This window comes from Patulibacter americanus DSM 16676 (assembly GCF_000420025.1).
GTDB classification, from domain to species: domain Bacteria; phylum Actinomycetota; class Thermoleophilia; order Solirubrobacterales; family Solirubrobacteraceae; genus Patulibacter; species Patulibacter americanus.
Genome location: NZ_ATUD01000011.1, coordinates 1 through 56,412 on the forward strand (window position 1 = coordinate 1; position 56,412 = coordinate 56,412).

Annotated in this window: 51 protein-coding genes and 1 pseudogene (1 of these 52 only partly in view); 12 read left to right on the top strand and 40 right to left on the bottom strand. The window is 74.8% G+C overall.

The genetic code is table 11. The features are described 5' to 3' along the window. Positions 1 to 222 (top strand): annotated as a pseudogene (locus F593_RS30410) (hypothetical protein); the annotation flags it as partial. A gap of 13 nt (positions 223 to 235) precedes the next feature. Here the strand turns inward: F593_RS30410 and F593_RS28640 are convergent. After that, positions 236 to 709, bottom strand: a complete 474-nt coding sequence (locus F593_RS28640; protein ID WP_022929788.1) for a MarR family winged helix-turn-helix transcriptional regulator — start codon at positions 707 to 709, stop codon at positions 236 to 238. Between the two features lie 47 nt (positions 710 to 756). Further along, positions 757 to 1,308, bottom strand: coding sequence for a cupin domain-containing protein (locus F593_RS28645; RefSeq protein ID WP_022929789.1), 552 nt, complete (start codon positions 1,306 to 1,308; stop codon positions 757 to 759). 52 nt (positions 1,309 to 1,360) lie between these two features. Here F593_RS28645 and F593_RS30620 point away from each other — a divergent pair, with 52 nt between their 5' ends. After that, positions 1,361 to 1,987: a TetR/AcrR family transcriptional regulator gene (locus F593_RS30620; protein ID WP_022929790.1), complete on the top strand. Its 627-nt coding sequence runs from the start codon at positions 1,361 to 1,363 to the stop codon at positions 1,985 to 1,987. Between the two features lie 5 nt (positions 1,988 to 1,992). Here the strand turns inward: F593_RS30620 and F593_RS30625 are convergent, their stop codons facing one another. The 12 genes from F593_RS30625 to F593_RS30630 all read right to left on the bottom strand — a co-directional run bounded on the left by F593_RS30625 (position 1,993) and on the right by F593_RS30630 (position 21,513). Beyond that, positions 1,993 to 3,903 carry a hypothetical protein gene (locus F593_RS30625; protein ID WP_022929791.1) on the bottom strand — a complete coding sequence of 637 codons (1,911 nt, stop codon included), beginning with the start codon at positions 3,901 to 3,903 and terminating at the stop codon, positions 1,993 to 1,995. A 40-nt stretch (positions 3,904 to 3,943) separates the two neighbouring features. Then, positions 3,944 to 5,266 carry an HtaA domain-containing protein gene (locus tag F593_RS0116170; RefSeq protein ID WP_022929792.1) on the bottom strand — a complete coding sequence of 441 codons (1,323 nt, stop codon included), beginning with the start codon at positions 5,264 to 5,266 and terminating at the stop codon, positions 3,944 to 3,946. A 182-nt stretch (positions 5,267 to 5,448) separates the two neighbouring features. Continuing rightward, positions 5,449 to 7,074, bottom strand: coding sequence for a chaperonin GroEL (gene groL / locus F593_RS0116175; RefSeq protein WP_022929793.1), 1,626 nt, complete (start codon positions 7,072 to 7,074; stop codon positions 5,449 to 5,451). Positions 7,075 to 7,113: 39 nt separating this feature from the next. Then, on the bottom strand, positions 7,114 to 7,413 hold the full coding sequence (gene groES / locus F593_RS0116180; RefSeq protein WP_022929794.1) for a co-chaperone GroES: 300 nt from the start codon (positions 7,411 to 7,413) through the stop codon (positions 7,114 to 7,116). A gap of 246 nt (positions 7,414 to 7,659) precedes the next feature. Further along, a complete protein-coding gene (locus tag F593_RS0116185; protein WP_211216182.1) occupies positions 7,660 to 9,972 on the bottom strand; it encodes a beta propeller repeat protein in 2,313 nt (770 codons plus the stop codon). Positions 9,973 to 9,997: 25 nt separating this feature from the next. Continuing rightward, entirely contained in the window at positions 9,998 to 12,280 is a 2,283-nt protein-coding gene (locus tag F593_RS0116190) for a sialidase family protein (protein WP_157251884.1), read from the bottom strand. A 141-nt stretch (positions 12,281 to 12,421) separates the two neighbouring features. Then, positions 12,422 to 14,698 carry a beta propeller repeat protein gene (locus F593_RS28655; RefSeq protein ID WP_157251886.1) on the bottom strand — a complete coding sequence of 759 codons (2,277 nt, stop codon included), beginning with the start codon at positions 14,696 to 14,698 and terminating at the stop codon, positions 12,422 to 12,424. A 166-nt stretch (positions 14,699 to 14,864) separates the two neighbouring features. Beyond that, entirely contained in the window at positions 14,865 to 16,520 is a 1,656-nt protein-coding gene (locus F593_RS25985) for an MDR family MFS transporter (RefSeq protein ID WP_022929798.1), read from the bottom strand. Next, positions 16,517 to 17,113, bottom strand: a complete 597-nt coding sequence (locus F593_RS28660) for a MarR family winged helix-turn-helix transcriptional regulator (RefSeq protein ID WP_022929799.1) — start codon at positions 17,111 to 17,113, stop codon at positions 16,517 to 16,519. Before F593_RS28660 ends, F593_RS25985 begins: the two co-directional genes overlap by 4 nt. Positions 17,114 to 17,317: 204 nt before the next feature. Next, positions 17,318 to 18,295, bottom strand: a complete 978-nt coding sequence (locus F593_RS25995) for a 2-hydroxyacid dehydrogenase (protein WP_022929800.1) — start codon at positions 18,293 to 18,295, stop codon at positions 17,318 to 17,320. 30 nt (positions 18,296 to 18,325) lie between these two features. After that, entirely contained in the window at positions 18,326 to 19,366 is a 1,041-nt protein-coding gene (locus F593_RS26000; RefSeq protein ID WP_022929801.1) for a threonine aldolase family protein, read from the bottom strand. Further along, a complete protein-coding gene (locus tag F593_RS30630) occupies positions 19,363 to 21,513 on the bottom strand; it encodes a DUF6421 family protein (RefSeq protein ID WP_022929802.1) in 2,151 nt (716 codons plus the stop codon). Before F593_RS30630 ends, F593_RS26000 begins: the two co-directional genes overlap by 4 nt. Before the next feature lie 79 nt (positions 21,514 to 21,592). Here F593_RS30630 and F593_RS0116225 point away from each other — a divergent pair, with 79 nt between their 5' ends. Next, positions 21,593 to 22,045 (top strand): Lrp/AsnC family transcriptional regulator, encoded by a 453-nt coding sequence (locus F593_RS0116225; RefSeq protein WP_022929803.1) that lies wholly within the window; start codon positions 21,593 to 21,595, stop codon positions 22,043 to 22,045. Positions 22,046 to 22,075: 30 nt separating this feature from the next. Here the strand turns inward: F593_RS0116225 and F593_RS0116230 are convergent, their stop codons facing one another. The 9 genes from F593_RS0116230 to F593_RS0116270 all read right to left on the bottom strand — a co-directional run bounded on the left by F593_RS0116230 (position 22,076) and on the right by F593_RS0116270 (position 29,258). Continuing rightward, the gene (locus tag F593_RS0116230; protein ID WP_022929804.1) at positions 22,076 to 22,474 is read right to left on the bottom strand and encodes an ASCH domain-containing protein; all 399 of its coding nucleotides are present in this window, start codon (positions 22,472 to 22,474) and stop codon (positions 22,076 to 22,078) included. A gap of 12 nt (positions 22,475 to 22,486) precedes the next feature. Further along, positions 22,487 to 23,086 carry an NUDIX hydrolase gene (locus F593_RS0116235; RefSeq protein WP_022929805.1) on the bottom strand — a complete coding sequence of 200 codons (600 nt, stop codon included), beginning with the start codon at positions 23,084 to 23,086 and terminating at the stop codon, positions 22,487 to 22,489. Next, entirely contained in the window at positions 23,086 to 23,799 is a 714-nt protein-coding gene (locus F593_RS0116240) for a Crp/Fnr family transcriptional regulator (RefSeq protein WP_022929806.1), read from the bottom strand. The genes F593_RS0116235 and F593_RS0116240 overlap by 1 nt, the downstream gene beginning before the upstream one ends. Positions 23,800 to 24,221: 422 nt before the next feature. Then, entirely contained in the window at positions 24,222 to 25,559 is a 1,338-nt protein-coding gene (locus tag F593_RS0116245) for a DUF4349 domain-containing protein (protein ID WP_022929807.1), read from the bottom strand. After that, a complete protein-coding gene (locus F593_RS0116250) occupies positions 25,546 to 26,097 on the bottom strand; it encodes an RNA polymerase sigma factor (protein WP_245540818.1) in 552 nt (183 codons plus the stop codon). Before F593_RS0116250 ends, F593_RS0116245 begins: the two co-directional genes overlap by 14 nt. An 85-nt stretch (positions 26,098 to 26,182) precedes the next feature. Continuing rightward, positions 26,183 to 27,034: a glycerophosphodiester phosphodiesterase gene (locus F593_RS0116255; protein WP_022929809.1), complete on the bottom strand. Its 852-nt coding sequence runs from the start codon at positions 27,032 to 27,034 to the stop codon at positions 26,183 to 26,185. After that, entirely contained in the window at positions 27,031 to 27,810 is a 780-nt protein-coding gene (locus tag F593_RS0116260) for a DNA-formamidopyrimidine glycosylase family protein (RefSeq protein ID WP_022929810.1), read from the bottom strand. Before F593_RS0116260 ends, F593_RS0116255 begins: the two co-directional genes overlap by 4 nt. A 36-nt stretch (positions 27,811 to 27,846) precedes the next feature. Next, positions 27,847 to 28,233: a hypothetical protein gene (locus tag F593_RS0116265; RefSeq protein ID WP_022929811.1), complete on the bottom strand. Its 387-nt coding sequence runs from the start codon at positions 28,231 to 28,233 to the stop codon at positions 27,847 to 27,849. A gap of 11 nt (positions 28,234 to 28,244) precedes the next feature. Beyond that, entirely contained in the window at positions 28,245 to 29,258 is a 1,014-nt protein-coding gene (locus tag F593_RS0116270) for an NADP-dependent oxidoreductase (protein ID WP_022929812.1), read from the bottom strand. 93 nt (positions 29,259 to 29,351) lie between these two features. On the opposite strand from F593_RS0116270, the gene F593_RS0116275 reads away from it, so the two are divergent. Further along, positions 29,352 to 29,897, top strand: coding sequence for a TetR/AcrR family transcriptional regulator (locus tag F593_RS0116275; protein WP_022929813.1), 546 nt, complete (start codon positions 29,352 to 29,354; stop codon positions 29,895 to 29,897). A gap of 123 nt (positions 29,898 to 30,020) precedes the next feature. Here the strand turns inward: F593_RS0116275 and F593_RS0116280 are convergent, their stop codons facing one another. From F593_RS0116280 to F593_RS0116295, 4 genes are read right to left on the bottom strand one after another with little or no spacing between them, the layout of a single operon-like run. Further along, positions 30,021 to 30,797, bottom strand: a complete 777-nt coding sequence (locus F593_RS0116280) for a cobalt-precorrin-6A reductase (RefSeq protein ID WP_028721747.1) — start codon at positions 30,795 to 30,797, stop codon at positions 30,021 to 30,023. After that, on the bottom strand, positions 30,794 to 31,597 hold the full coding sequence (locus F593_RS26005) for a 3-keto-5-aminohexanoate cleavage protein (protein ID WP_022929815.1): 804 nt from the start codon (positions 31,595 to 31,597) through the stop codon (positions 30,794 to 30,796). The genes F593_RS0116280 and F593_RS26005 overlap by 4 nt, the downstream gene beginning before the upstream one ends. 23 nt (positions 31,598 to 31,620) lie before the next feature. After that, positions 31,621 to 37,347, bottom strand: coding sequence for a DEAD/DEAH box helicase (locus tag F593_RS26010; RefSeq protein ID WP_022929816.1), 5,727 nt, complete (start codon positions 37,345 to 37,347; stop codon positions 31,621 to 31,623). Between the two features lie 52 nt (positions 37,348 to 37,399). Continuing rightward, positions 37,400 to 38,008 carry a hypothetical protein gene (locus F593_RS0116295; RefSeq protein WP_022929817.1) on the bottom strand — a complete coding sequence of 203 codons (609 nt, stop codon included), beginning with the start codon at positions 38,006 to 38,008 and terminating at the stop codon, positions 37,400 to 37,402. 104 nt (positions 38,009 to 38,112) lie between these two features. On the opposite strand from F593_RS0116295, the gene F593_RS0116300 reads away from it, so the two are divergent. Then, positions 38,113 to 39,075, top strand: a complete 963-nt coding sequence (locus F593_RS0116300) for a hypothetical protein (RefSeq protein ID WP_022929818.1) — start codon at positions 38,113 to 38,115, stop codon at positions 39,073 to 39,075. Next, positions 39,072 to 40,073, top strand: a complete 1,002-nt coding sequence (locus F593_RS0116305; RefSeq protein WP_022929819.1) for a hypothetical protein — start codon at positions 39,072 to 39,074, stop codon at positions 40,071 to 40,073. The genes F593_RS0116300 and F593_RS0116305 overlap by 4 nt, the downstream gene beginning before the upstream one ends. Before the next feature lie 107 nt (positions 40,074 to 40,180). Here F593_RS0116305 and F593_RS0116310 read toward each other — a convergent pair whose 3' ends face one another. Further along, a complete protein-coding gene (locus tag F593_RS0116310; protein ID WP_022929820.1) occupies positions 40,181 to 40,744 on the bottom strand; it encodes an NAD(P)H-dependent oxidoreductase in 564 nt (187 codons plus the stop codon). Positions 40,745 to 40,869: 125 nt separating this feature from the next. Between F593_RS0116310 and F593_RS0116315 the strand changes: the two genes are divergently transcribed. Next, entirely contained in the window at positions 40,870 to 41,505 is a 636-nt protein-coding gene (locus tag F593_RS0116315) for a TetR/AcrR family transcriptional regulator (protein ID WP_022929821.1), read from the top strand. A 5-nt stretch (positions 41,506 to 41,510) separates the two neighbouring features. Here F593_RS0116315 and F593_RS0116320 read toward each other — a convergent pair whose 3' ends face one another. Further along, a complete protein-coding gene (locus F593_RS0116320; RefSeq protein WP_022929822.1) occupies positions 41,511 to 42,194 on the bottom strand; it encodes a uracil-DNA glycosylase in 684 nt (227 codons plus the stop codon). A 25-nt stretch (positions 42,195 to 42,219) separates the two neighbouring features. Between F593_RS0116320 and F593_RS0116325 the strand changes: the two genes are divergently transcribed. Then, on the top strand, positions 42,220 to 42,681 hold the full coding sequence (locus tag F593_RS0116325) for a hypothetical protein (protein ID WP_022929823.1): 462 nt from the start codon (positions 42,220 to 42,222) through the stop codon (positions 42,679 to 42,681). Between the two features lie 29 nt (positions 42,682 to 42,710). Then, complete coding sequence (locus F593_RS0116330; RefSeq protein WP_022929824.1) at positions 42,711 to 43,469, top strand: class I SAM-dependent methyltransferase; 759 nt, start codon at positions 42,711 to 42,713, stop codon at positions 43,467 to 43,469. A 73-nt stretch (positions 43,470 to 43,542) separates the two neighbouring features. On the opposite strand, the gene purU is transcribed toward F593_RS0116330, so the two are convergent. Continuing rightward, positions 43,543 to 44,421 (bottom strand): formyltetrahydrofolate deformylase, encoded by an 879-nt coding sequence (gene purU, locus F593_RS0116335; RefSeq protein WP_022929825.1) that lies wholly within the window; start codon positions 44,419 to 44,421, stop codon positions 43,543 to 43,545. Between the two features lie 127 nt (positions 44,422 to 44,548). Next, the gene (gene rfbB / locus F593_RS0116340; protein ID WP_022929826.1) at positions 44,549 to 45,553 is read right to left on the bottom strand and encodes a dTDP-glucose 4,6-dehydratase; all 1,005 of its coding nucleotides are present in this window, start codon (positions 45,551 to 45,553) and stop codon (positions 44,549 to 44,551) included. 122 nt (positions 45,554 to 45,675) lie between these two features. On the opposite strand from rfbB, the gene F593_RS30635 reads away from it, so the two are divergent. Continuing rightward, positions 45,676 to 46,158: a hypothetical protein gene (locus tag F593_RS30635; RefSeq protein WP_022929827.1), complete on the top strand. Its 483-nt coding sequence runs from the start codon at positions 45,676 to 45,678 to the stop codon at positions 46,156 to 46,158. Positions 46,159 to 46,198: 40 nt separating this feature from the next. On the opposite strand, the gene rfbD is transcribed toward F593_RS30635, so the two are convergent. The 6 genes from rfbD to F593_RS0116375 form a co-directional block, all read right to left on the bottom strand. Further along, positions 46,199 to 47,161, bottom strand: coding sequence for a dTDP-4-dehydrorhamnose reductase (gene rfbD, locus F593_RS29440; protein ID WP_022929828.1), 963 nt, complete (start codon positions 47,159 to 47,161; stop codon positions 46,199 to 46,201). A gap of 1 nt (position 47,162) precedes the next feature. After that, entirely contained in the window at positions 47,163 to 47,654 is a 492-nt protein-coding gene (locus F593_RS0116355) for a type II toxin-antitoxin system VapC family toxin (protein WP_342672899.1), read from the bottom strand. Further along, complete coding sequence (locus tag F593_RS0116360) at positions 47,543 to 47,812, bottom strand: type II toxin-antitoxin system Phd/YefM family antitoxin (protein WP_022929830.1); 270 nt, start codon at positions 47,810 to 47,812, stop codon at positions 47,543 to 47,545. Before F593_RS0116360 ends, F593_RS0116355 begins: the two co-directional genes overlap by 112 nt. 82 nt (positions 47,813 to 47,894) lie before the next feature. Next, the gene (locus F593_RS0116365) at positions 47,895 to 48,734 is read right to left on the bottom strand and encodes a M28 family metallopeptidase (RefSeq protein ID WP_022929831.1); all 840 of its coding nucleotides are present in this window, start codon (positions 48,732 to 48,734) and stop codon (positions 47,895 to 47,897) included. Positions 48,735 to 48,926: 192 nt separating this feature from the next. Continuing rightward, positions 48,927 to 50,003, bottom strand: a complete 1,077-nt coding sequence (locus F593_RS0116370) for a glucose-1-phosphate thymidylyltransferase (protein ID WP_022929832.1) — start codon at positions 50,001 to 50,003, stop codon at positions 48,927 to 48,929. Positions 50,004 to 50,140: 137 nt separating this feature from the next. Then, entirely contained in the window at positions 50,141 to 50,620 is a 480-nt protein-coding gene (locus F593_RS0116375; RefSeq protein ID WP_022929833.1) for a pyridoxamine 5'-phosphate oxidase family protein, read from the bottom strand. 135 nt (positions 50,621 to 50,755) lie between these two features. Between F593_RS0116375 and F593_RS0116380 the strand changes: the two genes are divergently transcribed. Then, entirely contained in the window at positions 50,756 to 50,935 is a 180-nt protein-coding gene (locus F593_RS0116380; protein WP_022929834.1) for a hypothetical protein, read from the top strand. Positions 50,936 to 50,982: 47 nt separating this feature from the next. On the opposite strand, the gene F593_RS0116385 is transcribed toward F593_RS0116380, so the two are convergent. Beyond that, positions 50,983 to 52,803 carry a methyl-accepting chemotaxis protein gene (locus F593_RS0116385; protein ID WP_169449210.1) on the bottom strand — a complete coding sequence of 607 codons (1,821 nt, stop codon included), beginning with the start codon at positions 52,801 to 52,803 and terminating at the stop codon, positions 50,983 to 50,985. 297 nt (positions 52,804 to 53,100) lie between these two features. Between F593_RS0116385 and F593_RS0116390 the strand changes: the two genes are divergently transcribed. Further along, positions 53,101 to 54,783, top strand: coding sequence for a catalase (locus F593_RS0116390; RefSeq protein WP_022929836.1), 1,683 nt, complete (start codon positions 53,101 to 53,103; stop codon positions 54,781 to 54,783). A gap of 137 nt (positions 54,784 to 54,920) precedes the next feature. Here the strand turns inward: F593_RS0116390 and F593_RS0116395 are convergent, their stop codons facing one another. After that, positions 54,921 to 55,922, bottom strand: a complete 1,002-nt coding sequence (locus F593_RS0116395) for a hypothetical protein (RefSeq protein ID WP_157251891.1) — start codon at positions 55,920 to 55,922, stop codon at positions 54,921 to 54,923. A gap of 165 nt (positions 55,923 to 56,087) precedes the next feature. After that, positions 56,088 to 56,412: the 3' portion of an endo alpha-1,4 polygalactosaminidase gene (locus tag F593_RS0116400; RefSeq protein WP_022929838.1), read on the bottom strand. Its footprint extends 596 nt past the window's final position; 325 of the gene's 921 nt are visible here — the last part of the coding sequence; its start codon lies off the right edge, out of view — the gene reads right to left on this strand; its stop codon occupies positions 56,088 to 56,090.

Sequence of the window (56,412 nt, forward strand, 5' to 3'; positions counted from 1 at the left end):
GAGTTCTTCGCGATGATCGCCGTGATCGTCGGCATCCTGGTGAGCGCCGCGCTCATCAAGGGCGGCGACACCGAGGGCACGGACGAGTTCGTCGCCCGCCAGGCCTGGCTCTACGTGTCCATCGTCGCCAGCGCGTACTTCATCAGCCGCGGCCTGGCCAAGTCCGGCAGCCGCGAGCCGTACTTCGACGGCGGCACCAACAGCGACCGCGGCGACCGCTGAGGGTCGCGGGGCGCTACTCCGCCCCGCAGGCGTCGCCGGGCTCGCGCGCGTCGCGCAGCTCGGCGACGACGGCGTCCAGCACGGCCGCGATGCGCTCGAGGTCGTCCCCGCCCGCCGCGACGAACGCGGCCGGCGGGGTCTGCAGCCGCTCCTCGATCTCGGCCTGCATCCGCACGCCCTCGTCCGTCAGCGCCAGCACCTTGATCCGCCGGTCGTGGTCGACGGGACGGCGCTCGACGAGGCCGCGCCGCTCCAGGCGGTCGACGATCCCGGTCACGTTGCCCTTGTCGCACTCCAGCGCGCCGGCCAGGCGACCCATGGGCAGCGGCCGCTCCGGCTTGAGCGCGCGCAGGGCGAGCAGCTGGGCCGCGGACAGGTCGAGCTCGCGCGCGACCGTCGCGGTGCGACACCGCTCCAGGTCGACGAGCTCGCCGACCCGCCGCCAGGCGTCGACGGCACCACGGGATGGACTCTGGACCGGCGGCATCGCGGGCAGGATAGCCCGGCGGGCCGTCGGCACCCCCGACGCCACGCTCAGGAGGGGTCGAGGCGCATCCCCAGCACCCGCCCGATCCCGGCCATGACGCGGAAGACGAGCCGCTGCGCGGCCGACGTACGGATCTCGTCCGGGTAGCGGCGGAACAGCATCGACCCGTAGATCGCGGCTCGCGGGCCCTTCGGCGGGAAGCTCTCGAGCTTGCCCTGACGGATGAGCGACTCGAGGTCGCGGAACAGGCCCTCGAAGCGCTGCGCCGGGCGGTGCCGGTTGATCAGGCGGACGTCCGCGTCGGTCGCGTTGCGCAGCGTGTGGAGGACGCCGGGTGCGGCGGCGACCCGCTCCCCGGGCCCGTAGGTGCGCCAGACCCCGTCGAGCTGGACGTCGAGCCGACCCTCCACGACCTCGAAGCTGTCCTCGGCGGTCGCGTGGGCGTGCGGCGCGGGGCCGTCCGTGCGGGGCGCCAGCCGGGTCATCACCTCGAACAGCGCCCCGTCCGTCTCCTCGGCCGTGCGCGTGATCTCCCACTGCATGTCGATGACGGGGAGGAAGTCGAGGCGACGTCGCGTCGTCGTCGTAGAAGCGTCCATAGATTCAATATAGCGCTCGTCTATTCAATGGCTGGATGGTACGTTCGGCGCCGTGCCGCCCGCCTCGTACTCCTCGCCCCGTCGCGAGGCGGCCGCCGCCGAGACCCGCACGGCGATCCTCGACGCCGCTCGGCGCCTGTTCGCCGCGCGCGGCTACGCGGCGGTCACCGTCGCCCAGATCGCCAAGGAGGCGGGTGTGGCCGTGCCGACCGTCTACGCCAGCGCGGGCCCGAAGACCGCGATCCTGGGCGAGCTCACCCGGCGGGCGGAGAGTCCGGAGCTCGTCGCCGAGATGGCGGGGCGGATGGCGGCGGAAGAGGAGCCCACGGTGGTGCTGCGCCTCGCCGTCGGCGCGTCGCGAACGCTGCACGAGGAGCACCTCGACGTCCTGCGCATCCTCGAGGGCGCCGCACCGTGGTCCGTCGAGGCCGGCGAGGCCTGGGCAGCCGGGCTCGCGGCGCACCGGGCCGCGTGCGGGGCGACGGTGGAACGGCTCGTCGCCCTGGGGGCGCTGGACGCGGACGCCGCCACCCCGGCGACCGACGCGCTCGTGGTGCTCCTCCACCCCCGCACGTGGATCACGATGCGCGAGGACGTGGGCCTGGACTGGGACGGGGCCGAGGAGCGCGCCCGCCGGGCCGCCGCCCGGCTGCTGCTGGACGGGCCCGGCGGGGCGTAGCCGCCTCAGCGCAGGCGGACGGAGGCCTTGGCGCTGCGGCCGTCGACCGTGAACGTCACGCGCAGGACGACGGGGCCGGCGGAGCGCAGGAGGGACCGGCGCGCGGCGGGCGAGAGCCGGACCCGGGCGACGAGACGCCCCGTCGCGCTGACCCGCGCGGCGCGGATCCGGCCGACGACGCGGGTGCCGCGGCGGACCACGACGCTCGCGCGGGCGCCGGGTGTGCCGCGGAAGCTCACCCGCACGCCGTTGGCAGCGGCGTAGCGGCGGCTCTGGGCGGCGATCCACCCGGCGGCGGGCCGGGGAGCGACGGCGGCCGGGGTCACTGCGGGGGCGGGGGCCACAGCGGGGGCGCCCGGGGCCGACGGGGCCGCGGCCGGGGCGCCGGTGTCGGGCTGCGCCGCGGGCGCCGGCAGCGGCTCGGCGACCCGCAGCGCCGACGTCTGCACGCCGATCTCGCCCGTCGCGTCCGTCTGGTGCCACGCGAGCGTCACGTTGCCCAGGGCGTCGGCGACCACGGCGGGCTGCCAGCTGACCGCCGTGCTGCTGCCGACCCGGGCGACGGAGAGCTGCCGCTCGGGCGACCACGTGCCGTCGAGCGTCTCGCGGTGCACCACGCGGACGTTGCGCGGGCCGGAGGCGCCGTTGACGCCCGTCGTGTAGCCGGAGACGGCGACGGTCGCCTGGCCGTCGCGGGCGACGGCCAGTGAGGTCTGGCGGAGCGTCGGGTTGCGCAGCCCGGACCACACGTCGGCGACCGGGCCCCAGGTCGCCTCGCCGGCGCGGCGGGTGCGGACCTGCGCGACGTCGGGCCGGAGGTCCGCGTTGGCACCCTCGGAGCGCAGCCACGCCACGGTGGTGTTGCCCGCCTGGTCCGTGGCGATCGTCGGGTTCTTCGACGTGCCGCGACCGTGTGCCTCGCCGCCGGGCTGCGACAGGATCTCGACGGCGCTCCACGCGCCGGTCGCGCCGGCGCGGCGCGCGGTCTGCACCTCGTAGTGGGCGAACTGCGACGTCTCGTCGACGCGGGCCGCCCAGACGACGTCGGCGCTGCCGTCGGCGGCGAGGTCGAGCTCGGGGTAGAGCGCGTAGTCGGCCGGATCGGAGAGCGTCTCGACCGCGGACCACCGGAGGCTGCCCGGTGCGCGGCGCACGGCGAGAACGACGGGGTTGTCCGCCACGGCGTCCTGCCACACGAGCGTGGCGGCCCCGCGGTCGTCGACGGCGAGGTCCGTGTAGCCGGCGAAGATCGTGGCGCTAGTGGGCGCGACGGCGGCCGGGCGCTCCCAGGTGCCCTCGGCGGCCATGTCCGCGACGCGCAGCACGCCGACCCCGGACGAGCGCAGCGATTCGGTCCAGCCCAGCGTCACCGCGCCGTCGTGGGCGACGGCCACGGTGGGGTGGCCGGCGGTGGAACCGGCCGTGGAACGGCGCTCGGCGGCCCGCCACGTGCCGTCCGCGGTGCGGGTGGCGACCCACGCCTCGTGCGACGCGGCACGGGTGCTGTCGGGCGTCGTCTGCAGCCAGCCCACGGCGACCACGCCGTCGTGCACGGCGACGGTCGGGGCCTCGGTGACGAGCGAGCCCGCCTCGGCGCCCACGGCGCGGGAGACGACGACGGGTGCGCCCCACGTGCCCTCGGGCGACTTGCGCGCGACCTGGATCAGGCTGGGGCCGCCCGAGGTCGACGCCCGCACCCAGGCGGCGTAGACGGCGCCGTCGTCGTCCGTGGCGAGCGCCGGCTGCGTCGCCGCGCCGTCCGTCGGCGCGGCCAGGTCGGTCGTCGGCTGCCAGCCGAGCTCGGCCCGCGCGGCCACCGGGGCGGCGGCCATCAGGGCGATGAGGAGGGCGACGACGGCGACGGCGCGGAGGAGCGCGCGGCGCGCGTCCGCAGCCGGGAGGGTGCTCAGGGGCATGGTGCTCGTGGGTTCGTGGGTGACTGCGGGGCGGCGGGGCTCAGGAGCCCAGGGGCGCGCGGAGGGTCATCGCGCCGAGCGCGTCGCCCTCGTGGTAGGCGATGAAGGGGGCGGCCCCCTCGGCGGACAGCAGGATCGGAGCGCGCCGGATCACGTACTGCCCGGCCTCGCGGGTGACGACCGACTCGGCGAGGTCGAGGGTGCCGAAGGGGATCCGGGTCACGGCGCCGCCGCCGGGCCCGACGTTCCCCGGCGCACCCTCGACCTCGGTGTTGCGGTTCGTGTAGGTCGCCATGACGACGGGCCGCTGCGTCCCGTCGAGCCGCACCTCGAACGCCCCGAACTCCATGTCGATGCCGTGGCTCGGATGCCGGAAGCGCACGGACCCGGAGAGCGCGATCGCTCCGACGCCGGCAGCGTCGACCGTGCCGCCCGCCGCGGGCAGCAGGTACGAGCCGGTTGCGGTGCGCGTGGCTCCGCCGTCGGCGCCCACGGTGCCGTTGCCGGCGGCGAGGTAGCCGAGCCAGGAGGACCGGATCGTCCAGTCCAACGACGGCGTCGTGGTCTCGGGGACGGCGGGCGCCGGCGCGCCGGCCGTGGGCGGGGCGGCCGGCACGGGTGCGGGCGCGGCGGGGGCAGGCGCCGGATCCACGGGGATGGGCGTCGTCGCCGCGATCAGCGTGACCCGCACGGTGGCGAGGGTCCCGGCCCGCAGGCGCGGCGTGCGCAGGCCCGCCTTGATGCGGCGGACGCCGGCAGCCGTCAGGCGCGCCTTCGCGGTGAAGGTGCGCGTGGCCTCCGCCGAGCCCTGCATCCGCACGGAGCGCAGCTCGATCGCGGAGACCCGCGCGCCCCCGATCCGGGCGCTGATCCCGGCCTTGCCCGACAGCGTCACGCGCAGGTCGCGCAACAAGACCGACCGGCCGCCCACGCGCAGGCGCACGCCGTCGCGCGGGGCGTGCCGGACCGTCGGCCGGGCGCCCGCGCCGACGTGCTGGGTGGCCAGCCCGACGATGCGCGCGGAGCCCGACGCCTCGCCGGCCGGGGCGAGCTGCAGGCCCGGAGCGCGCAGCGACCGTGCGGCCGACGACGAGAGCGTGAAGACGGTCGAGCCCACCCACCGGTTCGCCGCGCGGGAGACGGCGGGGGCGGGCGCGGGCGACGCGGCGGGTGACGCGGCGGGCACGAGCGACGCCGCGGCCGACACGGGCGCGGGCGCGGCGGCGGTGGCCGCCGCGGGGGCGGTCGAGACGACGCCGACTGCGACCGCCAGCGCGGCGATCGAGGCGAAGCGCGGGAGAGATCGGGTGCCCTGCGCGCGTGGTGCGGCAGAGCCGGTCGGACGGGCGGGGGAGCGGCGCATCGAGCGCCGAGCGTAGCGCGTTCACCGGGCGAACTGAGGGCACCCTAATACGCGTACGGCGACCGCGGCCCCCCAGAACGACGACGGCCGCCCCGAAGGGCGGCCGTCACGCGAGCCGACGCCCGACCGCAGACCGGTCGGGCGTCGAGTTCGATCGGTCCCGGAGCCGGGACCGAGGGCTGCTACATCATGCCGCCCATGCCACCCATGTCGGGCATGCCGCCACCGGCGCCACCCTCCTCGGGCAGATCGGCCACGACGGCCTCGGTGGTCAGGATGTTCTTGGCGATCGACGCCGCGTTCTGCAGCGCGGAGCGCGTGACCTTGGCGGGGTCGACGACGCCGGCCTTGACCAGGTCCTCGAGCTCGCCGGTGGAGGCGTTGAGGCCGACACCCGGCTTCGCGTTGCGCACGTCGTTGATCACGACGGAGCCCTCGAGACCGGCGTTGAACGCGATCTGGCGGAGGGGCTCCTCGAGCGAGCGCAGGACGATCTTGAAGCCCGTCTGCTCGTCGTCCTCGAGGGAGGAGGAGTCGACCTTCAGGCCGGCCTGCAGCAGCGCGACGCCACCACCGGGGACGATGCCCTCTTCCAGCGCGGCGCGCGTGGCCTGCAGCGCGTCCTCGACGCGGTGCTTCTTCTCCTTGAGCTCCGTCTCGGTCGCGGCGCCGACCTTGACGACGGCGACGCCGCCGGAGAGCTTGGCGAGGCGCTCCTGGAGCTTCTCGCGATCGAAGTCGGAGTCGGTGTTCTCGACCTCGGCCTTGATCTGGGAGATGCGGCCCTTGATGGCCTCGGCGTCGCCGTTGCCGTCGACGATCGTCGTGTTGTCCTTCGCGACGACGACGCGGCGGGCGCGACCCAGCTGGTTGATCTGGGTGTTCTCGATCTTCAGGCCGAGGTCCTCCGTGATGACCTCGCCGCCCGTGAGGATCGCGATGTCCTCGAGGATGCGCTTGCGGCGGTCGCCGAAGCCCGGGGCCTTGACGGCCACACCGGTGAAGGTGCCGCGGAGCTTGTTGACGACCAGGGTCGCGAGGGCCTCGCCCTCGACGTCCTCGGCGATGATGAGGATCGGCTTGCCGGCCTGGATGACCTGCTCCAGGACGGGCAGCACGTCGCGGACGGCGCCGATCTTGGAGTTCGCGATGAGGATGTAGGGATCCTCGAGCACGGCCTCCATGCGGTCCTGGTCCGTGACCATGTAAGGCGAGACGTAGCCCTTGTCGAACTGCATGCCCTCGGTGAACTCGAGGTCGATGCCGAACGTCTGGCCCTCCTCGACGTTCACGACGCCGTCCTTGCCGACCTTGTCGATCGCGTCGGCGATGACGTCGCCGATCTCGGCGTCGCGGGAGGAGATGGTCGCCACGCGGGCGATCTCGTCCTTGCCGGAGATCTCCGTGGACTGGTCGGCGATGGCGGCGACGATCTGGTCGACGGCCTTCTCGATGCCGCGCTTCAGGGCGAGCGGGTTCGCGCCGGCCGTGACGTTCTTCAGACCCTGCTTGACGATCGCCTGGGCGAGCACCGTGGCGGTCGTCGTGCCGTCGCCGGCGACGTCGTTGGTCGCCGTGGCGACCTCGCGGACGAGCTGCGCGCCCTGGTTCTCGAAGACGTCCTCGACCTCGATCTCACGAGCGATCGTGACACCGTCGTTCGTGATCGTGGGGGCGCCGAACTTCTTGTCCAGGACGACGTAGCGGCCCTTCGGCCCCAGGGTCACCTTGACGGCGTTGGCGACGGCGTCGACGCCGGCCTCGAGGGCCTGACGAGCTTCCGTACCGAACTTGAGCTGCTTAGCCATGTGTGTTCTCTCTTCTCAGTCTCGTAGGGCGAGCGGAGCTCAGCCCGTGACCTTGGCCAGGACGTCGCTCTCGCGGAGGACGAGGAGCTCCTCGCCGTCCACCTTGATCTCGGTCCCGCCGTACTTGCTGTAGAGGACCTGGTCCCCGACCTTGACGTCGAGCGGGATGCGCTTCTCGCCCTCGTCGTCCCAGCGACCCTCACCCGCGGCGAGGACCTCGCCCTTCTGGGGCTTCTCCTTCGCGGTGTCGGGGAGCACCAGGCCACTGGCCGTGGTCTGCTCCTCGTCGATGGCACGAACGATCAAACGATCGCCGAGCGGCTGCAGCGAGATGGACATATGAGGTCCCTCCGGGGCGGTGTGTTGCGGTCAAGACAGTCGTCGGCACTCTCACCTCGAGAGTGCCAACCCGCAGGGAGTGTAGCGCGATCGCGATTCCGGTCAAGGCTCGTTGGCACTCTGGTAACACGAGTGCCAAGAAGCGCGGTTGCGTGCAGGGAGAACGGCCTGCACGCGGGCTTGCGCCCAGAGCCGGTCCGCCGGGCCGCGCGTCACGGCGTCGCGGGCGATCCGGACGCAGCGGCCCTACGGCACCCGCACGAGCGGGCTGCCGGCGCCCGGGATCGTCGCCTCCCGTTCCGCGGAGCCGAGGTACCAGGCGCGGAGGCCGCGGGCGCCCGACGGCAGCCGCACCGTCGCCACGAACCGCCCGCGCACCGCCGCCACGCCGCGCAACGGCGTCGTGGTGCCGTCGGCGCGCACCGCCGTCAGCACGACGTGGCCGCGTGGCGGGATGCTGCGCACCACGCCCGCCACCCGCACCGTCCGCGCACGCTCTGGCCCGAGACGGCGCACGAGCCGGAGGGCGATCGAGGGGGTCCGCTGCCACGAGCGCAGCGACGTTCGCCAGAGGCCCGCTGCGGAGGGCGTCTCGAGCAGCAGCCGGTCGCCCCGGAGCACCGCCGCCCCCGCGGATAGGCCGAGCGGCGCGGGCACGGGCATCCATCGCCGTCCGCCGTCGACGGTGCGCAGCAGACCGGAGGTCGTCTGAGCCAGCCACGTGCGGCGGTCGGAGAAGGTCACGTCGAGCGTGCCGACCTCGGCCGACTCGTCGCTCGTGCCGTCGTCCTTCGTCGTGTCGAGGACCGGGACCACGCTGGCGCGGCGAAAGCTGCGGCCGGCGTCCGTGGTCCGCACCACCACGTCGCCCCGAAGCGCGTAGCCGACGCGCTCGTCGACGAACGTGATCGACCCGGACTCCGACAGCCGTTCCGCGACGGGGCCGGGAACGCGGGTCCAACGACGCCCGCCGTCCGTCGTGCGGAAGAGCACGAACCCGCCGGACCCCTTCCCGTGGTCTCGGAGCCCACCGACCAGCAGCGTGCGGCCCCGGTCGACGGCCCAGGGAGGGCGATCCAGCCGGCCGGGCGCCGGATGCCGAACCGTCTCGATCGCGCCCGCTGCCGACAGTCGGCGGATGCCGCGCGTGCCGACGACGAACGCGCCTCCGTCGCCGGCGTCGACCAGCGTCGCAGGACCGATGCCGCTCACCCGGTTGCGCAGCGTCCACGCGCCGTCGACCACCCGCCAGAGGGCGCCGGTCGCCGTCAGCGCGAGTGCCCGGCCAGGCCGCCCGCGGAGGCGCACGCGGCGCACCACGCCGGGCGGGGCCGTCCCGAACCGCTCCCCGCCGTCGCCCGAGACCCGGTCACCGCCCGGACCGAAGCCCGTCACGAAGCCGGCACCGTCCATGCCGACGGCTCCGCCGTACCACTCCCCGGCCGACCGGTAGGGCGTCGCGCCGAGATCGTCGCTGCGGACGAGGCGGTAGGTGACCGGCCCGCTCTTGTAGTCGTCGCCGCCGGCGTACGTCAGCCCGACGACGACCCCGGGGGCGGGCGAGACCGCCGCCCGCTCGGGCGGGCCGTCGACCGTGGGGCCGAACGCCTCGCCGTCGAACACCCGCCCCCGCCCGGCCCCGCCGCCCAGCCCGAGCTCACCCGTCCCCACCACGCACGAGCCGGCGGGATCGCAGAGGACCCGCTCGATGGGCTCCTCGGGGCCGGCGATCGCGGGTGGCGCGGGCGTGTCGTTCGGGGGCAGGTCGCGGGCCGCGAAGGTCGTGCCCGCGTCCACCGACGTCAGCAGCGTCCGGCCGTAGCCGACGACGAGCGCGCCGCCCGGGCGGACGGCGAGCGCCGCGGTGGCGCGCCCGTCCTCCGCGGGACGGCGCACGCCCCCGGGCCACAGGACATCGGGGAGCGCGAGTCGATCCCACGTGCGGCCCGCGTCCGTCGTGCGCAGGACGACGGACCGCTCGTCCTTGTAGACCGGGCCGCCCGTGACGACGACGCGGAACCACACGTCGGCCGTCAGGGCCACGGCGGGAGCATCCCCGCGCGCGGGGGTCACCGCCCAGGTCTCGCCGGCGTCACTCGTGCGCCAGGTGCGGTCGCGGTAGCTCGCCAGCGCGGTGCGGTCGTCGACCACGACGAGCGAGGGCCCTGGCCCGTACGTCGCGTCCCCGTGGTCGCATCCCGGCAGGACACCCCGAGCCCACGTCGCCCCGTCGTCGTCCGTGCGCTGCACGGCGCAGCCCGCCCCGGCGAGCAGCCGCCGCGGCCCCAGGTACGCGATCCCGCCCGGGAACCGCGACCGCGGCCGCCGCACGGCGCGGCCGCCCCCGGGGTCTCCGATCCGCAACGGGCCGTCCGTGCCGATCACGGCGACGGTCGAACCCGTGGCCGCGAGCTCCGCGGGGCGGCCGGGGAGCAGCGCACCGAGCGACTCCCAGCCCGCGAGCGATCCCGCCCGCCAGGTCGGATCCGCGGCACCGGCGGGCGCCGCGCCCGCGGCGACCCCGCCCGCCGCCAACACGGCCGCCAGCATCACCCGCACGCGCATCGTTCCGCCTCCCGCGTCGCTACCTGACCCGGAGCACCTTCGAGGTGCTCGACAGGTCCGTCCGCTCGGGCCGGACGGCGCCGCGGTACCAGGCCTGCACGCCGCGGTCGCGCTTGCTCAGCCGCATCGTCGTGCGGAACGACCCGTCGGCGTTGGGGACGAGGACGCGCTTGACCGCGCCGTGCGCTCCCCCCTTGCGGACACCCAGCAGGGCGACGGGCTCGTCAGGGACCGCGCCGCGCAGCACGCCGACGATCGTGACCGTGCGGCTCCCGCTCTTCGCGTGCCGAACCTTGCCGGCGGTCCGCAGCGTGAGGGACGGGGCCTTGCCCTTGAGCAGGGTCGGGTTGCGGAAGACGGCGCCGAGCGTGTCGTCCTGCATCACCACGCCGTCACCGAAGACCGCGGCGACCGGGGGCGTGCGCCCTCCGGGCGTCGGCAGCACGCTGAGCGTCTTGCCGCCGTCGCGCGTGACGAACGCCCCGACGGCGGTGATCACCACTCCGGAGGTGGCGGACGAGAACTCGAGGAGCTCGCCGGCGTCTCCCGACGGCGCGGCGTCGCCGAGGTCGGGCACGACGATGCGCTCGGTGAACCGTCGGCCGCCGTCGGTCGAGCGGTAGAGGTCACGACCGTCCATGGCGTAGGCGACCTTGGCCGAGGCGAGCTGCACGTCGCCGATGCCCGAGGGCAGGCTGGACCGCTTCCACGTCTTACCGGCGTCCGTCGATCGCACGACGAGCGGGCGCCCGGTGGTCCCTCCGATCGCTAGGACGATTCCGCCGCGCGCCACCACCTGGCGGAAGCCGCGGCCCTGCAGGACCGGAGCCGACACGGGCTTCGGTGCCGCCGGATCGGTCAGCCGCACGATTCCGCGGACCCCGACGATCACCGGCACGTCGCCGGCCGCCGCGAGGTCACGCGGCTGGATCGCGGTGAGGTCTGCGAGCCGGTTCCAAGCCGCACCCTCGAAGCGGCGCACGGTGCCGTCGTCGGCGAGCGCGACGAGCTTGCCGCCGGCCAAGGCGACGCGTCGCAGCTCTGGCGTCGCGGGCAGCGGGACGTCGCTCCAGGTCCGTCCGTGGTCGGAGGAGACGTGCAACCGACCCGCGTTGGCGATGGCCAGGAGCCCGTGGACCCCGATGGACCCCTTGCGGTCGGCTCCGGAGGCGACGACGCGGTACGGGGTCGCACCAGCGTCGTCCGTGCGCCGGACCTCGGTCGCCGCACCGACCGGGAAGAGCCCGACGATGGCATCCGGCGCGGGCGCCGAGATCTCGAGGCCGGGGAGCGCGGCGACGCGACCGCCGAACACCTCTCCCTCGTACCGGAGGGCGCTCAGGCGCTTCGGGTCGCTCTGCGCGGCGACGCCGACGACGCAGCCGCCGGCCGGCCCGCAGGCGATCGAGCGGATCACGACGCCGCCCGAGCCGGGTAGGTCGTCGGGGACGGGGACGGCGCGACGCACGAACGTCTGGCCGCCGTCGGTCGAGGCGAGCAGCGTGTCGCCGGCGCCGAGGAGGACGGTGCCGTCGGCGCGCCGGGCCAGGCCACTCAGGCCGGGGAGGCTGTCGACGACCGCCGGCTCGGTGGACGGGACGGGCTCGGCGGGGGTGGTCGGCGGGTCGGTCGGCGCCGGCGGCGGCGGGGTCGCCCCCGCGGGAGCGGGCAGCTTGACGCCCTGCCAGGAGGCGCCGCCGTCGACGGTGCGCTGCAGGGCCGACGCGTCCGGGCCGGCACTGACGATGCGCAGGCCCAGGAGCGCGTCGATCGGCAGGTCTGGCCCCCGCTCGGAACCGTTGATCACGGGCCACGTGGCGCCACCGTCCGTCGTGCGCCACGTGCGGTCCGCGGTGGACGCGAACGCGACCTCGGGGCTCACCGGCCGCACCGTCGGCGTGGCGCCGGAGCACCCCGCGAGCGGCTCTGCCGCCTTCCAGCTCAGACCCCGGTCCTCGGAGCGCCGGATCGTGCAGCCGCTCGCCAGCAGGAGTCGATCGGGACCAGCGGCCGCGATCTGCAGCTCCCGGACGTCCGTGTCGCCAACGTGCACGCGGCCGACACGCGAGCCGCCGGCCGACGTGACCGCCAGTGCCACCGTGTCGTCCGAGACGGTGGTGCCGAGGATCGCCGTCGTCCCCCCGCTCGCGGTCACGTGGGACGGGAAGCCGACGCCGAGCGGGCCGGGTGCGTCCCAGCCCGCCCACGTCGTCGCGGCCGGCGCGGCCGCGACGGCCGCGGCCGGGACCGCCGCGATACCGCCGGTGACCACGATGGCCACCACTGCCTTGCGCATGCGCATGTGCTGCTCCTGGTTCGGGACCCGACCGCCCACACGACGGTCGTGCCAACGGAAACCCAACACGTGGGGAAACGATGCGGTCGGCTTCAAACGCAGTACGCGCCCGGCCCTCCGCCCCGGGCGCCGCCGCGCGGCGTGGGCCTACCGGATACGGAGGATCCTGCTGACGCTCGCCAGGTCCGTCCGCTCGGGCCGCACCGCTCCGCGGGACCACGCCTGAACGCCGCGCTCGCTCTTCCCCAGGCGCACCCGAAGCCGGAACGACCCGTCCACGTTCGGGGTGAGCACGCGCTTCACGGTGTTGTCGGACCCGGCCCGGCGGATCCCGAGGAGCGCCACGGGCCCGTCGTCCGTCGCGCCCCGGAGCATGCCCACGACCGTGACCGTCCGCCGGCCACCACTCGTGCGCCGCACCCTGCCGGCCGTCCGCAGCGTGAGCGACGGCTCCTCCCCCTTGAGCAGCGTCGGATGGCGGAGGACGGTGCCCCGGGCCGCGTCGTGGACCACGACGCCGGAGCCGAAGATCGCGGCCGCGGCCGGGGTGCGCGCCCCCGGGGTGGGCAGCGGCGCGAGCGTGGCGCCGCCGTCGCGCGTGACGAACGCGCCCGACGTCGTGATGATCACCCCGCTCCTGGCCGAGGAGAATTCGACGGACGGCCACCCCTCACCCCTCGAGCCGGCGGAGCCGAGCTTTGGCGCCATCGCCCGCCACCGGAAGGTCCGCCCGCCGTCGGTGGACCGGTACAGGGTGCGCTTCGTCAGCGCGTAGGCGACCGTCGCCGAGACGATCTGGATGTCCTTCGTCTCCGCGGGCAGCGGCGGCGACTGCCTCCAGCTCCTGCCGCCGTCGGTCGAGCGGACCGTCAGTCGTCCCCCGCCGGCGGTCCTTGTGGCGATCACGACGTTCCCCCGCGCCTCGACGGCCGCGAAGCCGCGTCCCTGCAGCGCCCGCGACGTGACCGGCTCCGGCGAGCCCGCGCCCGTGAGCCGCACGACGCCGCGTTCGCCGACGACGATCGGCACATCCCCCGCGACGGCCAGGTCCGTCGGCTCGATCGCGCGCAGGTCGGCCAGCGTGGTCCACGTCCCGCCGTCGAGACGCCGGACCGTGCCGTCGTTCGCGAGCGCGACGAGCTTTCCGGCGGCCCGGGTCACGCCGACCAACCCCAGCGGGGTGAGCATCGGCACGTCGTCCCACGTGGCGCCGTGGTCCGCGGACACGTGCAGGCGGTCGAGGCTGCTGATCGCGAGCAACCCGTGGCGGCCGAGGGATGGGGTGCGGCCGGGACCGGGCGTGACCTCGCGGTAGGGCGTCGCGCCGGCGTCGTCCGTGCGCACCACCTGGTTTCGCCCCTCCTGGCTCGTCAGCCCGAGCACGACGTCCGGGTCGGGCGCCGAGACGTGACTCGCCGGCAGGGCCGCGACGCGACCGCCGAAGGCGTCGCCCGCGTAGCGCAGCGCGATGCGCCGCTTCGGGTCGTTCTGCGTCTCGACCCCGACGACGCAGCCGCCGGCCGGCCCGCAGGCGGCGGACTCCACGACGACCCCGCCCGACCCGGGAAGGTCGGGGACGGGGCGGCGCGCGAACGTCTGGCCCCCGTCCGTCGAGACCAGCAGCGCGTCGCCGGCGCCGAGCAGGATGGTGCCGTCGCCACGCCGGGCAAGGCCCGCGAGCCGCGGCAGGCTGCCGACGACCGCCGGCGCGGGGGTGGGAGCCGGCGTGGCGGGCGCGTCGGTCGGCGGCGTCGGCCCGACCGGCGGCGCCTGCTCGGGGGGCGCAGGCAGCATCACGCTCTGCCAGGACGCGCCGCCGTCGACGGTGCGCTGGAGGGCGGAGGCCTTCGGGCCCTCGCCCACGATGCGCAGCCCCAGCAGCGCGTCGATGGGCAGGTCCGGTGCGCGCTCCGACGCGTTCATCACGGGCCAGGTCGCGCCGCCGTCCGTCGTCCGCCAGGTCCGGTTCGCGATCGAGGCGAACGCGACATCGGACGACACGGCCCGCACCACCGGGGCGTGGCCCGAGCAGAGGGCGAGCGGCTCGGCGGCCCGCCACGTCAGGCCGCGGTCCTCAGAGCGCCGGATCGTGCAGTTCTGCGCGAGCAGCAGCCGGTCCGAGCCGGCGGCCGCGATGCTCAGACCGTCGACGCCCGCGTACTCCCCGACCGGCAGGTCCCCGACGCGCGAGCCGGCGGCCGACATCACGGCCAGCGGCACCACGTCGTTCGTCGTGTCCGACCCGAGGATCGCCGTCGTGGCCCCGCTCGCGGTCACGTGCGACGGGATTCCCACGCCGAGCGGCCCGGGGGCGTCCCAGCCCGCCCACGTGGTCCCGGCCGGGACCGCGGCGACGGCCGCCGATGGGACCGCCGCGATACCTCCGGCGACCGCGAGGGCCACCACCGCTCTGCGCACGCGCATGTCCTGCTCCTGGGTCGTCGACCGCCCACACAGCGGTCGTGCCAGGAGAAACCCGAGGCCCGCGGGAACGATGCGGCGGACGGCCACGCCCGACGGCGCCCCCGGAACGCAGAACACCCCCGGCCGCTGGGCGACCGGGGGCGCGGAACTGCGGCGTTTCTCGTCCCTAGCGGGAGGACACCGTCGGGCGGGTGCCCGGGGTGACGCGGGGCGTGGGGCCGCCGGCCGGGGCGGTGTCCGCGCCGGCGTCCGCCTCGGCCGCGGCCTCCTCGCGGGCCAGCTCGATGCCGCTCTTCGTGCCGAGCGCCTTCTCGCGGAGGAACCAGACGGCGATGAAGGCGATGATGCCCATCGGGGCGCCGAGCAGGAAGACCTCGGCGATGCCGGTGCCGTAGGCGTGCTCGACGATCTCGCGCACCGGGGCCGGCAGGGTGGCCAGGTCCGGGATGGAGCCGCCGCCCAGGCCCGAGGCCGGGATGCCCTGCTCGCGCAGGCCCGCCTCGATCGAGCTCGTGACCTTCGTGCCGAGGATCGCGCCCATGACGGAGACGCCGATCGCGCCACCGAGGGAGCGGAAGAAGGCGATCAGGGCCGAGCCGGCGCCGATGGAGCGCGCCGGGATGACGTTCTGGACGGCCAGGATGAGGTTCTGCATCAGCATGCCGACGCCCATGCCGACGACGAGCATGAACAGGCCGACCTCGACCAGGCTGGTGCCCTCGTCGATCATGCCCATGAGGCCCAGGCCGACCGTCAGGAGGACGGCGCCCGCCAGCATGAAGTTCTTGTAGTGGCCGGTCTGCGAGATCCGGCGCCCCGAGAGCGTCGAGGAGCCGAACAGGCCGATCACCATCGGGATCGTCAGCAGGCCGGACTCCGTCGGGCTGTAGCCCCGGGCGAGCTGCATGTACTGGGTGAGGAAGACCGTCGTGCCGAACATCGCGATGCCGACCGCGACGGAGGCGATGACGGCCATGACGACGGTGCGGTTCTCGAACAGCTCGAGCGGGATCAGCGGCTCCTTCGCGCGCCGCTCGACCATGACCGCGCCGAACAGCAGGACGATGCCGCCGACCACCATGAGGGCCGTCTGCCAGCTCATCCAGTCGAAGTTCTTGCCCGCCAGCGAGACCCAGATCAGGATGGACGAGACGCCGGCGGCCATGAGGAAGCCACCGGGGATGTCGATGTGGACGTCCTCGCGGCGCTTCGTCGGCAGGTGCAGCGTGCGCTGCAGCAGGACGAGGGCGATGAGCGCGAACGGGATGCCGACGAAGAAGCACCAGCGCCAGCCGAGGTTGTCCGTCAGCAGACCGCCGACGACCGGGCCCGCGACGGTGCCGACGCCGAAGACCGCGCCGAGGTAGCCCATGTAGCGGCCGCGCTCACGCGGGGACACGAGGTCGGAGAGGATGACCTGCACCAGCGCGGTCAGCGCGCCGACGCCGACGCCCTGCACGGCGCGGGCGCCGATGAGCCACATCGACGACTGCGCGAAGCCGGCGAGGATCGAGCCGCCGAGGTAGATGACCAGGCCGAGCTGGATCAGCTGCTTGCGGTTGAAGAGGTCCGACATCTTCCCCCAGATGGGGGTCGAGATCGTCATCGTCAGGAGCGTGGCCGTGACGACCCACGTGTAGGCGGACTGGCCGCCGCCGACGTCGGCGATGATCTTCGGCAGCGCGGCCGAGACGACCGTGCTCGAGAGGATCGCCACGAACATGGCGAGCAGGAGCCCAGACAGGGCCTCCAGGATCTGGCGGTGGGACATCTGCCCCCCGGATTCGGCCGCGGGTTGCGCGGCGGCGGTGGTGGTGCTCATCGGTTCTCCTCGGTGCCGGTCCCGGCGACGGGAACGGCCTGTGCTGTGGGGTCGGCCGCGACGGCGGCCGGAAGGTGGGTGGAGGAAGCAGGCCGGTCGGCCTCGCGCGCGCCGCCCGGGGGGCCCGACTCCAGGCGGTCCCCGGCGCGGGCTGCGTCGTCGTCGGGGCGGGCGAGCGAGGCGCGGAGGCGGACGATGCCGTCGGCCAGGTCGGTGACCTGCGCCGGCTGCCACGCGTCGACCGCCCGGGCCAGCGCCTCGGACAGCCGCTCGTGGGCCCGCGCGAGCTTCGCGTGGCCCGCGGGCGAGAGCGCCACGAGGCTCGAGCGCCCGTCGTGCGGGTCGCTCACGCGGTCGACGTAGCCGTCGGCGCCGAGCGCCTGGATCTGCCGGCTGGCGACGGAGAGGTCGACCTGCAGGTCGGCGGCGATGTCGCTGATCCGCGCGGGACCCAGGCGACGCACCGAGCCCAGCGCCATCAGGGCCCCGACCGCGTGGTCGATGCCCGCGCAGCGCTGGAGGTCGCGCCGGATCGCCGACAGCCCGTAGAGGGCGAGGGCGAGCTGGTCGATGTCGTGGGGGTCGTGCGTCATCAGTTACCTGCTTCCTGCAAGCAACTGTAGCACCGGAAGGTTGCTTATGACAAGCACCCGTCCTGTGCGACCGAGCACGGCGGAGCGGCGGCCCGCCGGCGGCGCCCGACGACGACCGACACCGACGGCGGCCCGCCGTCGCTCCCGACGAGAGGCGACCGGCACCGGCCCGAGCGGAGACACCCGGGCCGGCCGGGCGCACCGTCAGCGGAGGGGCGGCACGACGTTCGGGGCGTCCTCCCCCGCGGCCACGGCCAGGACGTTGCGCAGCGCCATCCGCGTCATCGCCGTGCGGGTCTCGACGGTCGCCGAGCCGATGTGGGGGAACACGACGAGGCGCGGCTCGTGGAGCAGCGGATCGGCCGGGTCGCGGACCGGCTCGGTGGCGAAGACGTCCAACCCCGCGGAGTGCAGGCGGCCCTCGCGCAGGGCGGCGAGCAGGGCGTTCTCGTCGACCACGCCGCCGCGGGCCGTGGACACGAGGGTGCCGCGCGGCCCGATGAGGTCGAGCTCGCGCGCGCCGATCAGGCCGGCGGTCTCGGGCGTGCGGGGCACGTTGAGCGAGACGACGTCGGAGCGCTCGAGCAGCTCGTCGAGGTCGACCGCCGTGGCGATGCCGTCCTCGGGCTTCGGACTGCGGCTGTGCTGGAGCACCGTCATCCCGAACCCCGCCGCGCGGCGGCCGACGGCCTGCCCGATGGAGCCGTAGCCGACGACGCCGAGCGTGGTCCCCCCGACGTCGAGGCCGAGGAACGCCTGCGGGTCGAACGGTCCCCAGCCGCCGGCGCGCATCGTGTCGGTGGCGTCGACGAGCCGCCGGCGCGCCATGAGGATCAGCGCGAAGGTGAGGTCGGCGGTGGCGTCGGAGAGGACGCCGGGGGTGTGGGTGACGACCACCCCGGCCTCGCGCGCCGCGTCGAGATCCACGTTGTCGAAGCCCACCGCCACGAGCGCCACGACGCGCAGCTCCGGCGCGGCGGCGAACAGCTCGGCGTCGACCCGGTCGGGCGTCCCGACCACGAGGGCCTGGCACCCGGCGGCCAGGTGGCGGAGGGCGGCGTCATCGGGCGCCTCGCCCTCCGGCGGCGCGACGAGCTCCACGCCGTCCGGCAGCGCGATCTCGTCGATCCCGGGGAAGCCGCGGCGGGAGAGGGCGATGCGGAACGGGCTCTGCGCGCTCATGCCCCGACGCTAGCGCGCCGGGGCGGTCCTTCAGCGCGCGGCGGGCACCCGCGCGCAGGCAGCCTCGACGGCGGCGGCGAAGGCGTCGACCTCGTCCTCGGTCGTGTCGAAGGCGCACATCCAGCGGACCTCGCCCGTCGCCTCGTTCCACGTGTAGAAGCGGAACTCCTCGCGGACGGCGTCGGCGACGCCCGCGGGCAGGAGGGCGAAGACCGCGTTGGCCTGGATCTCCTGCGTCAGCGTCACGCCGTCGATGGCTGCCACGCGCTCGCCCAGGCGGGTGGCCATCGCGTTGGCGTGCGCGGCGCTGCGGCGCCAGAGGTCGCCCTCCAGGAGCGCGACGAACTGCGCTGCGATGAACCGGCCCTTCGACGCGAGCTGCATGTGCTGCTTGCGCAGGAACGCGGTGCCCTCGCCGATGCCGTCCGTGAGCAGGACGAGTGCCTCGCCGCCGAGCAGCCCGTTCTTCGTGCCGCCGAACGAGACCGCGTCGACGCCGACGTCCGTGGTGGTGGCGGCGAGCGACACGCCCAGCCCGGCGGCCGCGTTGGCCAGCCGGGAGCCGTCGACGTGCAGGAGCAGCCCGTGCGCGTGGGCGTGGTCGGCCAGCGCCCGTAGCTCGTCCGGCGTGTAGCGGGTGCCGAGCTCGGTGCTCTGGGTGACGGACACGACGCGCGGCTGCACGGCGTGCTCGTCGCCCACGCGGTCCAGCCGCAGGTCGACGAGCTCGGGCGTGAGCTTGCCGTCCGACGTCGGGACCGTCAGGAGCTTCACGCCGGCCATCGCCTCGGGCGCACCGCCCTCGTCGACGTTGACGTGGGCGGTCTCGGCGCAGATGACGCCCTCCCACCCGCGGCAGAGCGCCCGGTACGCGAGCACGTTGGCGCCCGTGCCGTTGAACACGAGCCAGGTGCGCGCCGTCGGACCGAAGTGGTCGCGGAACAGCCCCTCGGCCCGGGCGGTCCAGTCGTCCTCGCCGTAGGCGACGGCGTGGTCGACGTTCGCCTCCGCGATCGCCGTCAGCACCTCGGGATGGACGCCGGCGTAGTTGTCGGAGGCGAAGCCCTTCATGCGACCAGCGTGGCAGGCTCGGCCGCGGACGCGCCGCGACGGGCCCGCGCGGGGCGCTCCAGCACCGGCTGCATCTTCACGCGCAGCGAGCTGTAGAAGATCGACAGCGGGAACTCGTCCTCGAGCACCTGGTCGACGTGGATGCGCGGGTCCGGGACCTCGGCGAGCGGCTGCTCGGCCCAGACGGAGCCGGACGCCGGCGGCACGTAGGTGGCGACGAGCTCGTGCGCGGCCTTCCAGTGGCCGAGCTTCGTGCGGTCGATGCCGTCGCGGTAGAGGTTCTCCACCAGCGTACGCAGCTCGAGCACGCCCTCGGCGACGTTGTCCCACTCGATGGACAGGCGGTTGTCCGTCCAGTGCAGGCGCCCCGTGCGGTGCAGGTAGGCGAACAGCAGCTGGCCGCCGAGGCCGTCGTAGTTGCGGTTGCGCGTGCCGGTGACCGGGAAGCGGAACAGGCGGTCGAGCAGGATCGCGTACTGCGCGTCACGGGCGACGGCGACGCCCTCGCCCTCCAGGCGCACGGCCTCACCGAACGCCGTCAGGTCGCAACGGAGCTCCTCCAGCGCGTACATCCAGTACGGCATCCGCTGGCGGATCATGAAGGGGTCGAACGGCAGGTCGCCGTGGGAGTGCGCGCGGTCGTGCACGAGGTCCCACAGCAGGTAGGCGTCCTGCGCGGCGCGCTGGTTGGCGCACAGGGCGGCGACGTCCGGCGGCAGGTCCAGGCGCAGGATGTCCGCGGCACCGGTCACCGTGCGGCGGAAGCGCTCGGCCTCGCGGTCGCAGAAGATCCCGCCGAAGTGGTTGGCGGCCTTCTCGGCGACGGAGACCGTCTCGGGGAAGAGCACGGCGCACTCGGAGTCGTAGCCCGAGGTGTGGTCGACGAACGTGACCGGGACGAACTTCTCGTTGTCGTAGCGCTCGCCCTCGAGGTGCGCGAGCCAGTCCGGCCACGGCACGCGGACGAGCAGGGCCTCGAAGGCCGTGTCGCGCGAGCCGTTCTGCTTGTACATCGGGAAGACGACGAGGTGCTCGACGCCGTCGCGACGCTCGAGGTCCGGACGGAAGACCTCCAGCGAGGGACCGAAGTCCGGGACGCCGAAGCCGTCCTGGACCCAGCGCTCGAGGTCGGACCGCACGGCGACGAGGTACGCCTCCTGGTGCGGCAGGTGCTGGGCCAGCGCCTCGATGGCGCCGGTCATCACGGGCACGAGGCGCTCGGCGGCCGCGCGGCCGTCGGCGTCGTCCTCGGCCAGCGCGCCGTTGGGCAGCTGGTGCGCCCGGAGCTCCTCGACCGCGTCGACGAGCTGCGCCCACGCCGGGTCGTCGTAGGCGGCGGAGGGCGCGGGGGCCTCCTCGTGCGCCAGGCCGCCGGCGGCGGACCACAGGACGAGGTCGCGCCAGAGCGCCTCGTGCGACTCGTGCTCCAGGCAGTCGTCGCCGAAGAGGTCGGAGTCGCCCAGGACGACGACGCGGCCCGCGCCGACCTCGACGACCGCGGCGAGCGGGGCGTTCGGGGTCGAGGCGGAGGACGAGGTGCGGGCGATCGCGCGGGCGTCGCCGGAGAGCTCGAGCGTGGCGGCGCGGTAGAAGCACGCGGAGTCGACACCGGAGAGCAGGTCGACGCCGCCGATGCGGGCGGGCGGCAGGTCGGCCAGGATCCAGTGCGGGGCGTCGCGGTGCTGCTGGTAGTCCGAGACGACGTCGTTGTTGATGGCGACGCCGTAGCGGCCCACGAGCTCCTGCAGGTTGTTGCCGTACTTCTCCTGCTCCTCCTCGCCCAGGACGATGAGGCCGCCGCCGGCGCGGACCCACGCGTCGATCGCGTCGAGCTCCTCGCGGGCGAGGAGCGGACCGCCCCCGGGAACGGTCCGCTCCCACCGCGGATCCGACGGATGCGCGATCACGAGCACGTCGACGCCTTCCAGCACCTCGGGGGTGAGGGTCCCCTCGGTGTGGGCCTGGACGTCCATGTCCCAGCTCCGCAGCCGCTCGGCGGCCTGCGCGTAGGAGGAGTCCTCGGGGTGCGACGGCTGCATGACGCGCGCGACGTCGGGCCTGATCGTCCAGGCCTCGCCGTGCGCCTCGTCGAACAGCACGCGGGCGAGCGGTCGTCGGGTGGGCACGGGAGAGAGTTCGAGGCGCATGGCGATGGAACAAGGCTACGGGCCACACCCGTGCGCTGTCGATGCCGCTTTGCGTCGAATCCGTGCCAGAATCGAACGCATGGACGACGTCGACCGACAGATTCTTGCGTTGCTGCTCGAGGACGGCCGACGCACGTACGACGACGTCGCCGCGAGGGTCTCCATGAGCGCCCCGTCCGCCAAGCGCCGCATCGACCGCCTGCGCGCCTCGGGCGTGCTCAAGGGCTTCACCGCCGTCATCGACCACGGCGCCCTCGGCTACGAGACGGAGGCGCTGATCGAGCTGTTCTACGGCCCGGCAGTGCAGCTCGACGAGGTCGCGGCCTCGCTGCGGGTCCGCCCCGAGGTCGTCGAGGCGTGGAGCGTCACGGGCGAGCCCGACGCGATCGCCCGCGTCCGCACCCGCGACAACGCGGACCTCGAGCGCCTGATCCGCGATCTGCAGCGCGACGGCGCGGTCGTCCGCACCCGCTCCCAGGTCGTCCTCTCCCGCCTCGTCGGCCCGGGCGAGGCGGGGAGGCCGGAGGACTAGACCCGGCCAGCGCTCCGAGTGACGTGCCCGCTAGTTCTGCGCCCCGCCGATGCCCAGGCGGGCGTCGGCGAAGCCGGGCGGGCTCGAGATGATCTGCGAGAACCGCACGACGGTGACGATGTCGTCCTGCGTCACGGTGCGGCCGTAGATCTGCTCGAGGAAGTGGATGAGCTCGTCGTGGCGACGGAACTCGGGGTTGTCGTGCTCGATGTCGCGCGGCGAGAGGTCGCGGACGCGCTTGACCTCGACGGCGTCGATGACGGCGTCGAAGATCTTCTCCCGTGGCGAGAACTGGTACCCGATCGTCACGAGCACCGCCTGGTTCTTGCGGTACTTGTGGCTCTTGTCGCCCAGCCGGATCGTGGCCGTCTTGCGGCCCCGCTTCAGCTGGTCGGCGAAGATGCGCGAGTAGAAGTTCAGGACCTGCATCGGCGCTGAACCCTAACGGGCCTCGGGCCTGCGGGCCATCGCCTCGGCCACCATCTTGCGATCGCCAGGGAATGCGAGCTCCTTCGCGGCCTGCTCCAGCGGCATCCAGTAGGCCCGCGTGACCTCGAACCCGTCGGCGACCGGCTCGCCCGAGACGTGGTCGCACAGGTACATCCGGACGGTCTTGCGGATCCGCTTGCCCTCCCGCTGGTACCAGTAGACGACCTCGCCGAGCCGGGCGGTGATCGACGCGGTGACCTGCGTCTCCTCCCAGATCTCGCGGATCGCGGCGGTCGGCGGGTCCTCCCCCTCCTCGGGGTGCCCCTTCGGCAGGGTCGCGATCGTGCGGCCGTCCGGACGGACGGGGTTGATCACCAGGCAGGAGCCGTCGCGGACGACGACGCCGCCGGACGAGAACTCCTTCTCCGCCGGGGTCGCCCCACCACCGCGTCCGCCGCGGCGGCCCCGACGACGGCGACGGGAGGACCGCGACGCGCCGCCCGCGGGGGTGCCCGCGGCGTCGGAGGTGTCGGACGACGGCGCGTTCTCGGCGCCGGCGGCGGGATCCTTGGCGGGGCGGCCGGAGCGGCGTCCCCGTTGTCGCCCCGCCATCAGTACACGTAGCGGTCCAGCGCCGCCGGATCGTGCACGAGGATGCGGCCGCGTCCCTGCTTGAGGACCCCGGCCCGCTCGAGCACGGCCAGGAAGCGGCTGGCGGACTCGCGCGAGCTGCCGGCGAGCTGCGCGATGTCGGCCTGCGTGATGCGGATCTCGACCTCGTCCGCGTCGTTGCCCTCGTCGCGCGCCTGCTCGACGAGCCGGGCCATGACGCCCGCCACGCGGGACTGCACGGTCTGGAAGGACTGGCGGGAGAGGCGCTCGTTGGCCTCGCGCAGCCGACGGCCGAGCGCGACGACGAGCTTCGCCGAGATGTCCGGGTGCTCGCGCATCAGGCGGCGCATGTCGCCGGCGAGGATCGCGAGGGCCTGGACGCGGTCGAGCGCCTCGACGGTGGCGGAGCGGCGGTCCGTGTCGAACATCGCCAGCTCGCCGAAGATGTCGCCGACGCCGAAGTGGGCCAGGGTGATCGCCCGCCCGTCAGCGTGGTGGCGCACTGCGCGGCAGTGCCCCTCCTTGACGATGTAGCACGTGTCCGACTTGTCGCCCTCGCGGAAGATCACCTGCTGCGGCGAGAAGCGCCGCGGCACGGCGACCTCTGCCACGCGCTGGAGATCCTCCGGCGCGAGGGCCTCGAAGACCGGCACGCGGCCGAGAAGCTCGAGCGTCGGATCGATGTCGTTGACCTGTTGCTCGGCGGCGCCCACACCTATGGGAATACCACACGTGCCGGTCGGTCGGGTGGAATCCGTCCCGGCCGACGGCACGCGTGAGGGGCCAGCGGAGGGCGCTCGAACGGCGATCGCGGCACGCGGAGCGGGCCGTTCAGACACGCGGCGCGGGGATCGAGGCGGATTCCCGTCGCCCGGCGACGCCGATCCGCCTCGACCGGCGAGCACGGGTGGGAACGCGGCACGGTGAGGCGGATTCGGACCGCCATGCGGCGGTGATCCGCCTCACCGCGCCAGCCGTCCCACCCACGCAGCGTTCCACCCGCGCCAGCCGTCCACCCGCGCCAGCGTTCCGACCGCAGCCGCCGTCGACCCGCGCCAGCGTTCCGACCGCAGCCGCCGTCGACCGGCGCCCGTCGCACCCGCGCCCCTGGTCGGCCAGGGTGCGACGCAGACCGTCAGGCCCTGCCGATGACCCGGTCGCGACCGGCCGCGGCGGCCCGCCGGCGCAGGACGACTCCCCCGCCCAGCAGCAGGGCGACCGGCAGCAGCACGACCGCGCCCACCAGGGCCACGCCCGCACCGACCTCGACGACCCGCCCGGCGTCGCGCCACGCGTCGCCCAGCCCCCACCGCCCGTCGTCGACCTTCGGCGGCGGGGCCGCGGCGGAGTCCTCCTGGGTCGTCAGCCGCAGAGCGATCCGCGCGGTGGCGGTGCGTCCGCGCAGCGCGTCGCGCTCGGCCTCGAGCCCGGCGATGCGCGAGGAGCGCAGCCGCAGCTCCCGGCGGCGGGCGGCGCGCCGGTCCGCGTCGACGGTCCGGGCGAGCTGCAGCCGCAGCGCGGCGCGGTCGGCCCGTTCGTCGTCCAGGCGGTCCTGCAGCGAGGCGGCCTGCTCCGTCACGTCGGTCGAGGACCGCGACAGCCGCACGGGCCGGCCGATCCGCCCGAGCGCCGCGACCGTCGCGTCGAGCCGCCCGACGGGGACGACCACGTCGAAGCTCCCGCCGGCCCGGTCGCCGCGCTCGCGGACGGAGGACGAGGCGAGGTAGCCGCCGGCGTCCTCGGCCACCGTCGAGACGCGGGCGGCCGCGCGAGCGACGCCGTCGGGCGCCACGCGGACGGTCTGCCGCACGTTCCGGATCACGCGGCGATCGGCGGAGAGATCGGGCGGGGTCCCGGCCGACCTCGACGGCGCCGCGCTCGCCGTGCCGGTGGCGGTCGACGCGCCGGACGCCGGCCGCGGCGATTCGGCCGCGGTCGGCGCCGGCCCGTCCCCTTCGCCGGACTGCTGGTCGAGCTTCGTGGTCGCCCCCGACGCCTGGTCCGCCTCGGTCTCCCGTTCCAGCTCGCCACCGGAGCTCAGGTCCTCGATGTACGTAGCCCCGTCGTCGCCCGTGAACCAGCCGTCGGTGGCGACGCCGCCCACGGGGATCGCCACCGCCACGGCCGCGGCGAGGCCCAGCGCGACGCGGCGCCGACGCGCGGCCCGTGGGGCGACCGGCTCACGGCGCGGAGCGCGCTGGGCGGCCCGGGTCTCCGCCGCGCGCTCGTCGAGCCGGGCGCGGGCCTCGGCGTCGAGCGCCGGACGCGTGGCGCGGACGTCGGAGACGAGCGTGGCGAGCGACCCGGGGGCAGCGCCGAGGCCGTCGGTGTGGCGGGTGTCGCCCTCGTGACCAGCGCGGTCTGCCTCGGCCGGGGCCGGCTGCTCGGCGGACGTCTCCCCCCGCAGCGCGGCGTCGAGGGCGTCCAGCTCGTCCTGGATCGCGGGGTCGAGTCGACGGTCAGACCGCAGCACGGCACACCTCCCGGAGGTGGGTGAGGACGCGGTGCAGCCTGCTGCCCGCGTTCGTGGTGGAGATGCCGAGCACGGCGGCGATCTCCGCGTTGGACAGGCCGGAGTGGAACTTGAGCGCGACGAGCTCGCGCTCCGCGCCGGGAAGGGCCTCGATGGCGCGGGCGACGGCCGCGCGGCGGCGGGAGTCCTCGTCGCGCCGCGCGAGCTCGTCGGCGGGGTCGGGGACGGCGTCGTCCACGGGGTCGTGGGTGAGCTCGGCGCCCTTCTTGCGGCGGCGCAGCTCGTCGACGGCGGCGTTGCGGGCGATCCCGAACAGCCACGCCCGGGGTTCGCCGCGTCCGGGCCGGAACCGCCCCTGCCGCCGCAGCGCCCGCTCGAACGTCACCGCCACGACCTCCTCCGCCGCCGCCGGATCCCGCAGGACGGTGCAGGCGTAGGCGAAGAGGTCGTCGGCGCAGGAGCGCCAGAGCGCCTCGACGTCGAGTGGTGCGGAGCGCGGCATGGCGTGGGGCAGCGCGGCTGTCGCTGTCTCGCTCATGGGGACACTACGGGCGGGGTCCGGACCCGTCACGGAATCCGTGGGGTCCGCCGCGGGCGGGGCACCCGCAGGCCGTTCTAGCCGGCTACCAGCGCAGCAGCCGCGGGTCGTTCGAGGTGACGCCCGTGACGCCCATCGCGGCCAGCGCCGAGGCGCGGTCGGCGTCGTCGACGGTCCAGACGTAGAGCTCGCCGTGGGCGAGGATGCGGCGGGCGAACGTCGGGGTGACCAACGACCAGTGGGCCATCACCGCGTCGATCCGGCCCGCGCGCAGCTCACGGATCACGACGGGCGGCAGGTAGCGGCGCGCCGCCAGGATCATGCCGACGGTCGGGGCGCGGGTCCACGGGTTGGAGTACCAGTCGCGGTAGACGCGGGGGATCGAGCGGCCCAGGCGGACCTCGGGCGCGATCCGGCGCAGGGACCGCAGCGTGGCGGGCTCCATAGCGGACACCAGCACGCGGTCGGCCATGCCGCGCTCCCGCACCCCGCGCGTCATCTGGTGCTCGTGGCCGGGCATCTTCGCGTCGACGTTGATCCCCAGGTGCGCCAGGTCCGGCTCCCGCAGCCGGTCCAGCGCCTCGGTGTAGGTCGCGGCGTCCGGGCGCGCGGCCAGGTCGCCGGGGTCGTGGGCCAGGCGTAGCACCCCGCGACGGTCGGGGAGGACGTCGAACTCCACGACGTCGACGCCCAGCTCAGCCGCGCGCTCCAGGCTGGCGATCGTGTTCCCGGGGACGACCGCGTGGCAGCCCATGTGACCGAACCGCAGCGTGCGGCCCTCCGCGTGGGCGGCAGTGCCGGGCCAGCGGTCGGTTACGGGCGTCTCCCGCGCAGTGGCCGTGCCGCCGTCCTCCGGGAGCGTGGCGACGTCCGCGGCCGCGGACGTCGGCCCGTCCCCCGGGGCGGGCGCGCCGCCGTCGTCGTCGAACACGCTCACCGCTGGCACCCCGGGCACCAGTACGTCGACCGGTTGTCGTCGCCCGTCCCGCGCTGGCGGATCGTGGTGTGACAGCGCGGGCAGGGGCGGCCCTTCTTGCCGTAGACCTGCTTCGGCCGCAGGTGGGTGCCTAGGAGGCTCGTGCGCTGGATCCGCGGGGCGGTCCACTCGACCATCGCGACGAGGTCCTCGTCCGTCGTCTCGCCGAGGGTCTTCGTCGGGTCGACCTTCTGCGCCCAGCAGGCCTCGCACTTCCACACGTTGCCGATCCCCGCGACGCTGCGCTGGTTGAGCAGCGCGTCGCCGACCGGGCGGGTCGGGTCGTCCTGGCGGAACCGCAGCAGGATCTTCTCCACGTCGACCTGCTCGGGCACGCAGATGTCGGGCCCCAGCGCGCGCAGCCGCGGGTCGGTGGCGACCTGGCGGTGGGTGCGCAGCTCGAGGAACGGGCCGTCGAACTCGATGACGTCCTTCTCGCCGCGGCCGAGAACGAGCCACGCCCGGTGGGCGGAGCGCGGCCACGTGTCGCCGACGGTCCGCACGGCCCACGAGCCCGTCATCCGCAGGTGGCTGTGGAGGGCCAGGTCGCCGTCCAGGAAGATCAGGAGGTTCTTGCCGCGGGCCTCGATCCGCTCCACGGTGCGCCCGGCCAGCCGCCGGTCCCAGCGCTTGGGGCGCGTGCGTTCGCTCGGGGTACGCACCCGCTCGAGGGGACCGCCCATCAGGACGGGGCGCAGCCGCACGGCGGCGTGGTGGATCGAGTCCCCCTCGGGCATCCCCTCCAGGCTAGGGCGCGGCGCGTCTGTACCGCGTCAGGCGTCCTCGCCCGCAGCCACGCTGACCTCCTCACCCGCCGCCGCCACGCTCGCCTCCTCGATCCGGACGAAGCGGCCGTCCGCGTCCCGCTCGGCGAAGACGAACACCTCGCGACGGACGCGCGCGCCGTCGCGGAGCTCCAGGTCGATGCGGTGGCGCTCGGCGTACCGCCGGCCGTCCACCAGCTCGTCCAGCACGGTGATCGTGGCCCGCTCGACCGTCGCGCGGAGGTCGGCCATGCCGGCGAGGAACGCCCGCCGTTCGACCCAGGCCCCGTTCACCCGCTGGCGGAAGCCGGGCGCGAAGTGCCGGTCGGCGGCCGCCTCCACCGACGGCCCGTCGGGGTCGAGGAGCAGCTCCACGACCGCCTTCAGGATGCTCACGGTCCCCCTCCTCAGGCGACCGTGAGCACGATCTTGCCCTGCAGGTGCCCGCGGCCGGCCCGCTCGTGCGCCGCGCGTGCGTCCGCCAGCCGGTACGTGCTGTCGATGGCGACCCGGAGCGTGCCGTCCCCGAGCAGGCGCCCGAGCGCCTCGAGCTGTCGGCCGCTCGCCCGCACCTGCGTGGCCGAGGTCGTGACACCGAGCGCCGCGAGCTCCTCGGGGTCGTATTCCGCCAGGTAGACGGGGAACAACGCCCCGCCGCGCTTCAGGACCCGCAGGAGGCGCGGGCTGTCGGGACCGCCCACCGTGTCGAGCACCAGGTCGACGTCGCGGGCGACGTCCTCGGGACGCGCCTGCGTGTAGTCGATGAACTCGTCGGCGCCGAGGTCGCGCAGGAACGCCTCGTGGGTGCCCGAGGCGACGGCGATGACGCGCGCGCCCTTCCACTTCGCCAGCTGCACCGCGAAGTGGCCGACGCCGCCCGCGGCACCGTTGACCAGGACGGTCGTCCCGGGGCCGATCGGCACCGGCTCGTGCCGGTGGGCCTGGAACGGCGAGGGGTGATCGTGGCCCAGCTCGATGAGGTACTGCCAGGCGGTCAGCGCCGCCATCGACGCGCCCGCTGCCCGCGCGTGGTCGATCCCCGCGGGCTTGTGCGCGAGGTCCGAGGCGGGCGCGGCGACGTACTCGGCGTAGGCGCTCCCCGTGGGACTCGTGGGGAACCGCAGCATGCCGAAGACCTCGTCGCCGGTCGCGAAGCCCTCCACGTCGGCGCCCACCGCGGAGACCACGCCCGACACGTCGGTGCCCAGGACGAGCGGCAGGTCGAGCGGCGGCAGCAGCTCGGGCGGCACGCCCGGCATGCCCTCCCGCAGGTACCAGTCGGGGGGATTGAGGCCGACGGCGTGGACCCGCACGAGGACCTCGCCGGGGGCCGGCTGGGGGACGGGGACCTCGTCGAGGCGCAACTCGTCGGGACCCCCGAACGCGTGGACGCGGACCGTCTTCATGGTGCCGTTCGGCATGGTGTTCCCCTTCTTCCGCCCCGGGGTCGGGTACTCTTGTGGAGCGGTGCTCCGAATATACGGAGCACTGCTCCGATTTGTCAAGCGGGGACCATGCGAGCCGACGCCCGGAAGAACTACGACCACCTGCTCGGCGTCGCGCGCGCCGCCGTCCTGGAGCACGGCGCCGACGCGTCGCTGCGCGACATCGCCCGCCAGGCGGGCGTGGGGCTCGGCACGCTCTACCGCCACTTCCCGACGCGGGAGGCGCTGCTGGAGGCGCTGCTCCACGAGGGCTTCGCGGCGGTGGCGGAGCGGGCGGACGAGCTCGCGGACTCCGACGGCCCGCGCGACGCCCTCGTCACGTGGTTCCGCGAGTGCACTCGGTGGACCTACGAGTACCGCGGGGTCACCACACCGATGATGGCCGCCATCGAGGACCCCGAGTCGGCCCTGCACGACTCCTGCGTCACGCTGCGCGCGGCGGGCGCGCGACTCCTCGTGCGGGCGCAGGAGGCGGGGGTGGCGCGACCCGAGGTCGACGGCACCGACCTCTTCGCGCTGATCGCGGCGCTGGCCTGGCTCCACGACCAGCCGTCGACGGCGGCGCGCGCGGACCACCTGTTCGACGTGCTGACCCGGGCGGTCCTCAGGGACTGAGCGGCACGGTCTGACGGAGGCCCGGAGCGCCGAACGGACGGGAGCCGTGCACGCCGGACGGACAGGCACCGAGCACGACGGAGGCGCGAGGAACGCGCACCTCGGACCGCCCAGGGCCGGACCTCACGCCGAGCCGGAGGCGGTCACCGCCACCACGGTCTCGACCGCCGCGTCCGTCGACGCCACCGTCGTGATCCCCGGCCCCTCCGGCGCCGAAGGCCTGCGGACCATCAGCACCGGCAGGCCGAGCTCGCGCGCCGCGTCGAGCTTGGCGCGGGTGGCGTCGCCGCCGGAGTCCTTCGTCACGACGACGTCGATCGCGTGCTCGCGCAGGAGCGCCCGCTCGTCGTCCAGGGCGAACGGGCCGCGGGCAAGGAGCAGCTCGTGGTGCGGGGGCAGCGGCGGGTCGGGCGGGTCGATGGCGCGGAGGAGGAACCAGACGTCGTCGACGCCGGCGAAGGTCGCGACCTCCTGCCGGCCGATCGCCAGTAGGGCCCGCCGCCCCAGACCGGAGACCAGTGCCGCCGCGTCGTCAAGATCGGTCGCCGGGCGCCAGTCGTCCCCCGGTGCCGGCTTCCAGCCCGGGCGGCGCAGCGCGACCAGCGGCACGTCGGCGGCCACGCAGGCCCGGGCGGCGTTGGCCGAGATGCCCGCCGCGAAGGGGTGCGTCGCGTCGACCACGGCCCGCACCTCGTGCTCCGCGATCCAGCGAGCCAGCTCGTCGGCGCCGCCGAAGCCGCCGGTGCGGACCGCGCCCGCGACGGCCCCCGGGCGGCTGAGACGTCCGGCGAGCGAGGTGATCGGCCGCACGTCGTCGCGGGCCGCCAGCGCGGCGGCGACCTCGCGGCCCTCGGTCGTGCCGCCGAGGACGAGGACGGCCGGCCGGGAGACCCCGCTCACGCGGCGCCGTCGCGGGCGTCCCACGCGATGTCGATGGGACGGGTGAGATCGTCGTCGGCGCCGTACGTCACCGAGCCCGCGAGGGAGCCCGCGCTCTGGATGCGCGCCGCAGCCGTGGCCACCAGCGCCGCGTTGTCCCGGGCGGGCGATCCGTCAGGGAGCACGAGCACGTCCTCGAGTCCCACGCGCGTCGCGAGCCCGCGATGCGCGGCATCGTCGATCAACCGCCACGTCGCGGGGCCGTCGCCGTGCTGCAGCCGCGGCGCGACGACGCCTGCGGCGTCGAGTGCCGCGTGGATCCCGGCGACGATCTCCACGGCCCGGTCGGGTGGGGGCGTCACGGGCTCGACGAGGACGCGGACCAGGTGCGGCTGGGGACCGGCCGCGGCCAGTCGCTCGGCGTCCTCGACGCTCCAGACCCCGGCCTCGACGCCGACGCCGGCCTCGAGCAACGCGGCGAGGACCTTCTCGAACCCCGGCTCGGAGACGTTGACCGACGCGTAGTCGGGCGCGCTCCAGCTCCGGACGAGGGCGATGCGCCGTTCGAGGTCGGGCTCGATCCAGGCGCCGGTCGACACGCCCACCGGCGCGCCGCACGCCGCTCGAACGCGGGAGGCGACGGCATCGATCACCGTCGGCTCGAGCGATTCGCGGCCCTCACCGTCGCGGGGGTGCAGATGCAGCTCCTTGGCCCCGGCGGCCACGCACGCGACGGCGTCGCGGACGAGCTCGTCCCGGCTTAGGGGGACGGCGGGGTGGGCCGTGCGGTCGCGGTCTCCGTTCAGGGCGGCCTGGAGCATGGGCCACCAGTCTGCCCCGTCGCCTACGCCCGCGCCAGGTACTTCGTCGGCGCCGAGCGGAACCCGGCCGGCGTCAGCAGCGGCTCGAGCGGGTGGCCGATGACCTCGAGGCCGTCGATGCGCTCGAGCTGCAGGCCCTTGCGGGGCAGCGAGCCCGCCTTGCCCGTCGCGACCGCCTCGACGAGCGCCGCGAAGGCCGCGGGCAGGCGCGGGTCGTCGTAGGCCACGAGCACGCCCAGGGCCTTGCCGGAGCGGTCGACGAAGAGGATCGGGTCCGGGCCGACGAGCACCACGCGGGCGCCCTGCGCGCGCTGGGGGCGCGGCGGGCTGGCCGTTGCCGGGCGGCGGCTGTGGGGCGGCGCGTCGGCGTCGGGCTCGGGGACGTCGGGCCACGGCAGCAGCGAGCCGTACGGCTGCGCGGGGTCCGTCGCGTCGAGCGTGGTGGCGGGCAGGGGCTTGCCGAGGGCGTCGAGCGGGCTGATCGCCTCGGGACGCGAGACGTCGGGGACGCTCTGACCACGGAGCCGCTCGACGGCGCCGGGCAGCGCGAACTGCGCGCCGCCGAGGCCCTCGACGAAGTAACCGCGGCGGCAGATGCCGAGCGTCTCGAGCGCGCCGAAGGAGTCGTAGAGCGTGGAGAAGCCGCCCGAGATGCCCTCGGCCTTCACGTGCTCGCGGGTGACGATGCCGTGGCGCTCGAGGAGCAACTCGGCCAGGGTGCGGCGGCGCATGCCGGGGTCGACGGGCGCCTCGCCGGGGAGCGGCTCGAAGAGGGGGGCGGTGAGCGAGAACCGCCCCGACGTGGCGGTCGCCGCGCCGCCGGCCCCGGCCGACGTCCCCCGCGGGCCGAACCGCCGGCGGCCAGCGCCGCCGCGGGAGGCCGTCCCGACCCGCCCGCGCGCCGCCGCGGGCTTGGCGGCCTTCATCCCCGCGCGGCCGGCGCGGAGCGGCGCGAACACGTCGCAGGTGACCTCGCCGGCCCAGATCAGGTCCCACAGAGCGTCGCGCAACCCCGCGGAGTGCTCGGGCAGCGCGCCCAGGATGTCGGTGAAGAAGAGCGGGCGTACCGCGAGCAGTTCGCGCAGCGCCGCGTGGACGGCGCCGGACGGCCCGGCGTTGGGATCCTTCGGCGCGCCCGCGGGGGCACCGGGGGCGGGCAGCGAGATCGTCGCGTCGCGCACGGCCCGGCCCGTCGGCGGCCCGATGACGGCGGAGTCCTCGCGGAAGTACAGGGCGACCTTCCCCCCGCCGCGGCCGAGGGCGCCGGCGCCGACCCACACGACCTCGCCGGACGCGCACAGCCCGTCGAGCCACGCGGGCGAGTAGGCGCCCAGCCGACGCGGCAGGACCTCCTTCTCCCACAGCTCCACCGGCAGGGCGAGGCCCTGCAGCGGCACCAGCACCTCGCGCAGGCGGTCGGGCCCGGCGCCCGCGGGGCGGTACCGATCGACGCCCTGCCAGGTCTGCACGAAGGGCACGAGCGCGCGCGGGTCGACCGGCTCGATCTCCTGCCGCAGAACCGCGAGCGACATCCGCCGCAGCCGCCGCAGGACCTCGGGGTCGCAGTGCTCCGTCTCCGTCCCGCCCGGGCGCATCTCGCCCCGGACGAGCTCGTCCTCGCGCAGCAGCTCGCGCAGGACGGGCGTGGGGTCGACCCCGTAGCGCGCCTGCAGCCAGTGGTCGACGAACGGGCCGTGGGTGGCGGCGTAGCGGACGACGAGCCGCCGCATCGGGTCCTTCACCTGGGCGAGGAAGACCTCGGGCAGCCCCCCGGGCGGGACCGCGCCGAGCGCGTCGCGGTAGAGGCCGGCGTCGTCCGCGGCGATCCAGCGCGGCTCCCCGCCGATCCGCATCCGGATGGCGCGGCGCTGGCGCTCGAGGTCGGCCAGCCACGCGGCCGCCAGCGCGCGGCGGGCGGGCTCGTCGTCCGTCGTGGGGACCGGAGCCGGGGCGGTCCCGTCGAACAGCTCGTCGTCGGGCCCGAGCGCGGCGTCCCGGTACGCGTTGCCGCTCGTCACCCGCTCGACGATCTCGTCCTCGGACAGGTCGCCCACGCGGCGCAGCACCTCGGCGAGCGCGTCCGCGTTGGCCGCGCGGGTCTTCGGCGAGCGGTGCTGCAGGTCGGCCTCGAGCTGGGCCAGGGCGCCCTCGTCGAGCAGGTCGCGCAGCTCGTCCTGGCCGAGCAGCTCGCGGAGCAGATCCCGGTCGAGGGAGAGGGCCGCCGCGCGCCGCTCGGCGTTCGGCGCGTCCCCCTCGTACATGTAGGTCGCGACGTAGTCGAAGAGCAGCGAGCTCGCCATGGGCGACGCCGTCTGGGTCTCGACCTCGATGAGCGAGACGTCGCGGTTCTGCAGCTTCGTGAGCAGCTCGATCAGGCCGGGGACGTCGAGGACGTCGCGCAGGCACTCGCGGTAGGTCTCGAGGATGATCGGGAAGTCCGGGAACGTCTGGGCGACCTCGAGCAGCGACTGGGCCTTGAGCCGCTGCTGCCACAGCGGAGTGCGCTGACCCGGGCGGGCCTTCGGGATCAGGAGCGCGCGGCCGGCGTTCTCGCGGAACCGCGCGCCGAACAGGGCGGAGGTGCCGAGCTCGGAGACGATGAGGTCCTCGACCTCCTCCGGGTCCGGAACCAGCATCTCGAGGATCCGTCCCCAGCCCCCGTCGCCGCGGCCCCGGCCGCCGTCGTCGTCCTCGCCCGTCCCCGAGTCGGGATCGAGCGGCTCGTCGTCCGCGTCGGGGAGGTGGATGATGATGCCGTCGTCGGACCAGATCGCGTCGGCCTCGAGGCCCAGCTCGTCGCGGATCCGCCGGGAGACCGCCAGGCCCCACGCGGCGTGCACGCGCCCCCCGTACGGCGAGAGCAGGCAGACGCGCCAGTCGCCGATCTCGTCCTTGAAGCGCTCGATGATGAGCGTCTGGTCCGAGGGGACGACGCCCGTGGCGTCCTGCTGCTCGAGCAGGAAGTCCATGAGGTTGCGCGCCGCGAGCGGGTCGAGGTCGTAGTCGCGCTCGAGCACGTGCTCGTCCTGCTCGACGGCCCAGCGGGAGAACGCACCGATCGCCTCGCCCAGCGCCTTCGGCCGGCCGCGCTGGTCGCCGCGCCAGAACGGGACGGCGCCCGGGGCGCCCGGGGCCGGGGTGACGACGACCTTGTCGCGCCCGATCTCCTCGATCCGCCACGTCGATGCGCCGAGCAGGAACGTCTGGCCGGCGCGGGCCTCGTAGACCATCTCCTCGTCGAGCTCGCCCACGCGGCGGCCGTCCGGGAGGACCACGCGGTAGAGGCCGCGGTCGGGGATCGTCCCGGCGTTGGCGATCGCCAGTCGGCCAGCGCCCTTGCGGGGGCGGATCGTCCCGCCGACGCGGTCCCACACCACGCGCGGCCGCAGCTCGGCGAAGTCCTGCGAGGGGTAGCGGCCGTCGAGCATGTCGAGCGTGCGCTCGAACAGCTCGCGCGGAAGCTCGGCGTAGGAGTGGGTGCGGGTGACGAGCGCGTAGACGTCGTCGACGGCGATCGCCGGATCGCCGTCCGCGTCGGTGCCCGCGGCGTCGTCGTCGACGGAGGCCGCGATCGCGACGATCTGCTGTGCCAAGACGTCGAGCGGGTTCTTCGGGACGACCGTCGGCTCGATCAGCCCCTCGCGCATGCGCCGGACAACGACGGCGCACTCGAGCAGGTCGGCGCGGAACTTCGGGAAGATCCGGCCCTTCGCGGTCTCGCCGACCCCGTGGCCAGCGCGGCCGATGCGCTGCAGGCCCGCGGCGACGGACTTCGGCGACTCGATCTGCAGGACGAGGTCGACTGCGCCCATGTCGATGCCGAGCTCGAGCGAGCTCGTCGCCACGAGGCACGGCAGCTGCCCGGCCTTGAGCATCTCCTCGACGATCTCTCGCTCCTCGCGGGAGAGCGACCCGTGGTGGGCGCGCGCGATCTCGACCGCGTGCGGGCCGGTGGGCATGACGCCGGCGACGTTGTTCTGGGAGCCGACGATGCCCCCGCCGGAGTCGGCGTCGCGGGGGGCGCCGTTGCGGGGTCCGCCGTTGCGGGGTCCGCCGTTGCGGGGGCCGCCGTTGCGGGGGCCGCCGTTCGCCGACGCGCCGTTCGCCCCACCCGGGCCGCGGCCGTTGCCACCCGGCGGCCGCTGCAGCGGCGGCTGGATCCCGGCGTGGCGCTCCGGACCCGGAAGGGTGATCTCCTCGTCCGGATCGTGGGTGCGCGCGGCGGCCCACGTGCCGGCCTGGCCGGCGGCCTCGGCGCGGGTGCGTAGCTCGCGCTGATGGGCTGCGTCCTCCGGGTCGAGGTCGTCGTCGTCCTCGTCGTGCTCCGGGACAGCGCCGTCGCGCTCCGCGATCAGACGCCGCAGGTCGCCGTCGCGGCGGCGGCGCGCCTCGTCCGGATCCTCGTCCCAGCGCGCGTCGGGGTTCGCGGCCGGATCGCCCTCGCCGGCCTCGAGAGCGCGCTTCTCCTCGCGCCCCGCGGCGAGCTCGTTCAGCCGCAGCGCCAGCCGCTCGGCCGAGCGGCGCGAGTTGACGAAGACGATGGTCGACCGGTGCTCCTCGACGAGGTCGAGGATCTCGGGGTACATCGCGGGCCAGATCGAGTTGCGCGTGGCCTCGCCGCCCTGCACCGGCTCGAGCGGGTCGTCGACGATCGCCACGCCCGCCGAGGAGGCACCCGGGTCGAGGTCGTCGTCCATCGGGTCGAGGCCGTCGCCCCCGGCGCCGTCCGCGTTCGTCGCCGCGTCGACGGGGTCGCCGAAGTCGTCGAGGCCGTCGCCCGGGGCGCCGTCGGCCGCCCCGCCGCCACCGGTCGCGTCGTCCGCGCCCAGGTCCCCCAGGTCGTCCGGGTCCGCGTCCGCCCCGCCCAGGACGACCGCGCCCTCGGGATCCCCCGTGTTGTCGTCGATCCCGTCCGTCTCGACCTTCGGTTGCCGGCCGACGACCCCGTCGAGCTCCGTCATCGACTCGACGGGGACCTGGATCCGCAGGTCCATCTTCTTCTTCTCGCCCGTCTCGACGATCGAGCACGTGCGACCGGGGCCGACGAGGAAGCGGCCGATCTCCTCGAGCGGGTTCTGCGTCGCGGAGAGCCCGATCCGCTGCATCTCGTCGCCGGACCACGCGCCGGCCTGACCCGGGATGCGCAGGGCGGAGAGGCGCTCGAGGGTCAGCGCCATGTGGCTGCCGCGCTTCGTGCCCGCGACGGCGTGGATCTCGTCGATGATCACCGACTCGACGCCCGTGAGCATCTCGCGCGCACCCGAGGTCAGCATGAGGAACAGCGACTCGGGCGTCGTGATCAGGACGTCCGGCGGCCGGCGCCGCATCGCCGCGCGGTCGCGCTGCGGGGTGTCGCCCGTGCGCAGCGCCACCTTGATCGCGTCCCCCTCGCGGGCCGACGCGCGGGCGTGCTCGTCGCCGAGGAGCGACTCCTGCGTGCCGGCCGTCGCGGCGGTGATGCCGGCGAGCGGAGCCCGCAGGTTGCGGTCGACGTCGTGGGAGAGCGCCTTGAGCGGCGAGACGTAGAGCAGCCGGACGCGCTTCTCCTTGTCCGGCAGCGGGTTCGCCGCGAGGCGGTCCAGCCCGTAGAGGAACGCGGCCAGCGTCTTGCCCGACCCCGTGGGGGCCGAGATCAGGACGTGCTCGCCGGCCGCGATCCGCGGCCACGCCTGCAGCTGCACGGCCGTCGGCCCGTCGAACGCGCGGGTGAACCAGTCCGCTACGCGCGGGGTGAAGACGTCGAGCGCCACGGTCGACAGACACTACGGCGGGGAACGGACGTTCGGTTGCGGGGCGGGGGCCTCAGCTGTAACGCCGCCGCAGCACGTCGCGCTCGTGGGCGCCCGCGTACCGCTCCCCTGCGAACCGCTCGAGTCCGCCCTGCGCCGCAGCGACCCAGTCGGCGTTGGCCCCCAGGGTGACGTAGCGCGTCCACGGCTCGGGCTCGTCGCCCTGCCGCACGCCGTGGAGCTCGCCCAGGTCGCCCGCCGGAGCCAGGACGATCCGGCCCATCCGCTCGCCGCGGCCCACCGGGTTCGTGGCGCGCGGGGGCATCCAGCGGAGCACGGAGACGCCGACGGCTTCGAGCTCGTCCCACGCGATCCGCCACGCGTAGGAGCGGCCCTCGCGGGCGATGCCGTCGGCGTCGATCACGAGCCGCACGCCCACGCCGCGGTACGCCGCGTAGAGGCAGAGGAACCCCAGCAGCAGCAGGAATCCGCCGATCCCGGCGGCGACCGCCACGGCCGCGTCCCCGCCCTCGACGCGCAGCTCGCCCGTCGTCGCGCCCACGAGCACGAGCAGTCCGACGCCCACGAACGCCGCCGCGCCGAGCAGCAGCCGGAACACGAGCCGCCCGCCCAGGTCGATCGTCACGGCGTCGGCCGCCGCGGAACGGGTGCTGGTGCCCATCGGCGCCACGGTACCCCGCGGGGGGTCCCCGACGGTCGCGGCCTTGCGCGGCGGGGGCCGCACGGGCAGAGTCCCGCGCTCGGTCCCGTCCCACCAGGAGTCCCATGTCCCATCCCGCCGTCCCACGCCGACGCGCCCTGCGCGCCGCCGCCGTGACCTGCAGCCTGCTCGCGCTGCCCGCCCTCCTCCCGGCGTCGGCCGCGGCCGACGCCGCCGCCGCGAACACCTGGGGCGGTGGCACCGCCGGAGCGGCGCCCAGCAAGGTCACCGGCCGCGGATACGCCGAGCGTGGGGCGCTCGTCTCCGTCGTCACCACCGCCTCCCGGGCCCGGCTGCGCATCTCGCTCCGCAGCGACCGCTGCACGGTGAACGGCACCCTCCGTGGCACGACCACCGTCCAGCCCGGCGGGACGGGCGACCTGCTCGCCCTGAGCGTCAGCGCCCGCAGGACGATCACCACCGACATCACGCGGGGGCGCACGCGGGCCCGGGTCTCCGTCGCCCTGACGCCCGCCGCACCGGGCGTGCTCGTCGGCACCGTCGAGGCCCGCGGCCGCGTGGCGGTGCGAGGTCGAAACCGCCCGTGCCGCATGCGCGAGGCCGTCACCGTCCGGTCGCGCGCCGTACTGGCCGCGCCGCCCGCGCCGGCCACGACCGCTCCCGCGGTCCTCCGCACCGGCATCGTCGAGACCCGCGTCACCCCGGGCGTCCGCGGCGCGATCGCCCTCGCGCCGCGCAGCGACGGCAGCCTCCACGGGTTCTGGACCTTCCACCAGACCTGCCGCAGCGGCTCGAAGCGCAGCGCGGATGACTTCATCAACGTCGCCAAGCGGTTCCGCGTGCGGGCGGACGGGAGCTTCCGGTCCCGCGAGTCGGTCGTCACGAGGAACCGGGTGAAGGGCGGCCGCGAGCGCCTGCACTTCGTCGCCACCATCAGCGGTCGCATCGACCCCGACGGCGTGGCCCGCGGCACGGTCTCGATGCGGAGCCGCAGCCGTCTCAAGGGCTACGACGACCTCGTCTGCCGGATGCCGTCCACGCCGTTCGCCGCGGCGCCGACGGCATGAGCGTGCTCGCCTCCGTCAACGGAGCGGGTCGCACGCGACGGGTGGGTCCGCGGTTCGCGGCAGTCGGCGGCCTCGCCCTCGCGCTCGGTGCGACCGTCGGCGGCCTCGCGTCGCCGGTCCCCGCCGCGCAGGCGGCGGACGCCCGGCCGAACACCTGGTCCGGCGGCGCGCTCGCGCCCACCGGCGGACCCGGCCGCCGCGCGGCGTACCCGGGCTACGGCGCCCTCGTCTCCCTCGTGACGGCGGCCCCGCGGGCGCGGCTGCACGTCATCCTGATCGACCCGCGCTGCGGCATGGGCGGGGCGATCCCGCGGGCGCGGGCGGCCGCCGCCCCGGGCGGGCAGGGGGCCTACGCGGCGCTCACCGTGCGGGGGCGGCGCACGCAGCGGTACCGGTCGCGCTTCGGGACGACGAAGCTCACGGCCACGGTCGACCTGTCGCCCGCCTCGCCGGGCGTGCTCGGGGGGACGCTGCGGGTCACCGGCACGGCGCGCGACACCCGCCGACCGCACCGCTGCAACGTCTCCGTGCCGATCGTCGTGCGCTCGCACCAGGCGCTGCTGGCGCCCCTGGCGCCCGGCACGACGGACATCGCCGCGCCCCGGACCGGCCTGGCCGCCGCCACGATCCGGCCCCGGGTCCCGGCCTCGATCGCGCTCACGCGCCGCGAGGACGGCCGGATGCACGCCGTCTGGTCCTTCAGCCTCCGGTGCCGATCCGGCCGGTCGTCCCGGACCGTCGCCGGCTACGAGACGGCGCGGGCGTTCGCCGTGCGGGCCGACGGGTCGTTCCGCAGCACGGAGCGGGGTGACCTCCGAGGCCGCGACGGGAGCGGCCGGTTCGTCACCCGGTTCGCGGCCGTCGTGCGGGGGCGGATCGACGCAGACGGCATGGCGCGCGGCACGGTCAGCAACACCCAGACGACGAAGCGCCCCGGAGGCCGGGGCGCGAGCGTGCGATGCCGGACGGGGAGTCGCCGCTTCGTCGCGGCGCCCTGAACGGCGACGGGCGGGCCCGAAGGCCCGCCCGTGCAGGTCCCGCGGCCGATGAGGGCCGCGGGAGGGTGCGGGGCCGGCGCAGCGCCGGCCCCGTCAGCGTCGGTCGCTCAGGCCGCGACGGGCTGCGAGGCGGCGTCGGCGAGCTGCTTGACGACGGTCTCGAGCTTCTCCGTGATCTCGGTGTCCTCGCGCGGGTGGCGCTCGGCGAAGCGGATGACGGACTCGGGGACGGAGAGCTTCGCGTCCTCGAGAACGACGCCGCCCGCGATGCCGGCGGCCTTGCGGGCCTCGTCCTGGGCCCACACGCCGCCGTACTGGCCGTAGGCGGTGCCGACGATGGCGATCGGCTTGGCGACGAAGACGCCCTCGCCCATGGGACGCGACGCCCAGTCGATGGCGTTCTTGAGGACGGCCGGGATCGTGCCGTTGTACTCCGGCGTGAAGAGCAGGAAGCCGTCTGCCTGACCGGCGGCCTCGCGGAACTTCAGCGCCGCGGCGGGCTCGTTGCCGGGGACGTCGATGTCCTCGTTGTAGAACGGGATGTCGGACAGGCCCTCGAAGATCTCGAGCTCGACGCCCTCGGCGGCGAGGCCGACGGCGGCCTCGGCGAGCTGACGGTTGTGGGAGCCGGAGCGGAGGGAGCCGACGAGGGCGAGGATGCGCGTGGTCATGGGGAGTCTCTGGGTGTGGCTTGCGGGAGGCGAGGACCGGGTAACTGGACCCTGGTCCGTTCTCCTGAGGTATAGCAGCAATTCGGACCGCGGTCCACTTCGCCCCGACGCGGTACGCTGAACACATGGCTCCTCCTCCGTCCACCCCGCTCACGGTCCTGCCGTCGGCCTCCCTGCCCATGGCGGGAGGAGCGGAGACGGAGCGCGCCGACGCCGCACGCAACCGGCGGCGCCTGCTCGAGGCCGCGCAGCAGCTCGTGGCGGAGCACGGCGCGAACGCCGTGACGATGGAGGCCGTCGCCGCCGCGGCCGAGGTCGGCAAGGGCACCGTCTTCCGGCGCTTCGGCGACCGCGTGGGCCTGATGGTCGCGCTGCTGGACCACTCCGAGCGCGCGAGCCAGGAGGCCTTCATGTTCGGGCCGCCGCCGCTCGGCCCGGGCGCGCCGCCCGTCGACCGGCTGTGCGCGTTCGGCCGCGAGCGTCTGCGCCAGGTCACCGAGCACAAGGACGTTCTCCTGGCCGCCGAGGCCTGCGGGCCGCGCCGCTACGAGCACCCCGCACGCGCCGTGCTCGTCACGCACGTGCAGGGGCTGCTGCGCGAAGCGGACTGCGACGGCGACGTCGACCTGCTCACCGAGGCGCTCCTGGGCTACCTCGACACGACCCTCGTCGCCTACCTGCGCGAGTCGCGCGGGATGACGCCCGAGCGGATCATCGCCGGCTGGGACGACCTCGTCCGCCGGGTGCTGGGCGCGGGCTGACCCGCTCAGCCCCCGGCCAGCTCCCGCGCCCGCGACAGCACCCCGTCGAGCATCGGCGGGGTGAGCCGGCCGGTGAACGTGTTCTGCTGGCTCGGGTGGAACGTCCCGAGCAGCCGCACGTCGCCCAGGTCGTACTCCGCGCCGTGGCCGAACTTCGGCCGCGGCCGCGGGATCGGCACGCCGCGTGCGGCCAGCAGCCGCAGGGCCCCGTCCCAGCCGAACTGGCCCAGGCAGACGACCACGCGCACGTTGGGCAGCAGGTCGAGTTCCTCCGCCGTCCAGGTCAGGCAGGTGTCGCGCTCCGTCACCGTCGGCTTGTTCGCGGGCGGCGCGCAGCGGACGATCGCGGTGATCCAGCAGTCCGTCAGCTCCAGGCCGTCATCCGGGCGGTCGCCGTTCGGCTGATTCGCGAACCCCGTCCGGTGCAGCGACGCGTAGAGGAAGTCGCCGGAGCGGTCGCCCGTGAACATGCGGCCGGTGCGGTTGGCGCCGTGCGCGGCGGGCGCCAGGCCCACGAGCAGCACCCGCGCGTCCGGGTCACCGAAGGCCGGGACGGGTCGGCCCCAGTACTCCTCGTCGCGGAACGCGGCGCGTTTGACCGTCGCCACCTCCTCGCGCCACGCCACCAGTCGGGGGCACGCGCGGCACTCCGTCACCCGTCGCTGGAGGTCGGCGAGGTCCGCGTCCACCGGCCCTACGGTACCGTTCGGAGCCGTGATCGCCCCTCGCCTGGCCCTCCTCACCGTCTCCGGCGCGATCCTCGCGATCGGCGTCACGGGCTGCGCCCAGCAGGCCACGACGGAGGACAAGGAGTTCCAGGGCGAGGCCGCGCGCGTGGCCAACACCGTCCGCGAGCTCGACGACGCCTACGCCGACGAGCAGACGGACGACACGGGCGCCCGCACCGTGTGCCGCACGCTGCTCTCCAAGCGGCTCGTCCAGGCCTACGGCGGCAAGGACTGCGAGCAGACCGCCGCCCGCGCGCTGAAGAACAGCGACCCGGTCCAGATGGACGTCCGCGACGTGAAGATCACGGGCACCACGGCCACGGTCCAGACGCGCCTGAAGCTCTCGGACGACGAGCAGCGCGTCGACACGCTGAAGCTCGTGCAGGAGGGTCGGACCTGGAAGTTCGACGGCTCCACCACGGGCGAGAAGCAGCCCGAGAAGAGCTGAGGGACCGCGCCGGGGCGTAGCCTCGGCGCATGCTGCACGAGGACCGCGTACGCGCCGAGGCCTTCGGCACCGACGCCGCCGCCTACGACACGCTGCGGCCGTCCTACCCCGACGCATTGGTGGAGGCGCTGCTCGCCCCCCCGGTGAGCGAGGCCCTCGACGTCGGTTGCGGGACGGGCATCGCGAGCGTGCCGCTCCTGACCCGCGGCGTGCGGGTGACGGGCGTGGAGCCCGACGCACGGATGGCGGCCGTCGCCGCCCGACACGGGGTCGCGACGGAGCTGGCGCACTTCGAGTCCTGGGACGCGCGCGGGCGGACCTTCGACCTGGTGCTCTGCGCGCAGGCATGGCACTGGCTCGACCCGGACGTGGCCGCTCGACGCGCCGCGGACGTCCTCCGCCCCGGCGGCCGCCTCGGGGTGTTCTGGAACTTCGGCCGACCGTCGGACGCCCTGCGAGCCGCGCTCGCTCCCGCCTACGCCGACGAGCCCGACCTCGAGCGCCACTCCGTCCTGCTCGGCCACGACGACGACCGACTCGACGTCACCACCCGGGCGATCGAGGCGACCGCGGCGTACGGGCCGGTCGACCGCCCCACGTGGCGGTGGACGCGCCGGTACGTCGGCGACGAGTGGACGCGCCACCTCTTCACCCACAGCGACCACCTGGCCCTGCCGGCGGAACGGCGGTCGGCGCTCGAGGCGCGGGTGGGGCGGGCCGTCGAGGCGCTCGGCGGCACGGTCGATCTGGACTACGACGCGTGCCTCGTCACCGCGCGGCGGGGTTGACCCGCCGGCGACGCTCCGGCCCGCACCCCTCCCGAGCCCCGTCGTCGCCGCCTCGCCCGGCGCCAAGCCCCCCTCAGAACACGACCGTCGTGCTCCCGTGGCGGATCACCCGGTCCTCGCAGTGCCACTGGACGGCACGGGCCAGGACCGTCCGCTCGATGTCGGCGCCCAGCCGCCGCAGGCCCGCCGCGTCGGAGCGATGGTTCACGCGGATGACGTCCTGCTCGATGATCGGCCCCTCGTCGAGCTGCTCCGTCACGTAGTGGGCGGTCGCGCCGATGAGCTTGACCCCGCGCTCCTTCGCGCGCTCGTACGGCCCCGCCCCCGCGAAGGCGGGCAGGAACGAGTGGTGGATGTTGATGACCGGCACACCCAGCCGGTCCAGGAACGAGCCGCTGAGGATCTGCATGTAGCGGGCGAGGACGACGAGGTCGCAACGGCCCCGCAGCAGCTCGAGCAACCGCTCCTCGGCCTCGGGCTTGCCGCCGGCGGGCACCGGCACGTGATGGAACGGCAGGCCCGCGGCCTCGACGTCCGCGCGGTGGTCCTCGTGGTTCGAGGCGACGAGCACGACGTCGGCGTCGAGCATCCCGCGCCGCGACCGCCAGACGAGGTCCTGCAGGCAGTGGTCCTCCCGCGAGACGAGGATGGCCACCCGCTTGCGCCGCTCCGCCGGCCACAGCCGCCAGCGCATGCCGAACGGCTCCGCCACGAGTAGGCCGAACCGCTCGGCCAGCCCGGTGCGCGCCTCCGCCGGCAGCGCGATCTCCATCCGCAGGAAGAACTCGCCGCCGATCGGGTCCGACGAGTGCTGGTCGCTGTGGACGATGTTGGCGCCCGCCTCGAAGAGGAACCGCGAGACGGCGGCGACGATCCCGGGCCGGTCGCGACACTGGGCGAGCAGGCGCGTGGTCGTGAGGGCCTCGGGCGCGGCCGGGGGATCGGCGTCCATGCGCGAAGCATCACGCACGGTCGCCGCACACGCCAGGGCGGTGGACGCCCTACGCGCCGGGGCCATCCGAAGCTGCGAGGCCGCGGACTCCCTGGTCCGGGCGCCGGCCGACGGGCCGACGCCCGTCCTACGCCTCGAGGAAGGCGTGGTCCTGGCCGTAGACGCGGCGGTAGTAGGCCTTGTAGTCGTCGGTGTCGACGAGCGGCTTCCACCAGTGCGGGTGCGACTGGTACCAGTGGACGGTCGACTCCAGGCCGCCCTCGTCGAAGTCCATGCGGGGCTTCCAGCCCGCGAGCTCTTCGAGCTTGGAGGAGTCCAGCGCGTAGCGGAAGTCGTGGCCGAGGCGGTCCTCGACGTGCTTGATCTGGTCCTCGGACGCGCCGGTCAGCGCGATGATCCGCTTGACGACGTCGAGGTTGATCTTCTCCTTCGCGCCGCCAACGTTGTAGGCCTCGCCCGACTTGCCGTGCTCGAGCGCGGCGTGGATGCCGGAGGCGAAGTCGTCGACGTGCAGCCACGTGCGGACCTGGTCGCCCTTGCCGTAGACCGGGAGCGGGCCGCCGTGGATCGCGTTGAGCGCCATCACCGGGATCAGCTTCTCCGGGAACTGGCGCGGGCCGTAGCAGTTGGACCCGCGGGCGATGACGACGTCCTGCCCGTAGGTGTGGTGCGTCGCCAGGACCATGAGGTCGGCGCCGGCCTTCGACGCGGAGTACGGCGACGACGGCTCGAGCGGGTGCTGCTCCGTGAACGCGCCCTCGGTGATCGAGCCGTAGACCTCGTCCGTGGAGACCTGCACGTAGCGGACCTCGCGCCGGCGGGCCTCTTCGACCAGGGTGTAGGTGCCCAGCGCGTTGGTGCGCACGAACGCCTGCGCGTCGATGATCGAGCGGTCGACGTGCGTCTCGGCCGCGAAGTTGACGATCGCGTCGACGCCCTGCGCGGCGAGCTCGACCGACTCCGGGTCCTCGATCCGGCCGACGATCAGCTCGACGTCCAGGCCGTCGAGGTTCTCGCGCCGACCGGCATAGGTCAGCGCGTCGAGCACGCGGACCTCGTCACCGGCGGCGACCCGCTGATGCACGAACGCCGAGCCGATGAACCCGGCACCACCACAGACGAGAAGCTTCATACGCCGGGGAACCCTACGGGACGCTCACACGGAAGGGCGATTCCGACGGACGGCGTAGGCCCCGCGGCGGTGGCCGGGGCCCCGCGCGGCGCGTAGGATCGCCGCGTGCGTGGAGGACGACGGTGAGGTTCGACGACCGCGACGGCACGACCTGGAGGGTCGGCCGCCGGTGGATGCCGTGGCGACGCCGGATCCGCGAGGTGCCGGACGTGCCGTTCGAAGGCGGCCCCGGGGGCGACGACCCGATCAGCATGATCATCGGACTCTTCGTGCTGATCCTCGCGCTGCCCGCGCTGATCGTCGTCGCGCTGCTGGTCGCCGAGCTGCTGCTCCTGGCCGCGCTGCTGCCCGTCGTCGCGCTGCTGCGGATCGTCGCGAGCTGGGCCGGGTTCCCCTGGCCGGTCGAGGTGCACTCGCGGCCCGCGAAGCGCCGCGTGTTCGGCTGGACCCTGCGGCACGACGAGCCGGTGAAGGGCTGGCGCGCGTCGGGCGAGCGGATGGCGGAGCTGCGGCGGCGGATCGAGACGGGCCGCTTCGAGCCCACGGTCCGCCACCGCAGCGGCGGGGGCTACGCGACCGTCGGGGAGTCGACGGCGAAGCGGTGATTCCCGCCGCTGGTCGGCGCGCGATCGGCCTCCGTCGCGCCTACGAGGCCAGGCGGCCGATCTCGAGCAGATGGCCGCGCAGGCCCTCCCGCCAGTCCGGAAGCCGCGGCACGTCGTCGCGGGTGCGAGCCAGGACGCTCCACGCGGGCCGCGGGGCGGGGCGGGGGAACTCCTCCGTGGTGACGGGCAGGGCGCGGGTGGCCGAGCCGCTGAGCGCGAACGTCTCCGCCGCGAGCGCCTGCCACGTCGTCTGCCCGCCGCCGCACAGGTGCCCGATGCCGCGGGCGTCCGCGCCGGCCAGCGCCACGAGCGCGGGCGCGAGGTGGCCGGTCCACGTGGGGCAGCCCGTCTGGTCGGCCACGACGGAGACCTCGTCGCGGTCGGCGGCGAGCCGCAGCATCGTGTCGACGAAGTTGCCCCCGCCGGCCCCGAAGAGCCAGCTCGTGCGGGCGATGAGGTGGTTCGGGTTGTGCTCGGCCACCTGGCGCTCGCCCTCGAGCTTCGTGCGGCCGTAGGCGCCCTGCGGATCGACCGGATCGTCCTCGCGGTAGGGCTCGGTGCCGTCGCCGCGGAACACGTAGTCCGTGGAGACGTGGACGAGCCGCGCGCCGATCGCGGCGGTCGCCTTCGCGAGGTTGCCCGCGCCGTCGCCGTTCACGCGCAGCGCCTCGTCCTCGTGCTCCTCGGCGGCGTCGACGTTCGTGTAGGCCGCGCAGTTGACGACGACCGTCGGCGACGCCTTCTCGAGCCACACCGTCGTGCTCTCGAGGTCGGTCAGGTCGAACGCGGCCCGCGGTGCCTCGACGACGCCCCAGCCGTGGGCGCGGGCCACGTCGACGACCCGCTGGCCCAGCATCCCGGTGGCGCCGCAGACCACGAGGCGCTTGCGCTCGTCGGCCGCGGACGGCCCGTCCGGGTCGTCGCGGTCGAGCGCGTTCTTGTTCGGCCGGATCACCATGTTCGGCCCGAGCCGCTGAACGCTGCGCTGCTGGGAGAACCCCATGTCATTCCTCCGCCGGGAGCACCGGCACGTCGTAGTCGGCCACCCGCCGGTCCCCCGTCACCACGGTCAGCCCCTCGAGGCGGGCCTGGGCGACGATGGCCCGGTCGAACGGGTCACGATGCAGCATCGGCAGCCGGCCCGCGGCGACGGCGTGCTCGGGCGTGAGGGCCAACAGCTCGAAGCCGCCGGAGCGCACGCCACCGAGGACGTCGGCGGGAGCGCGGAGCTTGCCGATGCTCCGCTTGATCTCGATCTCCCACAGGGAGACGGCGCTCACGGCCACGAACGATTCGCCGTCCGCGATCCGTTCGCGGGCAACGGCACCGAGCCGAGTCGAGCCCCCGAGCCACCACAACACCGCGTGGGTGTCGAGCAGGAGCCTCATGCGGCCGGCTCGCCGCCGGGCGGGACGAGATCGCCGTCGTAGAAGGACGACGTGACGTCGTCCGGGGTGTCGTCGAAGTCGTCGGCCATCCAGACCTCCCCGGCCCATGCCCCGGGCGTCCGTGCGGGTCGCGGTGCCGTGGCGGCGACGAGGCGCGCGACGGGACGACCGTTGCGGGCGATCACGACCTCCTCGCCGCGCTCGACCTGCTCGAGGAGCCGCGAGAGGTGCGTCTTGGCCTCGTGGACGTTGACCTGGTCCGGCATGGTCCACTCAGCTTAGTCCGACCGGACCACCCTGTCGAGCGGTCGTCCCGTCCGCCGGGGGCCTTGCCGGGAGTCGCCGGCGTCAGCCGCCGGGGCCGGCGGAACCGCGCGGCGTCGACGGGAGCCCCGCGAAGCGGACGACCACCTTCGTCACCCGCCGGAACGCCCCGAGCTGCAGCTGGCCCGCCCGGTCGCAGGCGCGGTGGCGACACGGATGGTCGACCACGCCGAGCTTCATCGCGGGCATCCCGGCCAGCGCGAGCTCGCGGTGGTCCGAGTTGCCCGTGCCGGCGTCGCGGCGCCACCGGACCGTGACGTCCTCGCGGCGGGCGGCCCGCAGCACGGCGTCCTCGACGGCACGCCGCGGGCGGGCGGCGGGCGAGTAGAGGTCGAAGCGGGCGTCGCGGCCGACCTCGTCGAGCGAGAGCGCCCAGCGCACGTCGTCCGTCCGGCCCTGCCGCCGCAGCCGGCGCACGAGCGCCGATGCGCCGAGGTGGTCGGGGCGACCGGTGTAGAGCCGCTCCTCGGCGCCCGTCGCCACGAGCCACGTCTCGCACGCCGGATCGGGCGCCGCCGCCACGAGCGGGGCCAGGCCCACGAGCAGGCCGACGCCCGAGGCGTTGTCCAGCGCGCCGGGGCCCTCGGGCATCGAGTCCGCGTGCGCCATGAGGACGTGGAGGCACGAGCTGCGGCCGGGCTGAACGGCGACGACGTTGCGCGAACGGCCATGGCCGGGAACGGCGAAGCGGTCGTAGGAGACGGTCAGGCCCGCGGCCCGGAACCGCGCCGCGGCCCGCAGCTGCCCGGCCCGCTCCCGCGCGGAGCCGGCCGGCCGGGCGCCGTCGGCGGCGAGGCTGCGGGCGAAGGCGAACGCCTCGTCGGCGGGGGCGGCGGTCGTCGCCGCGAGAGCCGACGGCGCCATGGTCCCTGCCGTCGCGCAGACGGCACCGAGGAGGAGCAGGCGCCGCGGAACGAGCAGGCGCCGCGGAACGCGGAGTTCACGCGCGGGGCCTCGCCGTCCGCGGCGCAGTCTGGATATGACAAGTCCGCCGTACATATTCAGACTGCCGCGCTCGCGGGCCCCTCGTCTCGCGCCCGAGGACCGGGTCGAGCCCTAGAGGATCTCGATCTCGGAGTTGTCGCCGACCATGAAGCGGTAGGCGCGCGGGGTGCGCTCGCCGCGGCGGACGATGACGTCGCGACCGAGCAGCGAGGACTCGATGCGGCCCTCCAGCCCGATGAGCTGCGCGCGCTCGAGCAGGATGGAGTGCTCGACCTCGGAGCGCTCGACGACGGCGTCGGCGGCGATCGCGGAGTACGGGCCGACGTAGGAGTCGGAGATCCGGGCGCCCTTGCCGATCACGACGGGGCCGCGGACGACGGAGCGCTCGATGATCGCGCCGGGCTCGATGATCACGCGGCCCTCGACGTTGGACTGCGCGTCGACCTCGCCGTCGACGCGTCGCTCGATCGTCTCGAGGATCAGGCGGTTGGCCTCGAGCATGTCGGCGAGCTTGCCGGTGTCCTTCCACCAGCCGTGCACGACGTGCGGCTCGACGCGGTCGCCCTGGTCGACCTGCCACTGGATCGCGTCGGTGATCTCCAGCTCGCCGCGGGCGGAGGGCTCGATCGCCTTGGACGCCTCCATGATCCGCTTCGTGAACAGGTAGACCCCGACGAGCGCCAGATCGCTCTTGGGCTCCGCCGGCTTCTCCACGAGACGCTTGACGCGGCCGTTCTCCAGCTCCGCGACGCCGTAGGACTTCGGGTCGTCGACGGGCTGCAGCAGGATCATCGCGTCGGGGTTGTGCTCCTCGAACTGCTGCACCAGCTCGGAGATCCCGCCCTGCAGCAGGTTGTCGCCGAGGTACATGACGAACGAGCTCTCGCCGATGAACGGCTCGGCCGTCAGCACCGCGTGCGCCAGGCCGGCGGGCTCGGACTGATCGATGTAGGTGATCTGCGCGCCGAACTGCGACCCGTCGCCGGCGACCTCGCGGATCTCGCCGCCCGTCTCCGGGTTGAGGATGATCCCGATCTCCGTGATCCCGGCCTCGACCATCGACCGGATCCCGTAGAACAGGACCGGCTGGTTGGCCACGGGGACCAGCTGCTTGGCGGAGGTGTGCGTGATCGGCCGCAGACGCGTGCCGCGGCCGCCCGACAGGATCAGACCCTTGAGGTGCGTCATTGCCCGTGAGGCTACCGGCGTGCCGCGGCCGGGCGTGCGACCGGCACGGGACCTGCACGGGCGGGGCGACCGGCGGGCCGCTTCTGGGGAGGCGGGCCGGCGCCGGCTGCGGTCCCCGGGGTCGCGCTGCGCTCGCCCTAGTACACGCCCTGCGCCAGCTTGCGGTGGTCCCAGGTCGACCGCCGGACCTCGACGAACTCGAACGCCACGCGCTTGCTCGCCTGCCCCTGCACCAGCGCGGCGGCGTCCGGGTGCAGCGGCTCGTCGGGGGAGAGGCCCGGGGTGTAGCGGCGGAGCACCTCGCCCCCGACGCCGGCGACCGTCTCGAGGTCGTGGTGCATCGTCACCTCGCACTCGAACATGACGCCGCGAAGCTGGTCGTAGGACTCGCCCGCCTCGACCTGCACCGTGGCGCGCGGGTCGCGCTCCAGGTTCTTCGCCTTCTGGGACTTCGCGAACGTCCACGCCCACAGGCGCCCGTCGCGCACGACGTACCAGAGCGGCATGAGGTGCGGCCAACCCCGCGGGCCGATCGTCGCGCAGACGAGCGTGCGCTCCTCGTCGAGGAACGCGAGCGCCTCCGCGTCGGTCATCGTGATCTGGTCGCGGCGGCTCATGCGTGGCGACGCTACCCCATCCTGGCTGGCTGGCCAGTACACCGGTACGACCGGCCGCCGCCCCCCATCCGACCGGAGACAGGGCGCTGGTGCCCGCCCGGTGTGCCATCGGGTGGACCGGGTACGCGGAGGCGCATGAGCACGGACGGACCCGATCCCAGCGGCGCGGCCCCCGGCGACGAGGCGCCCCCCGGCACGCCCGGCACCGGCGAGGACGTCTGCCCGCGCTGCGGCGGCAGCGGCAAGATCGACGGCGGCGACTGCCCCGAGTGCGGCGGCACCGGGATCGTCATCGCGGGGATCGGCGGCGGCTGAGCGCCCCGCCGCCCCGCTGCCCCGCCGCCCCGCCGCGACGCAGCGCGTCAGCGCGCGACGGTGAACCGGCCGACGAGCTCCTCGAGCTCGTTCGCCGTCGCCGCGAGCTGCTGGGCGCTCGAGGCGATCTCCTGGGCCGACGCGCTCGTCTGCTCCGTCGACGCCGAGACCTCCTCGCTCGACGCGGACGACTGCTCCGCGACCGCGGCGACCTCGGCCATGTCCGCCTGCACCCGATCGGCGGACGCTGCGATCTGCTGGACGACGGCGGCGATCGACTCGACGCGCGCGCTCATGTCCTCGACCGATGCCCCGATGCGCGTGAAGGCGTCGCGGGCCTGTGCGACGGTGGCCGCGCCCTCCTCGGAGCGCGTGGCGCCGTCGGCCACGACCGCGACCGCCTGGGCCGTCTCCGTCTGGATCTCGCCCACGAGCGTCGCGATGGAGGCCGCGGACCGCTGCGACTCCTCGGCGAGCTTGCGCACCTCTTCGGCGACGACGGCGAACCCGCGGCCCTGCTCCCCGGCCCGGGCCGCCTCGATCGCCGCGTTCAGCGCCAGCAGGTTGGTCTGCCCCGCGATGGCCGTGATGGCCTCGACGATGCCACCGATCTGCTCGCTCTTGCCCGCCAGCCCGTGCATCGCGGAGGTGACCTCGCGGGAGGACTCCCGAACCTGGCGCATCGCCTCCGTCGCCTGGGCGACCGCACGCTCACCCTCGATCGCGACGGTCCGCGCCTCGGTCGCGGCTTCGGACGTCCGGCGGGCAGAGTCGGCGCCGGAGCGCGTCGCCTCGCCGACCTCCTGGGTGGCGGCGCGGGCCTGCTCGACGGACCGAACCTGCCGCTCCGCCCCCTGCGCCACGTCGGAGACGGCGTTCGCGATCTCCGTCACCGCACGGCCGGCCTCCTCGGAGGTCGCCGCCATCTCCTGGGACGCCGCGGACAGGACCTGGGACGAGTGCGTGACCGAGCCGACGAGGCCCGTCAGACCGTCCCGCGACGCGTTGTAGGCGTCGATGGAGCTGAGGGTGCTGGAGCGGATGCCGTTCGTGGCGCGGGCCACGTCGCCCAGCTCGTCCCGGGCCGCGGCGTCGAGCACCGGCACGTCGGCGTCGATGCGCACGGTGAGGTCGCCGTCGGCCATCGCGCGCAGCGCGTCCGTCAACGGCGTGACGCACGCGTCCCGCACCTGCGCCATCCCACCGATCACGGCGACGGCGGCCCGACGGATGGCACGGGTGACGAGCAGCGCCGCGGCGAGGCCGACGGCGAAGGCGACGACGATGAGGGCGATCGCGGTGCGGCGGCTGCCCGTCGCCGTATCACTGATCTCGAGGTCGGCCGCCTGGGCCACCCGGTCGTTGATCCGCACGAGCTCCGCCAGCTCACCGTCGACCGTGGCGTAGAGCGGGGCCGTTCGAGCGAGGTACGTGGACGACGCGGCGTCGGTGCGCCCCTCGCCGACGGCCGAGAGGAGCCCGTCGACGGAGGCGTTGAACGCGGGCCAGCGCTGCCGGAATGCCGCGACCTGGCGCCGCTCCTCCGGCACGAGCACGGTGGCCGTGTAGCCCGAGAAGAGTCCCTCGAGACGCTCGCGGTCCCGCGCGATGACCGCCCGGTACGTCGCCACCCGCGAGACGTCGCGGTCGTGGATGGCCCGCTGGACCTGGCTGTCGATGTCGCCCAGCACAGCCCGGGCCGCGCCGAGGTCCCGCAGGGGCACGACGCGGTCGTCGTACATGCTGCCGGCGACGCGGTCGACCGACCCGAGGGCCCGGATCCCCACCACGCCCACGACGAGGAGGAACGCCAGGAGCATCGCCGACAACCCGAGGATCTTCGCCCGGAGCGTCAGACGGTCGAGCACCCCGGTCATGAGGGGCGGCCCGGAGCGACGACATGCATGGCCGCCGTGATCGGCCGGGACGCGCCGCACTTGAGCCGTGGCCGTCGCAACGCGCCCAGCCGGGTGGTTCACGGCCCGGAAACCCTGGCCGGGACGTGACGCGATACACCCCATCGGGTACCGGTGTACCTCCGCCCGATGACGGTTGACACCCGACGGCCGCGGGCGCATGCTGCAAGTCCATTGCAATAAGGTCCCCCTACAAAGGGCGCGTCCGCAGCACTGCACGCACCCTCCGCACGACCCCCGAGGAGCACCATGTCCGACGTCGCCAGCCAGCCGCCCGCCGAGGGCGATGACCGCCAGACCCTGACCACGCGTCAGGGCCACCCGGTCTTCGACAACCAGAACCAGCGCACCGTCGGGGAGCGCGGCCCGGCCACGCTCGAGAACTACCAGTTCCTCGAGAAGATCAGCCACTTCGACCGCGAGCGCATCCCGGAGCGCGTCGTGCACGCCCGCGGCGCCACGGCCTTCGGCGAGTTCGAGGCCTACGGCAAGGTCGGCGACGAGCCGATCGCCAAGTACACGCGCGCCAAGGTCCTGCAGCCCGGCGGCAAGTGCGAGGTCGCCGTCCGCTTCTCGACCGTCGCCGGCGGCCGTGACTCCTCCGAGGCCGCCCGCGACCCGCGCGGCTTCGCGGTGAAGATGTACACCGAGGACGGCAACTGGGACCTCGTCGGCAACAACCTGGGCGTGTTCTTCCTCCGCGACGCGATCAAGTTCCCGGACTTCATCCACTCGCAGAAGCCGGACCCGGTCACCTTCGAGCGCCAGGTGCCCAACCGCGTCTTCGACTTCGCGTCCCAGACGCCCGAGTCGCTGCACATGTTCAGCCTCGTGCTGAGCCCGCGCGGCCTCCCCGCGAGCTACCGCGAGATGCAGGGCTTCGGCGTCAACACCTACAAGTGGGTCAACGCGCAGGGCGAGACGAAGCTCGTCAAGTACCACTGGATCCCCGAGCAGCCCGTGCGCAGCTGGACCGAGGCCGACGCGGCCGTCGCCCAGAGCCAGGAGCTCGGCGTCCACACGAAGGACCTCTACGACGCGATCGACCGCGGCGACTTCCCGGCGTGGGAGCTGCGCGTGCAGCTCATGGACGACCACGACCACCCCGAGCTCGACTGGGACCCGCTCGACGACACGAAGGTCTGGCCGGAGAACGACTTCCCGGTCCTGCCCGTCGGCCGGATGGTCCTCAACCGCAAGCCCGAGAACTTCTTCCTCGAGAGCGAGCAGATCGCCTTCGGCACGGGCGTGCTCGTCGACGGCCTGGACTTCTCGGACGACAAGATGCTCGTCGGCCGCACGTTCTCCTACTCCGACACGCAGCGCTACCGCGTCGGCCCGAACTACCTGCAGCTCCCCGTCAACCAGCCCAAGGGCGTCGAGGGTGGCGCGCGGACGAACCAGCGCGACGGCCAGATGGCCTTCGACCAGGGCGTCGGCGGCGAGAACCCGACGGTGAACTACGAGCCGTCGATCATCGGCGGCCTGCGCGAGGCCGAGGCCCCGACGCACGACGAGCAGGGCCCGGTCATCGAGGGTCGCCTGACCCGCAAGCGCATCAACCGCACGGACGACTACACCCAGGCCGGCGAGCGCTACCAGCTGTCCGAGCAGTGGGAGAAGGACGACCTCGTCGCGAACTGGATCGCGAACCTCGAGGCGTGCGACCGCCCGATCCAGGAGCGCATGGTCTGGCACCTGCTGCTGGCCGACGACGAGCTCGGCAAGCGCATCGGTGACGGCATCGGCATCGGCGTCGACGACGTGAAGCACCTCAAGCCGCTGGCCTCGCAGGGCTGGGGCGAGAAGGAGCAGCAGCGCCTCGACAACCTGGGCAACAACGGCCCGCGCGACGTCTCGGGTCTGACGATGACGCACTGCGTGCCGAACGAGCGCGTGAACCTCGTCGACCAGGCCGTCGCCGCCGACTGAGTCACCCCCACCCGGTGCGCCGCGTTGGCGGTGCACCGGTCGGACGCGCCGCACCCCGCGGCGCGCGGACCGGCCCCTCGGGCCGCAGCACCCACCGGCCGGCGCCCTGCGTCGGCCGGTCGTCGTCCCGGGGTGGGCTAGCGCGTCAGCAGCGTCAGACCGAGGCAGGGAGCCGCGTCCGCCACGGGGTCCGAGGGCGACGAGCACCCGGCGTAGGAGGCGGCGGAGATCACGCTCTCGCCGGCGTCCAACCCGAGCTGGTAGACCGCCTCGGAGCCGGGGTCCGTGGCCGCCTGGACGGTGGACAGCATCCGCCCGGACGTCGTGGAGAACGTGGTGAGGTCGTTCGGGTGCCCGCCGCCGACGTTCCAGCGGGACACGTTCACCCGGGCCCCGTCGTGGGTGAGCGTCGGGCGGCCCATGCCGTTCTCCGACGCGCCGCCCGTGCTCTGGCGGAGCACTTGCCGGGCGCTGCTCCCGGCGATCCGCCAGACCGCGTCGGCCACCCCGGCGTCGACCGGTCGGTAGCCGTGCGCGAACACGACGTCGCCCCGCCCGAGGGCGAGCTCGACGGGCGCGTAGGGCCGCGGGAACGTGAACGTCTTGCGCCCGGGGGCGCCCGGGCGGCGGGCCACGAGGACCGTCGGACGACCGCTGCTGATGCGGGTGTAGGCCACGCGGCCGCGGAACATCGCGACCGCGCCCCAGCGTGCCGAGCCCGGGATCCGCCTGGCGACCGGCGCGACCCCCGGGGTCAGCGGAACCGTCCACGTGTGGGACTTCGTCCCGAGCAGCGCGAGCGGGCGGCCCGACGCGTCGGTGCCGACGTCGATGCCGTCCGTGCCCTCCGGCAGGCGCAGGGCGAGCGGGCGGGCGGTCGTCGCACCGGCGTCGCGGACGGCCAGGGACCGCGGGCGGACCTCGCCGCTGCGGAGCTGCCGGCCCGTGAGCCAGGCGACCGTGCCGCCCTGGGCGGCAACGTGGGCGACGTCCGGCTCCGACGGGGCAAGCACGACGCGGCTCGCCGCGGAGGCGGTGGCCGGGGCCGCCGCGACGCCGGCGGCGCACACCGCGACGGCGGTCAGGCCGACGCGGCCGCGGGGGGAGCAGGGGGGAAGGGGGAGACGGGGTACACGCATGCCTTCCAGAACCTACCGCCGCCCCCGGAGTAGCGGCGGCCCTCGTGAGAGTCGCGCCGCGGACTCTCATGAACCGGACTTGGAGCCGGCCCGTGCGGCATGAACCGGCCTCGGGGCCGGCCGGTGCGGCGGCAGACCGGTGCGCCGGCGGGGGCGCGTTCCGCCTCAGCAGGTGCGGAACGCGTGCCCGGGGGCTCCCCGCGGGACCAGGTCCCGGTCGCGGTACGTCACCGCGAGCTTCCGCCCCCGGGCCCGGCACGCGGACCGGAAGTTGCGGACGCCGCCGGCGTCGTCGTACTCGACCTCGAGCACGCGCCGCCCGTAGGCGCGGGTGTAGGCGCCGCACTCGTCGTAGACCTGGCACTCCTCCGCGATGGCGAAGTCGAACCCGATCCTGCGGCCCCGGGACGCGAGCTCGGCGGCGTTCTTCTGCGCGATCGCGAGCCCGGCCGCGTGCGCCCGCGCCGTCAGGAGCCGGGCGAGCGCGACG

Bases quoted from the DNA above. Each gene is read 5' to 3' on its own strand.
- F593_RS0116380 (WP_022929834.1), top strand. From the start codon at position 50,756: ATGAGCACGGACGGACCCGATCCCAGCGGCGCGGCCCCCGGCGACGAG.
- F593_RS25985 (WP_022929798.1), bottom strand. From the start codon at position 16,520: ATGAGCACCACCACCGCCGCCGCGCAACCCGCGGCCGAATCCGGGGGG.
- groL (WP_022929793.1), bottom strand. From the start codon at position 7,074: ATGGCTAAGCAGCTCAAGTTCGGTACGGAAGCTCGTCAGGCCCTCGAG.
- F593_RS28640 (WP_022929788.1), bottom strand. From the start codon at position 709: ATGCCGCCGGTCCAGAGTCCATCCCGTGGTGCCGTCGACGCCTGGCGG.
- F593_RS0116225 (WP_022929803.1), top strand. From the start codon at position 21,593: ATGGACGACGTCGACCGACAGATTCTTGCGTTGCTGCTCGAGGACGGC.
- F593_RS0116360 (WP_022929830.1), bottom strand. From the start codon at position 47,812: ATGCCGGACCAGGTCAACGTCCACGAGGCCAAGACGCACCTCTCGCGG.
- F593_RS28660 (WP_022929799.1), bottom strand. From the start codon at position 17,113: ATGACGCACGACCCCCACGACATCGACCAGCTCGCCCTCGCCCTCTAC.
- F593_RS26005 (WP_022929815.1), bottom strand. From the start codon at position 31,597: ATGCTCCAGGCCGCCCTGAACGGAGACCGCGACCGCACGGCCCACCCC.
- F593_RS0116235 (WP_022929805.1), bottom strand. From the start codon at position 23,086: ATGGCGGGGCGACAACGGGGACGCCGCTCCGGCCGCCCCGCCAAGGAT.
- F593_RS30625 (WP_022929791.1), bottom strand. From the start codon at position 3,903: ATGCCCCTGAGCACCCTCCCGGCTGCGGACGCGCGCCGCGCGCTCCTC.
- F593_RS0116295 (WP_022929817.1), bottom strand. From the start codon at position 38,008: ATGGGCACCAGCACCCGTTCCGCGGCGGCCGACGCCGTGACGATCGAC.
- F593_RS0116375 (WP_022929833.1), bottom strand. From the start codon at position 50,620: ATGAGCCGCCGCGACCAGATCACGATGACCGACGCGGAGGCGCTCGCG.
- F593_RS0116170 (WP_022929792.1), bottom strand. From the start codon at position 5,266: ATGCGCCGCTCCCCCGCCCGTCCGACCGGCTCTGCCGCACCACGCGCG.
- F593_RS28645 (WP_022929789.1), bottom strand. From the start codon at position 1,308: ATGGACGCTTCTACGACGACGACGCGACGTCGCCTCGACTTCCTCCCC.
- F593_RS26000 (WP_022929801.1), bottom strand. From the start codon at position 19,366: ATGAAGGGCTTCGCCTCCGACAACTACGCCGGCGTCCATCCCGAGGTG.
- F593_RS25995 (WP_022929800.1), bottom strand. From the start codon at position 18,295: ATGAGCGCGCAGAGCCCGTTCCGCATCGCCCTCTCCCGCCGCGGCTTC.
- F593_RS28655 (WP_157251886.1), bottom strand. From the start codon at position 14,698: ATGCGCGTGCGCAGAGCGGTGGTGGCCCTCGCGGTCGCCGGAGGTATC.
- F593_RS0116315 (WP_022929821.1), top strand. From the start codon at position 40,870: ATGGCTCCTCCTCCGTCCACCCCGCTCACGGTCCTGCCGTCGGCCTCC.
- F593_RS0116300 (WP_022929818.1), top strand. From the start codon at position 38,113: ATGTCCCATCCCGCCGTCCCACGCCGACGCGCCCTGCGCGCCGCCGCC.
- F593_RS0116365 (WP_022929831.1), bottom strand. From the start codon at position 48,734: ATGGCGCCGTCGGCTCTCGCGGCGACGACCGCCGCCCCCGCCGACGAG.
- rfbB (WP_022929826.1), bottom strand. From the start codon at position 45,553: ATGAAGCTTCTCGTCTGTGGTGGTGCCGGGTTCATCGGCTCGGCGTTC.
- F593_RS0116270 (WP_022929812.1), bottom strand. From the start codon at position 29,258: ATGCCGAACGGCACCATGAAGACGGTCCGCGTCCACGCGTTCGGGGGT.
- F593_RS0116305 (WP_022929819.1), top strand. From the start codon at position 39,072: ATGAGCGTGCTCGCCTCCGTCAACGGAGCGGGTCGCACGCGACGGGTG.
- F593_RS0116395 (WP_157251891.1), bottom strand. From the start codon at position 55,922: ATGCGTGTACCCCGTCTCCCCCTTCCCCCCTGCTCCCCCCGCGGCCGC.
- F593_RS30630 (WP_022929802.1), bottom strand. From the start codon at position 21,513: ATGCGCCTCGAACTCTCTCCCGTGCCCACCCGACGACCGCTCGCCCGC.
- rfbD (WP_022929828.1), bottom strand. From the start codon at position 47,161: ATGGGGTTCTCCCAGCAGCGCAGCGTTCAGCGGCTCGGGCCGAACATG.
- purU (WP_022929825.1), bottom strand. From the start codon at position 44,421: ATGGACGCCGATCCCCCGGCCGCGCCCGAGGCCCTCACGACCACGCGC.
- F593_RS0116355 (WP_342672899.1), bottom strand. From the start codon at position 47,654: ATGGGCCGGGGAGGTCTGGATGGCCGACGACTTCGACGACACCCCGGA.
- F593_RS0116330 (WP_022929824.1), top strand. From the start codon at position 42,711: ATGCTGCACGAGGACCGCGTACGCGCCGAGGCCTTCGGCACCGACGCC.
- F593_RS0116275 (WP_022929813.1), top strand. From the start codon at position 29,352: ATGCGAGCCGACGCCCGGAAGAACTACGACCACCTGCTCGGCGTCGCG.
- F593_RS0116190 (WP_157251884.1), bottom strand. From the start codon at position 12,280: ATGCGCATGCGCAAGGCAGTGGTGGCCATCGTGGTCACCGGCGGTATC.
- groES (WP_022929794.1), bottom strand. From the start codon at position 7,413: ATGTCCATCTCGCTGCAGCCGCTCGGCGATCGTTTGATCGTTCGTGCC.
- F593_RS0116390 (WP_022929836.1), top strand. From the start codon at position 53,101: ATGTCCGACGTCGCCAGCCAGCCGCCCGCCGAGGGCGATGACCGCCAG.
- F593_RS0116310 (WP_022929820.1), bottom strand. From the start codon at position 40,744: ATGACCACGCGCATCCTCGCCCTCGTCGGCTCCCTCCGCTCCGGCTCC.
- F593_RS0116250 (WP_245540818.1), bottom strand. From the start codon at position 26,097: ATGAGCGAGACAGCGACAGCCGCGCTGCCCCACGCCATGCCGCGCTCC.
- F593_RS0116370 (WP_022929832.1), bottom strand. From the start codon at position 50,003: ATGACGCACCTCAAGGGTCTGATCCTGTCGGGCGGCCGCGGCACGCGT.
- F593_RS0116230 (WP_022929804.1), bottom strand. From the start codon at position 22,474: ATGCAGGTCCTGAACTTCTACTCGCGCATCTTCGCCGACCAGCTGAAG.
- F593_RS0116260 (WP_022929810.1), bottom strand. From the start codon at position 27,810: ATGCCCGAGGGGGACTCGATCCACCACGCCGCCGTGCGGCTGCGCCCC.